This is a genomic window from Silvimonas amylolytica (genome assembly GCF_014645555.1).
Taxonomy (GTDB): Bacteria; Pseudomonadota; Gammaproteobacteria; order Burkholderiales; family Chitinibacteraceae; genus Silvimonas; species Silvimonas amylolytica.
Genome location: NZ_BMLY01000011.1, coordinates 1 through 57,671, shown reverse-complemented (window position 1 = coordinate 57,671; position 57,671 = coordinate 1). Strand labels below are relative to the sequence as shown.

Annotated in this window: 49 protein-coding genes (1 of these 49 running past the window's edge); 25 read left to right on the top strand and 24 right to left on the bottom strand. The window is 57.3% G+C overall.

Annotated elements, in window-relative coordinates:
• Both rpoZ and IEX44_RS20250 read left to right on the top strand, forming a co-directional pair.
• Positions 1–30: the final stretch of a DNA-directed RNA polymerase subunit omega gene (rpoZ, locus tag IEX44_RS20255; protein ID WP_188698579.1), read on the top strand. The gene continues 177 nt to the left of window position 1, outside the view; the window shows 30 of its 207 coding nt (coding positions 178–207); the start codon falls outside the window, past its left edge; it ends in the stop codon at positions 28–30.
• 92 nt (positions 31–122) lie between these two features.
• The gene (locus tag IEX44_RS20250; protein ID WP_188698576.1) at positions 123–2,339 is read left to right on the top strand and encodes a RelA/SpoT family protein; all 2,217 of its coding nucleotides are present in this window, start codon (positions 123–125) and stop codon (positions 2,337–2,339) included.
• Between the two features lie 736 nt (positions 2,340–3,075).
• On the opposite strand, the gene IEX44_RS20245 is transcribed toward IEX44_RS20250, so the two are convergent.
• The 4 genes from IEX44_RS20245 to IEX44_RS20230 all read right to left on the bottom strand — a co-directional run bounded on the left by IEX44_RS20245 (position 3,076) and on the right by IEX44_RS20230 (position 7,670).
• Positions 3,076–4,203 carry an ABC transporter ATP-binding protein gene (locus tag IEX44_RS20245; protein ID WP_188698574.1) on the bottom strand — a complete coding sequence of 376 codons (1,128 nt, stop codon included), beginning with the start codon at positions 4,201–4,203 and terminating at the stop codon, positions 3,076–3,078.
• A 79-nt stretch (positions 4,204–4,282) separates the two neighbouring features.
• The gene (locus IEX44_RS20240; RefSeq protein ID WP_188698571.1) at positions 4,283–5,125 is read right to left on the bottom strand and encodes a carbohydrate ABC transporter permease; all 843 of its coding nucleotides are present in this window, start codon (positions 5,123–5,125) and stop codon (positions 4,283–4,285) included.
• A 16-nt stretch (positions 5,126–5,141) separates the two neighbouring features.
• Positions 5,142–6,056: a carbohydrate ABC transporter permease gene (locus tag IEX44_RS20235; protein ID WP_188698569.1), complete on the bottom strand. Its 915-nt coding sequence runs from the start codon at positions 6,054–6,056 to the stop codon at positions 5,142–5,144.
• A gap of 360 nt (positions 6,057–6,416) precedes the next feature.
• On the bottom strand, positions 6,417–7,670 hold the full coding sequence (locus IEX44_RS20230; protein WP_188698566.1) for an ABC transporter substrate-binding protein: 1,254 nt from the start codon (positions 7,668–7,670) through the stop codon (positions 6,417–6,419).
• Between the two features lie 385 nt (positions 7,671–8,055).
• Between IEX44_RS20230 and IEX44_RS20225 the strand changes: the two genes are divergently transcribed.
• From IEX44_RS20225 to IEX44_RS20185, 9 genes are all read left to right on the top strand, one after another.
• Entirely contained in the window at positions 8,056–9,342 is a 1,287-nt protein-coding gene (locus IEX44_RS20225) for an ABC transporter substrate-binding protein (protein WP_188698563.1), read from the top strand.
• Entirely contained in the window at positions 9,317–10,030 is a 714-nt protein-coding gene (locus IEX44_RS20220; RefSeq protein ID WP_188698560.1) for a response regulator, read from the top strand. Before IEX44_RS20225 ends, IEX44_RS20220 begins: the two co-directional genes overlap by 26 nt.
• On the top strand, positions 10,023–11,528 hold the full coding sequence (locus IEX44_RS20215) for an ATP-binding protein (protein WP_188698557.1): 1,506 nt from the start codon (positions 10,023–10,025) through the stop codon (positions 11,526–11,528). Before IEX44_RS20220 ends, IEX44_RS20215 begins: the two co-directional genes overlap by 8 nt.
• A gap of 149 nt (positions 11,529–11,677) precedes the next feature.
• The gene (locus IEX44_RS20210; RefSeq protein WP_188698554.1) at positions 11,678–12,055 is read left to right on the top strand and encodes a gamma-butyrobetaine hydroxylase family protein; all 378 of its coding nucleotides are present in this window, start codon (positions 11,678–11,680) and stop codon (positions 12,053–12,055) included.
• 23 nt (positions 12,056–12,078) lie between these two features.
• On the top strand, positions 12,079–12,816 hold the full coding sequence (gene ubiE, locus IEX44_RS20205; RefSeq protein ID WP_188698550.1) for a bifunctional demethylmenaquinone methyltransferase/2-methoxy-6-polyprenyl-1,4-benzoquinol methylase UbiE: 738 nt from the start codon (positions 12,079–12,081) through the stop codon (positions 12,814–12,816).
• A 69-nt stretch (positions 12,817–12,885) separates the two neighbouring features.
• Positions 12,886–13,446 carry a ubiquinone biosynthesis accessory factor UbiJ gene (locus tag IEX44_RS20200; protein WP_188698547.1) on the top strand — a complete coding sequence of 187 codons (561 nt, stop codon included), beginning with the start codon at positions 12,886–12,888 and terminating at the stop codon, positions 13,444–13,446.
• 48 nt (positions 13,447–13,494) lie between these two features.
• Positions 13,495–15,012, top strand: a complete 1,518-nt coding sequence (gene ubiB, locus IEX44_RS20195) for a ubiquinone biosynthesis regulatory protein kinase UbiB (protein ID WP_188698544.1) — start codon at positions 13,495–13,497, stop codon at positions 15,010–15,012.
• Positions 15,009–15,563 carry a 1,6-anhydro-N-acetylmuramyl-L-alanine amidase AmpD gene (gene ampD, locus IEX44_RS20190; RefSeq protein ID WP_188698541.1) on the top strand — a complete coding sequence of 185 codons (555 nt, stop codon included), beginning with the start codon at positions 15,009–15,011 and terminating at the stop codon, positions 15,561–15,563. The genes ubiB and ampD overlap by 4 nt, the downstream gene beginning before the upstream one ends.
• A 92-nt stretch (positions 15,564–15,655) precedes the next feature.
• Positions 15,656–17,554, top strand: a complete 1,899-nt coding sequence (locus tag IEX44_RS20185) for a potassium transporter Kup (protein WP_188698538.1) — start codon at positions 15,656–15,658, stop codon at positions 17,552–17,554.
• 110 nt (positions 17,555–17,664) lie between these two features.
• On the opposite strand, the gene IEX44_RS20180 is transcribed toward IEX44_RS20185, so the two are convergent.
• From IEX44_RS20180 to IEX44_RS20165, 4 genes are all read right to left on the bottom strand, one after another.
• Positions 17,665–17,955 (bottom strand): STAS domain-containing protein, encoded by a 291-nt coding sequence (locus tag IEX44_RS20180; RefSeq protein WP_229679363.1) that lies wholly within the window; start codon positions 17,953–17,955, stop codon positions 17,665–17,667.
• 52 nt (positions 17,956–18,007) lie between these two features.
• A complete protein-coding gene (locus IEX44_RS20175) occupies positions 18,008–19,672 on the bottom strand; it encodes a response regulator (protein ID WP_188698533.1) in 1,665 nt (554 codons plus the stop codon).
• A complete protein-coding gene (locus IEX44_RS20170; protein WP_188698530.1) occupies positions 19,669–21,831 on the bottom strand; it encodes a UvrD-helicase domain-containing protein in 2,163 nt (720 codons plus the stop codon). The genes IEX44_RS20175 and IEX44_RS20170 overlap by 4 nt, the downstream gene beginning before the upstream one ends.
• 138 nt (positions 21,832–21,969) lie before the next feature.
• The gene (locus IEX44_RS20165; protein ID WP_188698527.1) at positions 21,970–22,290 is read right to left on the bottom strand and encodes an H-NS histone family protein; all 321 of its coding nucleotides are present in this window, start codon (positions 22,288–22,290) and stop codon (positions 21,970–21,972) included.
• A 498-nt stretch (positions 22,291–22,788) separates the two neighbouring features.
• On the opposite strand from IEX44_RS20165, the gene argB reads away from it, so the two are divergent.
• From argB to IEX44_RS20150, 3 genes are all read left to right on the top strand, one after another.
• A complete protein-coding gene (gene argB, locus IEX44_RS20160) occupies positions 22,789–23,667 on the top strand; it encodes an acetylglutamate kinase (RefSeq protein ID WP_188698525.1) in 879 nt (292 codons plus the stop codon).
• An 86-nt stretch (positions 23,668–23,753) separates the two neighbouring features.
• On the top strand, positions 23,754–24,209 hold the full coding sequence (locus tag IEX44_RS20155; RefSeq protein ID WP_188698522.1) for a CBS domain-containing protein: 456 nt from the start codon (positions 23,754–23,756) through the stop codon (positions 24,207–24,209).
• Positions 24,210–24,287: 78 nt separating this feature from the next.
• Positions 24,288–24,950, top strand: coding sequence for a pyrimidine 5'-nucleotidase (locus IEX44_RS20150; protein ID WP_188698519.1), 663 nt, complete (start codon positions 24,288–24,290; stop codon positions 24,948–24,950).
• A 166-nt stretch (positions 24,951–25,116) separates the two neighbouring features.
• On the opposite strand, the gene ntrC is transcribed toward IEX44_RS20150, so the two are convergent.
• From ntrC to glnA, 8 genes are all read right to left on the bottom strand, one after another.
• Positions 25,117–26,526, bottom strand: coding sequence for a nitrogen regulation protein NR(I) (gene ntrC, locus IEX44_RS20145; protein WP_188698516.1), 1,410 nt, complete (start codon positions 26,524–26,526; stop codon positions 25,117–25,119).
• A complete protein-coding gene (gene glnL / locus IEX44_RS20140) occupies positions 26,523–27,620 on the bottom strand; it encodes a nitrogen regulation protein NR(II) (protein WP_188698513.1) in 1,098 nt (365 codons plus the stop codon). Before glnL ends, ntrC begins: the two co-directional genes overlap by 4 nt.
• Positions 27,621–27,957: 337 nt before the next feature.
• On the bottom strand, positions 27,958–28,443 hold the full coding sequence (locus tag IEX44_RS20135; protein WP_188698510.1) for a DUF4124 domain-containing protein: 486 nt from the start codon (positions 28,441–28,443) through the stop codon (positions 27,958–27,960).
• Between the two features lie 26 nt (positions 28,444–28,469).
• Positions 28,470–28,757: an Rdx family protein gene (locus tag IEX44_RS20130; protein ID WP_188698507.1), complete on the bottom strand. Its 288-nt coding sequence runs from the start codon at positions 28,755–28,757 to the stop codon at positions 28,470–28,472.
• 32 nt (positions 28,758–28,789) lie between these two features.
• A complete protein-coding gene (locus IEX44_RS20125) occupies positions 28,790–29,413 on the bottom strand; it encodes an HAD-IA family hydrolase (RefSeq protein WP_188698504.1) in 624 nt (207 codons plus the stop codon).
• A gap of 131 nt (positions 29,414–29,544) precedes the next feature.
• Positions 29,545–31,056, bottom strand: coding sequence for a GGDEF domain-containing protein (locus tag IEX44_RS20120; RefSeq protein ID WP_188698502.1), 1,512 nt, complete (start codon positions 31,054–31,056; stop codon positions 29,545–29,547).
• A 90-nt stretch (positions 31,057–31,146) separates the two neighbouring features.
• On the bottom strand, positions 31,147–31,737 hold the full coding sequence (locus IEX44_RS20115; protein WP_229679361.1) for an O-methyltransferase: 591 nt from the start codon (positions 31,735–31,737) through the stop codon (positions 31,147–31,149).
• A 229-nt stretch (positions 31,738–31,966) separates the two neighbouring features.
• Complete coding sequence (gene glnA, locus IEX44_RS20110; RefSeq protein WP_188698500.1) at positions 31,967–33,376, bottom strand: type I glutamate--ammonia ligase; 1,410 nt, start codon at positions 33,374–33,376, stop codon at positions 31,967–31,969.
• Between the two features lie 372 nt (positions 33,377–33,748).
• On the opposite strand from glnA, the gene IEX44_RS20105 reads away from it, so the two are divergent.
• A complete protein-coding gene (locus IEX44_RS20105; protein ID WP_188698497.1) occupies positions 33,749–34,201 on the top strand; it encodes a rhodanese-like domain-containing protein in 453 nt (150 codons plus the stop codon).
• Between the two features lie 67 nt (positions 34,202–34,268).
• Here IEX44_RS20105 and IEX44_RS20100 read toward each other — a convergent pair whose 3' ends face one another.
• Positions 34,269–35,057: an NAD(P)H-dependent oxidoreductase gene (locus IEX44_RS20100; RefSeq protein ID WP_188698494.1), complete on the bottom strand. Its 789-nt coding sequence runs from the start codon at positions 35,055–35,057 to the stop codon at positions 34,269–34,271.
• A gap of 93 nt (positions 35,058–35,150) precedes the next feature.
• Here IEX44_RS20100 and IEX44_RS20095 point away from each other — a divergent pair, with 93 nt between their 5' ends.
• The 9 genes from IEX44_RS20095 to IEX44_RS20055 all read left to right on the top strand — a co-directional run bounded on the left by IEX44_RS20095 (position 35,151) and on the right by IEX44_RS20055 (position 45,801).
• On the top strand, positions 35,151–36,107 hold the full coding sequence (locus IEX44_RS20095) for a LysR family transcriptional regulator (protein WP_188698491.1): 957 nt from the start codon (positions 35,151–35,153) through the stop codon (positions 36,105–36,107).
• 58 nt (positions 36,108–36,165) lie between these two features.
• Complete coding sequence (gene aroE, locus IEX44_RS20090; RefSeq protein WP_188698488.1) at positions 36,166–36,990, top strand: shikimate dehydrogenase; 825 nt, start codon at positions 36,166–36,168, stop codon at positions 36,988–36,990.
• Positions 36,991–37,181: 191 nt separating this feature from the next.
• A complete protein-coding gene (gene mtgA, locus IEX44_RS20085; RefSeq protein WP_188698485.1) occupies positions 37,182–37,883 on the top strand; it encodes a monofunctional biosynthetic peptidoglycan transglycosylase in 702 nt (233 codons plus the stop codon).
• A 301-nt stretch (positions 37,884–38,184) separates the two neighbouring features.
• Positions 38,185–39,033 (top strand): Stp1/IreP family PP2C-type Ser/Thr phosphatase, encoded by an 849-nt coding sequence (locus IEX44_RS20080; protein ID WP_188698482.1) that lies wholly within the window; start codon positions 38,185–38,187, stop codon positions 39,031–39,033.
• Positions 39,034–39,101: 68 nt separating this feature from the next.
• Positions 39,102–39,737: an FHA domain-containing protein gene (locus IEX44_RS20075; RefSeq protein ID WP_188698479.1), complete on the top strand. Its 636-nt coding sequence runs from the start codon at positions 39,102–39,104 to the stop codon at positions 39,735–39,737.
• Between the two features lie 163 nt (positions 39,738–39,900).
• On the top strand, positions 39,901–42,072 hold the full coding sequence (locus IEX44_RS20070; protein WP_188698476.1) for a CHASE2 domain-containing protein: 2,172 nt from the start codon (positions 39,901–39,903) through the stop codon (positions 42,070–42,072).
• Between the two features lie 119 nt (positions 42,073–42,191).
• Positions 42,192–42,959, top strand: a complete 768-nt coding sequence (locus tag IEX44_RS20065; RefSeq protein WP_188698471.1) for an MBL fold metallo-hydrolase — start codon at positions 42,192–42,194, stop codon at positions 42,957–42,959.
• A 337-nt stretch (positions 42,960–43,296) separates the two neighbouring features.
• Positions 43,297–45,120, top strand: coding sequence for a glutamine--fructose-6-phosphate transaminase (isomerizing) (gene glmS / locus IEX44_RS20060; protein WP_188698467.1), 1,824 nt, complete (start codon positions 43,297–43,299; stop codon positions 45,118–45,120).
• 459 nt (positions 45,121–45,579) lie between these two features.
• Positions 45,580–45,801 carry a HEAT repeat domain-containing protein gene (locus tag IEX44_RS20055; RefSeq protein WP_188698465.1) on the top strand — a complete coding sequence of 74 codons (222 nt, stop codon included), beginning with the start codon at positions 45,580–45,582 and terminating at the stop codon, positions 45,799–45,801.
• A 2-nt stretch (positions 45,802–45,803) separates the two neighbouring features.
• On the opposite strand, the gene IEX44_RS20050 is transcribed toward IEX44_RS20055, so the two are convergent.
• The 5 genes from IEX44_RS20050 to IEX44_RS20030 form a co-directional block, all read right to left on the bottom strand.
• On the bottom strand, positions 45,804–47,363 hold the full coding sequence (locus IEX44_RS20050) for an ATP-binding response regulator (protein WP_188698462.1): 1,560 nt from the start codon (positions 47,361–47,363) through the stop codon (positions 45,804–45,806).
• A gap of 14 nt (positions 47,364–47,377) precedes the next feature.
• On the bottom strand, positions 47,378–48,523 hold the full coding sequence (locus IEX44_RS20045; protein ID WP_188698459.1) for an HD-GYP domain-containing protein: 1,146 nt from the start codon (positions 48,521–48,523) through the stop codon (positions 47,378–47,380).
• Positions 48,520–52,929, bottom strand: coding sequence for a response regulator (locus tag IEX44_RS20040; protein WP_188698456.1), 4,410 nt, complete (start codon positions 52,927–52,929; stop codon positions 48,520–48,522). Before IEX44_RS20040 ends, IEX44_RS20045 begins: the two co-directional genes overlap by 4 nt.
• 674 nt (positions 52,930–53,603) lie before the next feature.
• Positions 53,604–55,574 (bottom strand): alkyl/aryl-sulfatase, encoded by a 1,971-nt coding sequence (locus IEX44_RS20035; protein WP_188698453.1) that lies wholly within the window; start codon positions 55,572–55,574, stop codon positions 53,604–53,606.
• Positions 55,575–55,923: 349 nt separating this feature from the next.
• A complete protein-coding gene (locus IEX44_RS20030; RefSeq protein WP_188698450.1) occupies positions 55,924–56,169 on the bottom strand; it encodes a hypothetical protein in 246 nt (81 codons plus the stop codon).
• Here IEX44_RS20030 and IEX44_RS20025 point away from each other — a divergent pair.
• Positions 56,161–56,313, top strand: a complete 153-nt coding sequence (locus IEX44_RS20025; protein ID WP_188698448.1) for a hypothetical protein — start codon at positions 56,161–56,163, stop codon at positions 56,311–56,313. The two genes, IEX44_RS20030 and IEX44_RS20025, sit on opposite strands and share 9 nt — an antisense overlap.
• Positions 56,314–56,608: 295 nt before the next feature.
• Here IEX44_RS20025 and IEX44_RS20020 read toward each other — a convergent pair whose 3' ends face one another.
• Together IEX44_RS20020 and IEX44_RS21130 are read right to left on the bottom strand one after the other, a co-directional pair.
• Positions 56,609–57,229 (bottom strand): DUF3885 domain-containing protein, encoded by a 621-nt coding sequence (locus IEX44_RS20020; protein ID WP_188698443.1) that lies wholly within the window; start codon positions 57,227–57,229, stop codon positions 56,609–56,611.
• A 242-nt stretch (positions 57,230–57,471) separates the two neighbouring features.
• Positions 57,472–57,671 (bottom strand): hypothetical protein (locus tag IEX44_RS21130; protein ID WP_229679359.1); only part of this gene is annotated, 200 nt, incomplete at its 5' end.

Genomic DNA, 57,671 nt, shown 5'->3' with positions numbered 1-57,671 from the left:
GGCCGTGAAATGCTCAATCGTCGCTCTTGATCCGCACTGCGTTTCACCCCACCTGACATCTATATTTGAGTGAATATGGAAACGGCCATCAGGAACTGATGGCCGCGGTGGAGTATCCCCTTATGGAAGCGTTGCTTGCTGCTGCTGACGTACCTGACCTGGCTGCCAAGGCGCCAGCGGTCATTGCTGCGGCAAACCGGTTTCTGACCGAAGACACTGCCTATCTCAAGCCCGAAGACCGGGTGTTCCTTGCGGTCGCTTTCAAATTCTCTGAAGCGGCGCATCGCGGACAAAGCCGCCAAAGCGGCGAGCCTTATATCTCCCATCCGCTGGCTGTAGCCAGCATCCTCACCTCCTGGCATCTGGATGCCCAGGCGCTGGCGGCTGCGCTATTGCACGACGTGATGGAGGACAGTGGCATCACCAAGCTGGAACTGACCGAGAAGTTTGGCCGGCATGTGGCTGAGCTGGTTGATGGCATGTCCAAGATCGACAAGCTGGAGTTCCAGAGCAAGGAAGAAGCGCAGGCAGAGAACTTCCGCAAAATGTTGCTGGCGATGGCGCGCGATCTGCGGGTCATTCTGATCAAGCTGGCAGACCGGCTGCATAACATGCGCACCATGGGCGTGATGCGGCCGGACAAGCAAAAACGCATCGCGCGCGAGACGATGGAAATCTATGCGCCGATCGCCAACCGGTTGGGGCTCAATGCCGTGTACCTGGAACTGGACGATCTCTCGTTCAAGTACACCTATCCCACCCGGTATGAGGTGTTGTCCAAGGCGCTCAAGGCGGCGCGCGGCAACCGTCGCGAAGTCGTGGGCAAGATTCTGGATGGGCTCCGGAACAAGCTGATTGAGTGCGATATCGAGGCGACGGTCACGGGGCGTGAGAAAAACCTGCATAGCATCTACCGCAAAATGCAGGAGAAGAGTCTCTCGTTCTCTGAGGTGCTGGATATTTACGGCTTCCGGGTCATCGTCAAAGACGTCCCGACCTGCTACCTGGCCATTGGCGCGCTGCACGCCTTGTACAAACCTATTCCGGGCAAGTTCAAGGATTACATCGCCATCCCCAAGGCCAACGGCTATCAGAGCCTGCATACCACGCTGTTTGGTCCGTATGGCTTGCCGATTGAAATCCAGATCCGCACCCAGGATATGCACCGCATTGCCGATGCCGGCGTGGCCAGCCACTGGATGTACAAGAGCGGCGATGAAAGCTTCTCTGATGTGCAGCAAAAGACCCACCAATGGCTGCAGTCCTTGCTGGAAATCCAGGCGGAATCCGGCGATGCGGTCGAGTTTCTGGAGCACATCAAGGTCGATCTGTTTCCGGATCAGGTGTACGTCTTTACGCCCAAAGGCAAGATCATGAGCCTGCCGCAGGGCGCTACCTGCGTCGACTTTGCCTATGCCGTGCATACGGATATCGGTAACCGCTGTATTGCTGCCAAGGTTAATCACGAACTGGTGCCACTGCGCTCGCGTCTCAAAAGCGGTGATCAGGTTGAGATTGTGACTGCCGCGCATGCCAAGCCCAATCCGTCCTGGCTGACGTTTGTCTCTACCGGCAAGGCACGCTCGCATATTCGCCACTTTCTCAAGACCATGCGTTTTGAAGAGTCAGTTCATCTGGGTGAGCGTTTGCTGGCGCAGGGCTTTGCCACGCTGCACCAGCAGTTCTTGCCAATCACGGAAGACATCTGGGAGCGGTATCTGAAAGAAAGCAGTGCGCGCACGCGTGAAGATGTGCTTTCTGATATCGGTCTCGGGCAACGGCTCGCAGTGGTGGTCGCCAAGCGTTTGTTGCAGATCTCCGGTCAATGGCTTGATGACAGTACGATGGCCGCGGCAGCCGGGCGCAAGACGTCGTCGGTCACCATCCGCGGCACAGAAGGCATGGCCATCCAGTTTGCGCGCTGCTGTAACCCGATTCCGGGTGACCCCATTATTGGCCTGGTGAAGAAAGACCAGGGGCTGGTGGTTCACACGCACGATTGCCCGCAGATTTCCGGTCGTGGTCGCATTGATGCTGACAAGTTCATTGATGTGGAATGGGACCCGGATTCCACCCGGCTGTTTGATGTGCCAATCCGCGTGTTGACCGAGAACACCCGCGGTGCACTGGCGCAGATTTCCGCTGCGATTGCCGAGGCCGAAGCCAATATTGTGTCGGTGGCAACGCAGAATGCGGAGCATGAAGGCGACCGGTTTATGCAGATTGCCTTTGTGCTGCAGGTATCGAACCGGGTGCATCTGGCACGGGTAATGCGGTCTTTGCGACAGCTGCCCAGTGTGTTCAGGATTTTGCGGATGCGGGGTGGGGAGAAGGCCTGAGCGGCCTTTGGATCCGCTTTTTAGATTCTGGGAATCTGCAAAAAACGCTGCCTGTTGAAGGTGGCGTTTTTTTGTTTGTAGGGTGTGAAGCGGGACGTGTGCTCTCCCACTGCTTCGTCATTCCGGCGGAAGCCGGAATCCAGCCGGCCCCCGCAGGTGGCCTTTGCTGCAAGAGCGTCAGGGTGTGTAGGGTGGATTCGGAGCCTTGGCGACAATCCACCATGGCTGTCTTAAACCCTTGAACCCCTGTTAGCACCTGCGGCGCGGTTGTTTACATACCGGGGGTGCCCGGAGCACGACACTTTCTTTGTCTCGCCAAAGAAAGGCGACCCCAGCCCGGCGGCCCTCCGGGCTGCCCTCAGTCAGTCGGGAGCCTAAGGTCTCCCTCCCTCCTTCGGCGCTTGGCTTTAATGGGGGAGAAAGGCAACCCCAACCCCGCAAACCCTCTGTTTTCAAGAATGATTTTTCTTGCCAACCACCTCGTCATCCCCGACCTCGGCGGCCCCCTGGCAGGAATCCAGCAGTGCCGTTGGCAAGGAATTGGAAACTGGCCTTGCCACCACTTCGTCATTCCGGCCTTGAGCCGGAATCCGGTTCTAACCAGAAAGCGCCGCAGGCGCTAAAACGGGTTTGTCTTTCAACACAGTCTCCAAAAAGAAAAACGCCCTGCATGCATCAGCACACAAGGCGTCTTCCTCACTACAGCCTCTGGCAAGGCCACTTACACTTTCAAATCTCAGCTCACGCGCTTGGCAGCGACCATGTTGCCTGGCTTGAGGCGCTTGAATGCCTTGCCATCACGGTCAAACACATGGAATGCGGCAGAGGGGGCAGAGATATTTATCACGTCACCGATCTTCACTTCCCGATCACCGTGGCCGCGCACGGTCAGGTCCTGGCCGGTGGAAAGCGTCAGGTACAGGAAGTTGGATTCGCCCAGGTGTTCGACCAGATTGACCGTGCCGGAGAAGCGTTCGCTGCCGTTGGTGTCTTCCCACAGGTGTTCCGAGCGGACGCCCACGGTTACACGGTCGCCCACGGTGGCGGTGCTGGCTTCGACATCCGCGCGCACGTTCTGGCCGCCAGCCAGGGTGACGATCAAATGATCCGCAGCGGCGCTTTCCACCACGCCTTCCAGCAGGTTCATCTTGGGCGAGCCAATAAACGTGGCGACGAACAGGTTGGCGGGTTGCTGGTACAACTCCAGCGGTGAACCCGCTTGCTGGATCAGGCCATCATGCATGACCACAATCTTGTCACCCAGGGTCATGGCTTCGACCTGGTCGTGTGTCACGTAAACAATGGTGGCCGCCAGTTCGCGGTGCAGCTTGGCGATTTCCAGGCGGGTTTGCACGCGCAGGGCGGCGTCCAGGTTCGAGAGGGGCTCGTCAAACAAGAACAGTTTCGGTTCACGCACGATGGCGCGGCCGATGGCGACGCGCTGACGTTGACCGCCAGAGAGTTCGCGCGGCAGGCGTTCCAGCAGGTGGTCAATTTTCAGAATCTTGGCGGCGTTGCGGATGCGGGTGTCGGCTTCATCTTTGGATTTGCCGGCCACTTTCAGACCAAACGCCATGTTCTTGTACACGCTCATGTGCGGATAGAGCGCGTAGCTCTGGAACACCATGGCGATACCGCGCAGGGCCGGGGGCAGGTCGTTCACGCGGGCGTGGTCGATTTCCAGGTCGCCACCGGTGATTTCTTCCAGGCCGCACACCATGCGCAACAACGTGGACTTGCCGCAGCCGGACGGGCCGACCAGCACCACAAATTCGCCGTCATTGATTTCCAGGTTGATCCCGGACAGCACATTGGTTTTGCCGTCGTAGGATTTGGTCAGGTTTTTCAGTGATACGTGAGACATCTTGTTTGCTCCCTTGATCAGCAACGGCACGGGTTTGTCGCGCTGCCGCTGCTGTCATTCATTCTGTTTTGTTGGCTTTTTACTTCACAGCGCCGGCGGTGATACCGCGGATCAACTGGCGAGAGAAGAACACATACATCACCAGCACCGGCAATACAGCCAGGGTCAGCGAGGCCAGCACGGCGTTCCAGTTGGTCACGTACTGACCAATAAACTGCTGCACGCCCAGCGTAACGGTCTGGGTAGAGTCACCTGGCGCCAGAATCAGCGGGAACCACAGGTCGTTCCAGATCGGCACCATGGTGAACACGGCAACGGTGGCGACGGCTGGGCGAATCAACGGCAGGATCACCTGGAAGAAGATCTTGAACTCGCCCACGCCATCGCAGCGGGCGGCTTCTTTCAGTTCTTTGGGGATCTGCTGCATGAACTCGGACAAGATCATGATCGCCAGCGGCAAGCCTTGGGCTACGTACACCAGGATCAGCGCGGTCAGCGTGTTCACGAGACTCAGGCTCACCATCAGCTTCAGGATGGAAACCGTGCCGAGGCGGATCGGCACCATGATGCCGAAGGCAAAGAACAACGTCAGAATCCGGCTGCCTTTGAATTTGTACTCAGACAGCGCCCAGGCGGCCATGGCACCAAACAGTAAAATCAGCACCAGCGAGGTAATCGTCACTGTCAGGCTGTTACCGAAATACAGCGTGAAGTGGGACTCTTTCAGTACTTTCTGGAAACCGATCAGGGAAAACGTTTCACTGGTCGGCAGGGCCAGCGGGTTATCAAAGATGGCCCCACGGCTCTTGAACGAGTTGATGATGATCAGCGCGATCGGGAACAGTGCCAGGATCGTATAACCCGCCAGGATGACTTGCGTCAGACCGGCGCCGAGGAAACGGGAAGCTTTATGTTGCGACATCTTCTGGTGCCTCCCTTTAGAAACTGAAGCGTTGCAGCTTGCGCTGGATAAAGTAGAAATACACGCCCACACCAAACAGGATCACGAGGAACATCAGTGTGGCCACGGCGGCGCCCATGGTCGGGCTGCCGATCTGGCTTTGATAGCCAAAGAAGGCGCGGTAGAAGTAGGTGCCCAGAATGTCTGTGCTGAAATTGGGGCCAGCCAGCGCGCCCTTGACCGAGTAAATCAAATCAAACGCGTTGAAGTTGCCGACAAAAGTCAGAATGGTGGTCAGGCCCAGCGTTGGCAGAATCAGCGGCACGCGGATGGTCCAGAAAATGCGCCAGGCTGATGCGCCTTCCACATAGGCGGCTTCGATGATTTCATCCGGGATCGCGATCAGTGCGGCATAGATCAGCATCATCGGGATGCCAACAAACTGCCAGACTGACATGGCCGAAAGCGTATACAGCGCGGTCTCTTCCTGACCCAGGAAAGGCTGGAACAAACTGTCCAGATGAACCAGACCCAGCAGCTTTTCTGATACGCCCCACAGCGGGGAAAGAATCAATTGCCAGATAAAACCGATGATCACCACTGAGAGCAGAGTCGGCAGGAAAATGGCAGTCTGATAGCCCTTGGCAAACTTCACGCCACGCATGGACAAGAGGGCAGCCAGCAACAGACCCAGCGGGTTCTGGATGCACATATGCACCAGGAAGAACTTGCAGTTGTTCTTCATGGCATTCCAGAAGCCTTCTGACCACAGCGGATCGAACAGCAGGGAATGGTAGTTGGCAAGACCGGCCCAGGTTTGGGAGCCATTGTCATTGGTAGTGAAGAACCCCAGTCGCAGGGTATCGATCAGCGGCCAGGCGCTGAAAACCAGGTAAATCAGAAATGCCGGGGCCAGAAAGACCACGATATGCCAGGGAAACTTCCGTTTCATGGCCTTGCTCCCTATGAATCACCGACAAAACACGATTACCTTGGTTGCCCGGGCTTGCCGTACCACTGGTACTGTCTGCGCCCTGGCGGGTGCCGCGGCACTCGTGTTTTGTCGGTGATTCTTTATTTGTTTATCTAATGCGCGCCAGAACGCCGTAATGGCCTCGGGCGAAACAACCAAAAAAAACGCCGGCGGCGAACCGCCGGCCTAACTCACAGTCGAGGGTATGGAGAGGAAGAACAACTGACTACTACACCAGGCCGCCGACAAACCCGATACGTCTCCGTCGCATCGGGTCGGGCGAGATTCATGGGAACCCCGCCACTCGACCGCCTGAATACTGCAAATGGCTGACTCAGATTACTGAGCCGGCTTGTACCACTTGGCCAGACCGGACTGCAGACGCGCAGCGCCATCCTTCGGCGACAGCTTGCCGTTGAGGACTTGCGAGTTCACGTTCCACAGTTCGTTTTCCAGGTTCGGCGTGCCACGGTTCAGGATCTGCGCGTTCACACGGATGGTGGAACCGCAGGTCTTGCGCCAGTCGAGGAATTCCTTGGCAACCGGATCTTTCACAGCGATCAGATGGTTGGACAGGCTGAAGAAGCCAGTGACCTTGTTGGTGTACAGGTCAGCAAACTCTTGCGAACCGAGCCATTCCACGAACTTGTAGGCGTCGTCCTTGTTCTTGGACTTGCTGTTCACGCCCATGCCCAGATCGGTATGGTCAGAGATGTAGCACTTGTCGCCAGCCTTCGGTACGGGAGGCGGGAAAGCGCCCAGCTCGAACCCGGCGGCGTTCTGGTTGTAGTAACCAATGTCCCACGAACCAGCAGCAACCACGGCAGCCTTGCCGGAGGCAAACAGGTTTTGGGTATCCGGGTAGGTTTGAGCGCTGTAACCCTTGGCCAGGTACGGTGCGTACTTGGCTTCGATTTCCAGCGGTTGCTCGAATGCCGGATCGGTGAACTTGGCCTTGCCGGCGATCAGCGCCTTGCGACCTTCTTCACCCTTCCAGTACGGCGCACCAATGCTGGTGTAAACGATCTGGCTGGCTTCCCACTGATCGTTGGTACCCAGTGCCATCGGGGTGTACTTGCCGGAAGCCTTCACCTTGTCGAGCATCTTGAAGAAGTCGTCGGTGGTCTTCGGCTCGGTCAGGCCCAGTTCCTTGAAAATCTTCTTGTTGTACAAGAAACCATGGATCACAGAAGCGATCGGTTCGCAGAAGGTGTCCTTGCCATCGTCGGTTTCCCAGGCCACTTTGGCCGATGCCGGGAAGTTTTCCAGACCCTTCTTGCCGTTCAGTTTTTCCAGGTAACCTTTCTTGTACAGATCCAGCGACTTGTCGAACGGACGGCAGGTGATCAGATCACCGGCGGTGCCGCCAGTCAGGCGTGCATTCAGGCTGGAGTCGTATTCGGTCGGGGCGGTCGGGGCAAACTTGATCTGGATGTTCGGATAGTGCTTCTGGAAAGCCGGGATCAGCACTTCTTCCCACAGGCCTTTGTCGTCGGTACGCCAGCTTTCGATGGTCAGGGTGCCGGCTTGGGCAGCGCCTGCAGCCAACAGCGCAGCCACCAGGGCGCCACGCATGATGTTCTTGCTTTGCATCGGTCGATCTCCTCAGGTTTACCCCTGTTTAAAAGTTTTGCTGGGGGCATGGCCAGGAAATTAGCACTCACCTTTGCGTGACACAAAAACTGCTTGTGTTTATTGGTAATAAACAAATAACATATTGATTATTATGTGAAAAATAACAAATCAGTCAGGTTGGCATGTTACCTTTCATTACATTCCAATGACCCCTTGAACGGGCAATGACTGCAACAATCAAGGATTCCTGGCGGGATGCACCCGCAGGGCGCAGATAGAGACCGCAAGTAATCGCAATCTTTCTTTACAAAACAGGTTGCTACGTTACGTTATTCTGCGGCGAAAAAAACACGGGGCGAGCTTGATGGATACAAGCAAGATCCTTGGGAGAGGGGGGAGACGCATGCGTATGCGGCACGGGATATCAACCCTGCTGCTGGGCGCATTATGTCTGGGGGCCCCAGCCCGGGCGCAAGAAACGGTCGATGTATTGCACTGGTGGACCTCCGCCAGTGAACGTCATGCCGCCGATTATCTGGCTGATCGCCTGCAGGATGAAGGCGTGGCCTGGCAAGATGCCGCCATTCCTGGCGGTGCTGGCGTGGGCGCCATGAAGGTGCTCAAAAGCCGTGTCTTGTCAGGCAAAGCGCCAGATGCCGCGCAACTGATCGGTCCGGCCATTTCAGAATGGGCAGATCTGGGCCTGTTGCTGGAACTCGATAACGTGGCCCGCCGCGGTAACTGGAGCGACAAACTGTTCCCGACCGTGGCTAGCGTCATTCGTATGCGTGGGCATGTGGTGGCCGCGCCGCTGGGCATTCATCGAATCAACACGCTGTTCTATAACCAGGCCATCTTCACAAAGTTGGGCCTGGCTGCGCCACGGACATGGCCCGAGTTTGAGCACACCGCTGATGCGCTCTCCCGCGCAGGCTACACGCCGCTGGCGCAAAGTACCGAATCCTGGCAGATCGCCACCCTCTTTGAGACGCTGCTGCTCTCTGAAACCGGGCCGGCCATGTATCGCGACCTGTTGGTTCGCCGCAACGCCAACGCCTGGTTCGATGTGCGCGTCACGCGCGCGCTGGAGCGCTTGCGCCGGCTCAAACACTGGATGCCACAAAATCTGTCGGAGCGCCCATGGCAAGACGAAGCCGCGGACCTGGCCCGCGGCAAGGCGGCCATGTGGATCATGGGCGATTGGGGCAAAGGCGAGTTACAAGCCATGGGCCTGACGCCGGGGGACCAGTTTGGCTGCACCGCTGTGCCGGGGACGGCGGACGCGCACTTATATAGTATTGATACGCTGGTCATGTTCACCGGGGATTACGCCAACCAGAGCGCACAGGAAAAACTGGCTCAGGTGGTGGCATCCCCGGCCGTGCAGGCGGGTTATAACAAGATCAAGGGCTCTGTACCGGTGCGCCGCGATGTTGACCCTTCTACCCTGGACCCCTGTGCGCGGCAGTCCTGGGTGGCATTTGGGCGTGGTCAGGCGGTGCAGGCACCGAGCCTTGTACACCGCATGGCGACCGATGAAGCGCTCAAAGACGCCATCGTCAGCCTGATCCGTCGTTATTTTCTGGATGACCGCATTCCAACATCGGAACTGCAACGGCGCCTTGCCGCAGTAATCCGGGCTTTGTCGCTGGAAGGAAACAGTTATGACTCGCAAGATACTGGTCGTTGATGACGACCAGAAAACCCGGGCGTTGTTGAAAGCGTACCTGGAAAAAAATCAGTATGAAGTGCGGCTGGCACACGACGGTGCCAGCTTCATGGCCGAGTTCGACCGCTACAAAGATGAACTGTCGCTGGTGATTCTGGACGTCATGCTGCCGGATACCGATGGCTTTGCGCTGTGCGGGCATATCCGCAAGCGATCCAGTGTGCCAGTCATCATGCTCACCGCCAGTGCTGACGACACAGACCGCATTGTTGGGCTGGAACTGGGCGCAGACGACTACCTGGGCAAGCCGTACAACCCGCGTGAGTTGCTGGCGCGGATCAAGGCCATTCACCGCCGGGCCGGGGTTGAGAACGGCGCACCTGCACGGTATTTCCGCTTTAATGGCTTCACACTCGATACCGTCGAGCGCACCTTGTCAGACCCGACGGGCGAGACGGTCAAGCTGACCGGGCTGGACTTCCAGTTGCTGAAGTATCTGGTCGAACATCCGGGTGAGATTCTGGATCGCAGTGTACTGGCCGAAGAAACCCGTGGCCGGGATCTGGGCCCGCTGGACCGCTCGCTGGACGTACAAATCAGCCGTTTGCGCCAGCGTTTGCTGGATGATGGCAAGCAACCGGCGCTGATCAAGACCGTGCGTGGCGCGGGGTACGTGTTCTCTGCCGAAGTGGCCGTCAGCCATGGCTGAGAACGGCCGTCGCAGACCCTGGTATCTGCGTGTCATTCCGTCTTCACTGCTGGGGCGGCTCACAGTGGTGATGGTGCTGGGTGTGCTGGTTACCCAGGTCGTCGGCAACCTGATCTGGGCGAGTGAAGTACGCCAGAAGGTGTCTACCGAAGCGCTGGATGCGGGTGAACACATCGGAGGCAGTGCCGCTGCTGCGCTACGTTTTTTCCGCAGCCTGCCTCCCAATTACCGGCCGATTCTCATCGACCAGTTGCGGGAAATGGGGGGCACGCGCTTTTTTGTCAGCGTGAACCACAACGAAGTCCCGATCCAGCGTATCAAAGGCTCGCCCCTGGCTGATGCCGTATGTGCCCGCATTGTGGCGGTACTGCATCGTGAATACGCCAAGTTGCTGGATTTCCAGGTCGGTTTTGCATGGCCTGATGGTTTGCCGGTCGCTGATGACGGTGTCACCCTGGATGATCTGCCCGATGGTTGGGTCCAGAACACCCTGGTCGTGAAACCGCGCCCTGCGCCGATCCTGGTGATTCAGGCTGAAATCGAACCGGGCAACTGGTTGTATCTGGCCACGCTGATGCCAGACCCGTATTTTATGGAAAGCGACGAACCGCTGGCGCATGACCGGATTGTTTTGCTGCTGATTACCGTCGGCGTCGTGTTGCTCTTGTCCCTGTTGGTGGTGCGCTGGATGACCAAGCCCTTTGCCGCGCTGTCCAAAGCGGCCGATGCGTTTGGTCAGGGTATGCCATCCGTGCCGCTGCCTGAGTCCGGCAGCCGGGAGTACATCAAGACTGCCCGTGCGTTTAACGCCATGCGTGAACGCACCCAGCGTTTCCTGGAAGACCGCGAGCGTTTGTTTACCTCGATTTCACATGATCTGCGCACGCCGATCACCCGTCTGAAACTGCGCACGGAAATGCTGGATGATGACCAGACCCGGGCGGAGTTTCACGAAGATCTGGATGATCTGGACGTCATGGTGAAAGGCGCGCTGCAAAGCGTGAAAGACACCGATATCCACGAAAACCCGGTACAGATACGCCTGGATAAACTGATTGAACGTCTGGTAGATGGCGCACAAATGGCGGGTAAAGACGCCACCTTTGCCGGCGGCCCGGTGACCGTGTTTGCGCGTCCTCTGGCGTTGAAACGTGCGGTGGGTAACTTGCTGGATAACGCCCTGTTTTATGGCAACCGCGCCGAAGTGTTAGTGACGCAAACCGAAGAACAAGTTGAACTGACGATTCGTGACTACGGACCTGGTGTGCCGGAAGAAGCGTTGCCATCGCTGTTTCAGCCCTATGTACGGCTGGAACATGGACGTGCCTCCAATAGCAACGGCATGGGATTGGGGTTGGGAATTACGCGAAATATTGTTCATGCGCATGGGGGGGATTTGTTGCTCGCCAATCACCCGCGGGGTGGTCTTGTTGCCACGATTTTGCTACCGCGCGGCAAGCACAAAGCGATGGTATCGGTGGATGGGGCTGTGTACTGAGCTGGCCTGTTCCAGGCTGCTCGTATGTCTTGTTCCATCCTCTCTTCTTCATCAATGCCGGGCCTGCATCGCGTCCCATGCGGCAACGCGGTATCATTGCGCCTTTGAAACGGTTGCACTGCCACACAGGCAGGAAAAGGAACAATGGCATGGCCGGACTGACTTCCTCCAGCGCTATCCCGGTGGAAATCCGCTTGCACCGCGCCTCGCGCGAACTGGAAGTGGCATTTGATGATGGCCAGCGCTTTGTTCTGCCGTGTGAATACCTGCGGGTATTCAGCCCTTCGGCGGAAGTTCAGGGCCATGGTGCCGGACAGGGCGTATTGCAGGTCGGCAAGCGCAATGTCGCCATCACCGCCATCGACCCCGTGGGCAACTATGCGGTCAAACTGGTATTTGACGATGGCCACGACTCCGGTCTGTATTCCTGGGCGTATCTGTACGAGTTGGGCGCAGAGCACGCCACCCGCTGGCAGACCTATCTGAACGACCTGGCCGCCGCTGGTGCCAGCCGCGACCCGCAATGAATTGACAAGACTGTGAGCACGCTATGAGCGATAACACCACGCACTTTGGTTACAAGACGGTCGACGAAACAGAAAAAGCCCAAAAAGTGGCCGAGGTTTTTCATTCTGTCGCCCAGAAATATGACGTGATGAACGACCTGATGTCGGCCGGGCTGCATCGCGCCTGGAAGTTCTTCACCATTGAAACCAGCGGCGCGAAGGCCGGTGACAAGGTGCTGGATATTGCCGGCGGTACGGGTGATCTTTCCAAAGCGTTTTGTAAAAAGGTCGGCAAGACGGGCCAGGTCTGGCTCACCGATATCAATAGTTCCATGCTTGGCGTGGGTCGTGACCGCTTGCTGGATGCGGGCATTGCCACGCCAGTGGCGCTGTGTGATGCCGAGAAACTGCCGTTCCCGGACAACTACTTCAACATCGTCTCTGTGGCGTTTGGTCTGAGAAACATGACCCACAAAGACGCAGCGCTCAAAGAGATGTACCGCGTTTTGAAGCCGGGCGGTCGCTTGCTGGTGCTGGAGTTCTCCAAAGTCTGGAGTCCGCTCAAGCCGGCGTACGACATCTATTCGTTCAAGCTCCTTCCCGTTATGGGCAAGCTGGTCGCCAATGATGCGGATTCTTACCAGTATCTGGCCGAATCCATCCGCATGCATCCAGACCAGGAAACGCTCAAGGGCATGATGCTCGATGCCGGTTTCGGCAAAGTGGACTATCACAATATGTCCGCTGGCGTGGTCGCCTTGCACAAGGGTTTCAAGCTCTGATTTGATTCTGGTCGCCCGCTGCCGTTGGTAGTGGGCGTTGTCATGTCCTGATTGATGAGGTCTGTGTTGATGCTTGCCACAATCCTGAACCGCATGCTGGCTCATGACGATGCCGCCCGCGCAGCGCTGGCGCCGTATCAGGGCCGGGTCATCCGCCTGGTACTGCCGGTCCTGTCCGGCACGTTGTCCATCCAGCCAGACGGCACGTTCGCTACCGCTGGCGGTTTGGCTGAAGCCAGCATCTTGCTGTCGCCCGCGTTCTTCACCACCTGGTTGTTTGATCGCGAAGCGGCCAGTAAAAAGGTTGGCCTCAACGGTGATGCAGAATTGGCAGCCGCCGTGGGCCAGGCCCTGGCCAGGCTGCGCTGGGACATGGCAGAAGAATTGTCACAACTGGTGGGCGATGTTGCCGCCAACCGTATTACCTGGATTGCCGGAAAAATCGGCGGGATTCCTGGGGCCATTGGCTCGCGTTTGTTGATTGAACTCACCGAATACTGGCGCGATGAAGCACCGCTGGTGGTCACTAAACGTCACGTCGACACGTTTTGCAGTGGTGTAGACGCCCTGCGTGATGATCTGGCCCGCCTTGAAGCGCGACTGGAGCGGCTGACCGTCAAATCGTTCTAGCTTTTGGCCGGCAGGCGCCGGTGGCTGGAACCGGATAACTGGATACTCATGCGGATATTCCGCCTACTCAAAATCGCCCGTGTTGTCGTCCAGTACGGGCTGGATGAATTCCTGCTCGGTCACGAGCGTGTGCATGGCCTTTCCCGGCTGGTGAACACCCTGTTTTTCTGGCGCAAGCTGGAGCAACCGCGCGCCGTACGCTTGCGCCTTGCCCTGGAAGCGTTAGGCCCGATTTTCGTCAAGTTTGGCCAGGTGTTGTCGACCCGCCGTGACCTCTTGCCGGAAGACATCGCCGACGAACTGGCATTCCTGCAAGACCGCGTGCCGCCGTTTCCGGGGGACGTCGCAGTTGCGGTGATCGAAAGCAGCCTGAAGCAGCCGGTTTCGCAACTTTATGCCTCGTTTGACCGCAATCCGGTGGCCTCTGCCTCGATCGCCCAGGTCCACCGCGCCACCTTGCCAGATGGTCGTAAAGTGGCGGTCAAAGTGCTGCGCCCAGGCATTTTGCCGATTATCGAGAGTGATCTGGGGCTGCTGCGCGTTATGGCCGGCCTTGTGGAGCGACTGTTTGCTGACGGCAAACGCCTGCGCCCCAAAGAAGTCGTCGCGGAGTTTGACAAATATCTGCATGACGAACTGGATTTGATGATCGAGGCGGGCAACGCGTCGCAATTGCGCCGCAATTTCCTTGGCTCCGACATGCTGATCGTGCCGGAAGTGTTCTACGACTGGTGCGCGCGCCAGGTGCTGACGCTGGAATGGATGGACGGTATTCCGGTCGGGCGGGTCGATGAACTGCGCGCCAGTGGCATTGATTTGAAAAAACTCTCGGTTTATGGCGTGGAGATTTTCTTCACCCAGGTTTTCCGGGATGGGTTTTTCCACGCAGATATGCATCCTGGCAATATCTTTGTTGCCGCCGACAACCGCTATATCGCGCTGGATTTCGGCATTGTCGGCACGCTGTCTGAAGTCGACAAGCAGTATCTGGCGATCAACTTCCTGGCGTTTTTCAACCGCGATTACCACCGTGTCGCTGCTGCGCATATTGAATCGGGATGGGTGCCTAAAGAAACACGCGTCGAAGAACTGGAAGCGGCCGTACGCACCGTGTGCGAACCGATCTTCGACAAACCGATCTCGCAAATCTCGTTTGGTCAGGTGCTACTGCGGTTGTTTGAAACGTCGCGCCGTTTCAATGTGGAAATCCAGCCTCAACTTGTGCTGTTACAAAAGACGCTGCTCAATATTGAAGGGTTGGGTCGCCAGCTTGATCCGGATCTGGATCTCTGGAAAACCGCCAAGCCCTTCCTTGAGCGCTGGATGAACGAGCAGATTGGCTGGCGCGGTTTGTGGCGCAATATCAAACATGAGGCGCCACTGTGGGCGGCGATGTTGCCAACCCTGCCACGCAAACTTAACGATCTGGCTAACCAGAACACCACGGAACTGCTGGTTACTGGTTACCAGGGCTTGATGTGGGAACAAAAAAAGCGCAATTGGCTGCTGGGTGTGATCGCCGTGCTGTTGGCCGCATTGGTGGCCAGTGTGTGGTGGCACAGATGAACCCGGTGTTCGACGTGGCGGGCTGGTATGCGCCGGCCCGAAAGGTGCCCAGCCCCAACGGCGATGCGCGTCCTGCGAACACCACTGTTGATTTGCTGGTGATCCATAACATCAGTCTGCCGCCCGGCGAGTTTGGGGGCGATCTGGTGGAGCGCCTTTTCACGAATACCATTCCCGCAGACCACCCGCTGTTTGCTGATCTGGGCGGGCTGCGCGTGTCAGCCCATTTTCTGATCCGGCGCGATGGCGAGGTTGTCCAGTTTGTACCGGTGCAGCAGCGTGCTGCGCATGCTGGCGTGTCTGACTGGCAAGGACGAGCGCGTTGCAATGATTTTTCGGTCGGTATTGAACTGGAAGGCACCGATCACATTCCCTTCACCGAGGCGCAATACGATGCGCTGATCCCGCTGGCGCAGGCATTGGCGCAAACTTGCCCGCTGCGTGCCATAGTGGGACATAACGACATTGCCCCGCTGCGCAAGACTGATCCCGGGCCGTGCTTTGACTGGCGCAGGGTCTATGTTGCGTTGCCGCACCTTGTAACCGGATAGTTCGGGGCTACAGCTGTAAGGCGGGGCTATAATCGCGGCGCTTCTGCTTTATAAATAATTTACCCGATTAAATATCAAGAGACTCCTGCAGCATGGGCGCAAATCATGGCCAGGCTCCTTCCGCATCCCGACTTGCCGGGCTGACCGTTGGAGCGATTGGCGTGGTGTACGGGGATATCGGTACCAGCCCGTTGTACACCCTTAAAACCTGTCTGACCGCGCACGGCAATCTGCCGATCAACGCGGAAAATATCCTGGGCGTTCTTTCGCTGATCTTCTGGGCGATCATGATCGTGGTATCGGCCAAATATGTGGTCGTGATCATGCGTGCTGACAACCGCGGCGAAGGCGGCATTCTGGCGCTGATGGCGCTGGCCCTGCGCGATCTGGACCCCCGCTCCCGCAAGGGCCTGCTGTTGATGGGCCTGGGGATCTTCGGGGCTTCGCTCTTTTATGGTGACGGCATTATCACGCCGGCCATTTCCGTGCTGTCCGCCTTTGAAGGGATCAGCGTCATCTCGCACACGCTTGATCCATATATCGTGCCGTTGACCATCATCGTGCTGGTCGCCTTGTTTGCCATTCAGCGGCACGGCACCAGCAAGGTGGGCAAGCTGTTCGGGCCGATCATGGTGTTCTGGTTCCTGACTCTGGCGGTGATGGGCCTGCGCAGCATTCTTCATGCCCCGGAAGTCTTTGCCGCCATCAACCCGCTCAATGGTGCGCGCTTCATTGCAGATTACCCGCTGCGTGGCTTTGTGATCATGGGCGCGGTGGTGTTGTCTGTCACCGGTGGCGAAGCCCTTTACGCCGATATGGGCCACTTTGGTCAGAAGTCGATCAAGATCGCGTGGTTTAGCCTCGTGCTGCCATCGCTGATCCTGTGTTATTTCGGCCAGGGCGCGTTGCTGCTGCACAACCCGGCCGCCATCAAAAACCCGTTCTTCCTGCTGGCGCCGCAATGGGCGTTGGCGCCGCTGGTGATTCTGGCCGCCGCCGCCACAGTAATTGCCTCGCAAGCGGTGATCTCTGGCGCGTTCTCCATGACCAACCAGGCGGTGCAACTGGGCTATTGCCCGCGTGTGGATATCGACCATACTTCCGACCAGGAAATTGGCCAGATCTACGTGCCACAGATCAACTGGTTCCTGATGGTCGCGGTGATCTTGCTGGTGCTGGCGTTCCGTACCTCTGACAACCTGGCTTCCGCGTATGGTTTGTCGGTGTGCGGCACCATGGTGATGACCACGTTGCTGGCCTTCAATGTGTTGGGCAAAACGCTGGATGCCGGGCGCAAGATGTTGTTCCGCATCGTGCTGATCGGTTTTCTGGTGGTCGATCTGATCTTCCTGAGTTCCAACATGCTCAAACTGCCCGATGGCGGTTGGGTACCACTGGTGATGGGCCTGTTCATCTTTACCCTGATGACCACGTGGAAGCGCGGCCGCACGCTGCTGGGGGATCGCCTGCGCGAGGGCGAACTGCCGCTGCAAGGGTTCGTCGAAAGCCTGGAAGCCGCGCCACCACAGCGCGTGGAGGGGACGGCCATCTTCATGACTACCAGCGCCGATTCAGTGCCCCATGCGTTGTTGCATAACCTCAAGCACAACAAGGTACTGCATGAGAAGGTCGTATTCCTGACCATTCGGACCGCAGATATTCCGTTTGTAGCCAAACGCGAGAAAGTTGTTGTGCCCAAGCTGGGTGAGAGCTTCTATCAGGTGATCGCCACCTATGGTTTCAAGGAGGAGCCCTCAGTCCCGGCCATATTGCGGCAGGTGACAGAACTGCAACCGGAACTGGAGTTCGATCCGATGCAGACTTCGTTCTTCCTGTCGCGTGAGACCATCGTTGAGGGTAAATATCCGGCCATGGCATGGTGGCGTCGCAAGGTGTTCTCCTTGATGACCCGCAACGCGACGCGGGCGACCAGCTACTTCAAGATTCCGCCCAACCGCGTGGTGGAAATGGGGATGCAGGTCGAATTGTGACCGCCACACAGCGGTAAAAACGCTTGGCCCTGCCTCTGATGGCGTGCAGGGCGCACGTAAAAAAAGGACACTTTTTAGTGTCCTTTTTTTTGATGACCAATCAGGTTTGCTTATCGCAGTTCAAAGATGCCGCCGGTATTGGCAATCTCCACCATGGTGCGGATATCCGGGCGCATGCCATGCAGCAGAATCGGTCGGCCTTTGGCGCGTTCGTGCAGCAAGAGCAACATGCCTAGTGCGGTGGAGTCCATGGTTTCAACACCGCTCAAGTCAAAATGGATCGTGTCGACGCCTTTGTGCGTCAGCATGTCCTGAGTGACTTGTCGAAAACTGCGCTGACCTTCCCATGTGAAATGCCCGCTCAGCCGGATATGGGCAACCGGCTGTGCCAGTTCAAGCATCGCCTGCACGGCGCTTCCTTTTGTCAGCGTTGGCATAAACCACAACGCAGCGCTATGCAGCGGCGGGTGGTTGTTGTTGGCTGCCGGCGTCGATCCCGAACCGGGTGCGCGTGCGGCGCATGGCATCCGCCAGCTGGCGGGCTTTGCCATTGGTGGGATCTTGTTTGCGGACCCGCGCCAGGTAGCGTTGTGCCATGTCCATATAGTGCTCGTTCCAGCCTTGCTGATTGACGCAAGAGAGCAGCGTGTTGACGGCATTGAGCAGCAATTGCACGTTGCCGCTGCGGCCATGCAAAGCACTGATGAACATATCGGCAGCCGCAGAGAGATTACCATTTCTTACTGCGATGACGGCGTCATTATTGAGTTGACTCAGGTCACGTGTGACCTCCGCCACCATTTGCTGCCCAATTTCAGGTTCGCCCAGCCCGTGGTAGAGGCTTTCCACACTGGCCAGTACCGCCGGATCGTCCGATGCGGCGCCCAACGCGCTCCGAACCAGGTTAGCACCAGCCTCCTGCCTGCGGCGGCCATAGGCCTGGCGCGCGGCTTCAATCAGCACACCGGGCAGCGGGTCTTCCTGTTCGCGCAGGGTTTCGCAGGCATGCTCGAACAATTCGGCTGAGGCTTTGCGGTCATCCAGCTTTTCCAGCACAGCGGCTTCGATCAATTCACAAATGGGTTCGACTGATTCATTGCTGGCGGGTACTTCGCGGCGCAAACGCTGAATGGTACGCCGGGCACCGCCGATGTCATCGCGCGCCAGTTGGACACGGCCTAGTTCGCAATACAGCGAGATATCCGGCCAGAACGAACCGCGCGAAAGATTCAGCGCATACAACAATGCGTTTTCGGCAGTGTCCAGTTCACCATTGCGTTCGGCCAGACGGCCCAACGCGGTTTGTCTTGCTGCTGCCAGCGGGGAGCGTTGCAGGGCTTCTGCCAGCGTGGATTGCGCGGCAGTCATTTCGCCTTGTGCAGTGAGCGTACGAGCCAGCCAGTCGTAGGATTCCATGGCCAGTTCGTGATCCCGTTTAACGGCCTCAAAGCAGGCACGGGCACCTTCCAGGTCTTGCAGGCCAAAGCGGGCTTTGCCCAGACCCAGCCGTGCCCATGCACTCTCGCGCAGGTCCAGCGCCGCCGTACTGGATTCGACGGCAGACTGGTGTTCACCTAGCCGTAACAACAGGAAGGTTTTCATGCGCAGAAAATCTTCGGTCTCGTTGGCCGGCCGCAGGGCCATTTCACGATCACACGCAGTCACAGCGCCAAGATAGTCGCCCGCTCGCACCGCGGTATCAATGGTCCGGAAGCGCGCTTTGCGTCGTTGGGCCCGATTCAGGCGGTCGATGAAGTCGCCCGTTGAGAAGGGCTTGAGCAGATAACCGTCTGGTATCAATTCCGCCGCGCCCATGACCTGCGCTTGCCGCCGCTCTCCTGTGACCATCATGAAAATGCACGATGGCTTGAGCAGATAGTGCTGCTGGCAGGCTTCAAACAGGTGTACGCCGTCCATGCCGCCACCGAGATCGTATTCGCAGAGAACGACGTCGTAATCATGGTTCTGGATCAACCCCAACGCCGTGGTCTGGCGGTTGGCGTAATCAATAGTCGCGACACCGGCCTCCGCCAGCGCCATGCCTAGCGCCGCGCGGGTTTCGCTCGCCCGGTCGATCACAAGGGCGCGGGCGTTGATGGTGGCGTCGCTCGCCGTCATGCCTTGATGGGCTCCAGTTTGGCGTAGGCCACGGCCAGCCACTTGGTACCGTGCTGGACGAAGTTCACCTGAACATTCCCGTTGGCACCACCCTCATGATTAACCACCTCTCCAACCCCGAACTTGGGGTGTCGTACAGTCATGCCAATGGCCAGACCGTGCGCGGGCGTCTCGACATGGCGCGGGGTAGCCGGTGGGGCGTACCAGTCGTTGCTGGTATTGCTGGTATTGCTGCTGCCGTAGCTATTGGGGGCATATCCCCGGTTCAGATACTTGAGCAGTGTCGCGGGCACCTCATTGAGGAAACGGCTAGCGGGCGCGTAGCGCATCTGCCCATGCAACATGCGGCTTTGCGAGAGCGAGATATACAAACGTCGCCGTGCGCGCGTCATGGCCACGTACATCAGGCGTCGTTCTTCCTCCAGACCTTTCGGGTCTGCCAGGCTATTGTCGTGGGGGAACAGGCCTTCTTCCAGCCCGGTCAGAAAGACACTGTGAAATTCCAGACCCTTGGCGGCGTGGATAGTCATGAGTTGCACCGCTGCTTCGCCGGCTTCAGCTGCGTGCTCCCCGCCTTCCAGAGATGCATTGGCCAGGAAGGCCACGAGGTCGTTCTCATCTTCCGTGACAAAAGCCGCGGCGGCGTTGACCAGTTCGTTCAGGTTGGCAAGCCGCTCCTCGCCTTCTTTCTCGTTCTGGTAATACTCATATAACCCGGATAGCGAGAGGATCATGTTGACCACGTCCGGAAGCGCCATGCCTTGCGCTTGCACGTGCATGTTGTCGAGCATGTGCACAAAACGCCCGACCGCGGCAGCACTGCGCCCACTGCCTGCGCTGCAGGCAGCTTGCCACAGGCTGGTACCGGCAATGCGTGCGGTATCCGTGAGTGTTTCTACGGTCCGGTTACCAATCCCGCGCGCGGGAAAGTTGATCACGCGTAATAGCGCGTTGTCATCGTCTTGATTGGCAACCAGGCGCAAATAGGCCAGCGCATGCTTGATTTCCTGGCGCTCATAAAACCGCAAACCGCCATAAACCCGATACGGCAAGCCCGCTGCAACCAGCGCGTGTTCAATAATCCGCGATTGCGCGTTGGAACGATAAAGGATGGCGATCTCATCGGCGGCAATGCCATCGCGCTGCTGGGCAGCGATCTCATCGACCAGGAAGTTGGCTTCTTCGCTATCCGTCGCGGCTTCGTAAAGGCGAATCGGCTCACCGTCATCGTCACTGGTCCACAATTGTTTGCCCAGACGGTCACGATTGTGCTCGATCACTGCATTGGCCGCGTTCAGAATATTGCCGTGCGAGCGGTAATTCTGCTCCAGCCGGATTACGTGTTTGACGTGGTAATCTTTCTGGAAATCCAGCATGTTGCCCACCCTGGCGCCACGAAAGGCATAAATGGACTGGTCATCATCACCCACTGCAAATAATGCGCTGTTTGGGCCGGTCAGCAATTTCAACCAGGCGTATTGAAGCTGGTTGGTATCCTGGAATTCATCGACCAGAATATGCTGGAAACGGCTGCGATAATGGTCGCGTAGCGGCGCATTGCGCTCCAGTAATTCATAGCAGGCTAGTAGCAATTCAGCAAAATCAACCACGCCTTCACGGCGACACTGTGATTCATATTCAGCATAAATCATGCGTTGCGTGCGGGAATAATCATCCCGGGCTTGAGCCTTCTCAGCGCGGATGCCGGCCTCTTTGTTGCCATTGATATATTGCGCAATGCTACGGGGCGGATAGCGCTCATCATCGACATTGAGTGTTTTCATTACGCGTTTGATTGCTGCCAACTGATCCTGGGAATCCAGAATGGCAAATCCCGCCGGCAACCCTGCATCACGATGGTGCAAGCGCAACATGCGGTTACACAAACCATGGAAAGTACCCACCCACAGACCTCTTGGGTTGAGCGGCATCATGGCAGTAATTCGCGCCATCATTTCCTTGGCAGCCTTGTTGGTAAAGGTGACTGCCAGTAAACCAGCCGGGCTGATCTGACCGGTGGACAACAGCCAGGCGATACGCGTGGTCAGTACGCGCGTCTTGCCGCTACCGGCGCCTGCCAGGATCAAGGCGTGCTCTGGAGGCAATTCAACGGCAGCGCGTTGTTCGGGATTCAGCGAAGCGGTCAGAGGATGGGACATGCCGTTTTTTTTACAGGGTTCGACAGAGATACATTGTACTGGCACTCGCCCTGGCGCTGGGGGCCATGGCCAATAAAAAAGGCAGCCGCAGGGGCTGCCTTTTTAATCTGGGCGCCAACGTGATCGTGGCGCCAGACATCAAACGCGCAGGTCTTCCAGCGACTTGCCTTCGCCCAGCCATTTCAGTGCCCATTGCGGCTTGCGGCCACGGCCAGACCAGGTCTGGCTGGCATCTTCCGGATTACGGTATTGCGCCTTGCTGGTGGCGGCGGCTTTCTTGCCCGCCTTTTTGCCTTCCAGACCCAGCACTTCATTCAGCGAGAAACCCTTGGAAGCTGCCAGTTGCTGCAGTTCATTAATCAAGGTGACCTTGTCGGTTTCTTTGCGACGTACGATTTCCGCATCAAGGTCTTTTTGCAGTTTGTACAGTTGCGGCAGGTTCAGGCCGGACAAATCCATTTGGTTGCTCCTATGTTCAGCACAGCAATGGTGTTTTGATGATGCATTGCGCAAAGCCATCATGTGGCATGGGACTTGCCAACAGGCAAGAGACGCATTGTGCGCACGCAGGCATTTAAATCGATGATCTGATTATGCATGCAGTGTTTTGTCTATTCAAGTGCGTTTGTAATTGGTTCATTTCAAGGTAAACCTTAATTACTGCATATAACGCGCACTGACTAAATCAGTAAATGTTTATCGACACCAGGAACCGGTTTATTTCCCGCACCATGATCAGCTCGTCAATATCAATCATGAGTGACTTATTGCCAACTGATGGTGCAATGTCGGCTGCTCAGCCTGTGCTTGACCATGGTCTGTGAAAATAATTCCCGAAGGCATGCAATCGTTGCATGAGCGGCGGCTACGGGTTGTCACACTATTGTTTTGGTGATTGGTGATACTGCGCTGGTACAATTGCGCTTATCCAAACCGTGCCTTTGCCTGGAAACAGTCATGAACGAAATCTCTGCCCAACAGAAAGCGGAAGTGCTCTCCGAAGCGCTGCCGTATATCCAGCGTTTCTTCGATAAGACCATTGTCATCAAGTACGGCGGCAATGCCATGATCGATGAAGAGCTTAAAGAAGGTTTTGCCAGCGACGTGGTATTGCTCAAGCTGGTGGGGATGAACCCGGTGATCGTTCACGGCGGCGGCCCGCAAATCAACGAATTGCTTGATCGCATTGGCAAAAAGGGTGAGTTCATTCAAGGCATGCGCGTTACCGATGCCGAAACGATGGACGTGGTGGAAATGGTGCTGGGCGGCCACGTTAATAAAGAGATTGTGTCTCTGATTAACAAACACGGTGGCAAGGCCGTGGGGCTGACCGGTCAGGATGGTCACTTTATCCGCGCCCGCAAGATGTACCTGAAGGGCGCCAATGAAGACGAAATGATTGATATCGGCCAGGTGGGCGAGATCGAAAGCATTGACCCATCCATTGTGGCGCACCTTGATGCGCATGATTTCATTCCGGTCATTGCACCGATCGGGGTCGATCGCGATGGCGAGAGCTACAACATCAATGCGGATCTTGTGGCCGGCAAACTGGCCGAAGTGCTGCATGCCGAAAAGCTGATCCTGATGACCAATACGCCGGGTGTGCTCGACAAGGAAGGCAATCTGCTGACTGGGTTGACGGCCGCCAAGATTGACGAACTGTTTGCCGATGGCACCATCTCTGGTGGCATGTTGCCGAAGATTTCATCCGCGCTCGATGCAGCCAAGAATGGTGCGAAGACGGTTCATATCATTGATGGTCGCGTCAAACACGCGCTCTTGCTCGAAGTGCTGACCAGCCAGGGTGTGGGTACGATGATCCGCGCCAACTGACCGGCGGTTTTGGTTGGGGCGGTTGCAAGCTGGCGTGCGGGGTCTAGATTAAAAGGACACTCGTTGTTGTTCCTGGAGAACTACACATGAAGACCGCACGTCAACTGCTGGCCGAAAAGACGATCCACGGTACCGTTACCGTCTCGCCTCAGACCACGGTATATCAGGCTTTACAAGTTCTGGCCGACAAGAACATTGGTGCTGTCCTCGTCATGGAGGGGGACAAACTGGCAGGCATTTTTTCTGAGCGCGATTACGCCCGTAAAGTGGTGCTGATGGGCAAAACCTCGGCGGGTACGCCAGTCTCTGAAATCATGACCGCCAAACTGATCTGTGTGACCCCGAATGCCTCGGTCGATGAATGCATGGCAATCATGACCGATAAACGCATTCGTCACTTGCCGGTGGTGAATGATCAGGATGAATTGATTGGCTTGTTGTCGATTGGTGATCTGGTTCGTGAAACCATTGCTGAACAAGAGTTCCAGATCGAACAACTGGAAAACTATATCCATGGCCGCTCCTCGCCCATGGCGGCATAAACCGCGGCGGGGACCGTTTAAAAAAGCCGGCGTGTGCCGGCTTTTTTTTGCGGGCCGTATTCAACGTGATGGAATGTAATGAACGGATACCGCTATCCCGTGTGGTTGTTTGACCTCGATAACACGCTGCACAACGCCAGTCGTCATGCTTTTCCGGTGATTGATGCCGCAATGAACCGCTATATGGAGCAAACACTGGGCGTGAATGCGGAGACCGCGACAGCACTGCGCACCGACTACTGGCGGCGCTATGGCGCAACGCTGCTCGGTTTGCTTCGACATTACCCGCATGCGATCAAGCCACACGATTTCCTGGCCGCCTCGCATCCGCTGGCAGCATTGACCTCGCAATTCCATCCCATGCCAGGTTTGCGCCGTACACTCGCCCGGTTGCCTGGGCGCAAAATCCTGTTTACCAATGGTGCGCACCGTTATGCCGAGGCCATGGTCAAGGGCCTTGGGATTGAGCGCGAATTTGTCGGGATTCATGCCATTGAGCATGGCCGGTTCAGCCCCAAACCGCAGCCCGCTGCTTTTCGGCATATTTTGCGGAAATACCGGTTGCAGCCGACGCAGTGTATTTTGGTGGAGGACTCTCTGGATAACTTGCGCATGGCGCGACGGTTAGGCATGAAGACGGTCTGGCTACGCCCGCATCGGCGGGGACATGCGAGTGTAGATGTGCTGTTGCGCAGGCTGGATGCATTGCCGCTACGGTGGCAGGGAATGCAAGCGAGATAGCCAGGATGGCAAAGAAGATGTCAACCTGGTCTTCGGACTAAAGATGCGTCCGGGGAACAAAAAAGGCCGGTCTCCCGGCCTTTGCGGGGCGGCGCCCATGCTTGCGTCGCCCCGTCGCGCGTAAACGGCGCGCCCCACGTACTGGCAGGTGCGCAAAACGTACCGTTTACACTTCGTCGTCCATACCCAGTTCCTGAATTTTGCGGGTGAGGGTGTTGCGCCCCCATCCCAGCAATTCTGCCGCTTCGATCCGTTTGCCGCCAGTGTGGGCCAGTGCTCTTTCGATCACTGTCCGCTCAAAGGCGGGCATGATCTCATCAAGCACACGGCTTTCGCCCTTCGCCAGGCGGCCACCGATGTCAGCGGCCAGCGCCGCACGCCAATCACCATTGCCGACCATCATCGCGCCGTCGGCGGTTTCCGGGCTTTCGTTAATTTCCGGTGGCAGATCGCCTGCTTCGACGATAGCGCCCGGCGCCATGACGGTGATCCAGTGACACAGGTTTTCCAGTTGCCGCACGTTGCCTGGGAAGCTGAAATTGCTCAGTGCCGCCATGGCGTCTTCTGACAGCCGTTTGGATTCCACACCCAGTTCAGCGGCTGAACGGGCCAGGAAATGGCGGGCCAGCAGCGGGATATCCTGACGGCGTTCACGCAACGCCGGCAGACGCAGACGGATCACGTTGAGGCGGTGGAACAAATCTTCACGGAAGGCGCCCAGTTTGACGCGTTCTTCCAGGTTTTGGTGAGTTGCCGCAATCACGCGCACATTGGCCTTGATCGGCGCCTGCCCGCCAACGCGGTAAAAATAGCCGTCAGACAGCACACGCAAGAGGCGTGTTTGCAGATCTGCCGGCATGTCGCCGATTTCATCCAGAAACAGCGTGCCGCCTTCGGCCTGTTCAAACCGGCCCTGACGACGTGCTTCGGCACCGGTGAATGAACCACGTTCGTGGCCGAACAGTTCGGATTCCAGCAGGTCTTTCGGAATGGCCGCAGTATTGATCGCAATGAAGGGCTTGGCCGAACGCGGGCTGTGACGATGCAAGGCGCGGGCGACCAGTTCTTTACCTGCGCCAGATTCGCCCGTGATGAGCACTGTTGCTGCGGATTGCGACAACCGTCCAATAGCACGGAAGACATCTTGCATGGCCGGTGCCTGGCCCAGGATATCCGGGTTGGACACCGGCGCTTCCTCTGTACCCAGCTGGCGTGAGCCTTCTTGCAATGCACGCTGGATCAGGGCAATGGCCTGGTCTACATCAAACGGTTTGGGCAAATATTCAAATGCGCCGCCCTGGAAGGCCGAGACGGCACTCTCCAGATCGGAATGCGCCGTCATGATAATGACCGGCAGACCGGGGTAATCCTTTTTGACCAACTCCAGAAAGGTCAGCCCTGATTCGCCAGGCATGCGAATGTCGCACACAATGGCTTCGGGCACTTCGCGGCCCAGACGGGCCAGGGCTTCGGTAGCGGATGCGAAAGACGCGTGTGCGATGTTTTCACGAGCAAGCGCTTTTTCGAAGACCCATCGAATGGAACGATCGTCGTCGATGACCCAGACAGTACTCATGGATGCTCCGTGGCTTTGGTTGTAGTTGTCTTGTCAAATCCCTGCCAGCCATTGAGCGGCAGCAGCATGTTGAAACAGGTGTAACCGGGACGGCTGTCGAAATCGATCGTGCCGTGGTGCTGATTGATAAAGGTGTGTGCCAGATGCAGGCCAATGCCTGTGCCGCCTGGCCGGCCGGACACCAGCGGGTAAAACAGTGTTTCTTTCAGATGCTCCGGAATGCCTGGTCCGTTATCGATAATCTGCAACTGGATGGCGATCGGGAAGCGCTGACGGTTCAGCGTAACCTGACGCGCCACGCGAGTACGCAGCATGATTTCGCCCACGCCATCCATGGCCTGAATGGCGTTACGCATGATGTTGAGCACCGCCTGGATCAGTTGTTCGCGGTCGCCAATCAACGAGGGCAGGCTGGTGTCATAGTCGCGCTTGATCGCAAGGCCATTGGGTGTCTCTGCCAGCATCAGGCTCCGGACGCGCTCAAGCACCTCGTGGATCGACAGTTCAGCCAGTTGCGGCAAGCGATGCGGCGTCAGCAAACGATCCAGCAAGCTTTGCAGGCGCTGCGATTCTTCGATGATGACCTGGGTGTATTCCTTCAGTTGCGGGTCATGCAACTCTCGCGACAACAGTTGTGCCGCGCCGCGGATACCACCCAGCGGGTTTTTGATTTCGTGCGCCAGGTTGCGGATCAACTCGCGATTGGCCTGCTGTTGTGCTTGCAGACGTTCCTCGTTGGCGATCTTGCGTTGCTGATCAATCTGGCGAATTTCCGCCATGGCTGCGGCCTCATCGCATTCGATGGGGCTGGCAGTCAACGAGACATACACCTCGCCATGCGTGGTGTTGAGCGCCATCTCATGCTCAGTCAGGCTGATATTGTTGATGCTGGCGTTGGCCAGTGCCTGTGCAACCGGATTATCCGGGCCCAGACACTCGGTCAGCGCCATACCAAGGCAGTCGTCGCGCAAGCCCAGAAAATCAGCTGCGGCCGGGTTGTAATAGACCAGCGCGCCGTCGTCGCGCGTGGCCAATATCGCCGCATCAAGAAATTCCAGTCCGGCAAAGATGGCAGGAATAGGGCTTTTGGTCATAGGGTGCGGTCTATGAAATCGTGGATCAATCAGGCACGAAGCCTGGCGTGGTCGCTTGTGACTACCCGCCGCTTCTTTCATGCGGGATGAATAAGCAATTAGCGGGCCAGCTCAAGACTCTCCACAAATGGACATTTCAGCACGTATGAACCGGCCAATGCACTGATTGAGTGCATTATAGGTCTCGATATGGTGCATTGCCCTTGTATGGGGATTAACCCGGCTATGGCTGGCGCTGGTCGTGGTACAGGATGGGGCGTGGCAGGAATCAAAACCGGGCGATACAAAACAAAACACCCGCTTGGGCGGGCGTTTGAGCTTGGGCAGACGAGACGTCTTAGCGGTCGCGGGCCATTTCCTGCTGCAGGGCGGCCACGTTTTTCTCGTGCAGCGTGGTGTTATCACGCAGACGTGAAACGCGCTCCTGGTATTTCTGTGGATTCGTTTGCGCGTCGGTACTGGCTTGCGCATCGGCGAGCGCCTTGCGGGCGTCAGTCAATGCTTGCTGTTCGGTTGCCAGCTCGTCGGTGAGAATCTGCCGGCGATTGGTATCGCGGGATTTCTGGGTCGCGGCATCGACGCGTGGGAAATCGGCGGGGCTGGGGGCCGTGACCTTGTTGCCGCTGCCTGACTTGCCGTGAACTTTGCTGTTTCCCATCGGGATCGGGTCTGTATAGACCCGGGTCGCACCCTTCATGGGGATGTTGGAGAACGTGACACGGCCGTCGGCATCCACCGACTTGTAAATGTCGGCATGTGCACAGACAGCGGTCAACGCAAGCGTGGCCACGGCGGCAAAACGGAAAACGGACAAACTGGACATGGGGCGGAACCTTAACACAGCGTTGTTCAGCTCGGGCGATCACTATGACCGAGCGGCCGCTCTGGCGCGATCAAGTCACGAACACGCTGTTTCAATTCTTTGGCTTCGGGAAAACGACCTTCCACTTTGCGATCCCAGATCAACTGGTCGTCACAATGCACGACAAACACGCCGCCTGTGCCAGGCTGCAAGGCCACCTCGCCGAGTTCGTCTGCAAAAGTCGACAGCAGTTCCTGTGCCAGCCATGCGGAACGCAGTAGCCAGTTGCATTGCGTGCAGTAAAGAATACTCACGCGCGGGGTCGCGGTTGCCATGGTGTTGCTCCGGTCAAAAACGGATGGGTCAATCAGAAAGACAGGCCCAGGTCACGCAGGGCGGCTTCGGTTTGCGCTGCATTGACATGATGAATGCCATGCCAGCCTAACGCACGAGCCGCTTCTGCGTTGGCTGCGTTGTCGTCAATGAAGACCAGTTCGGCTGGTTTCAGATCAGGCAAGTCTTTGGCAATACGACGGAACATCTCGTGGTAAATGGCGGCATCCGGTTTGACGATCTTGAGCCGGCCGGACACCACGATGTCCTTGAAACGGTGCAAAAACGGGTAGTGCTCCCATGCATAGGGGAAGGTCTCGTCTGACCAGTTGGTCAGACCATAGAGTGGCATCCTGGCCGTTTCCAGGTCTTCCATCAGCTTGATGCCTTCGGGCAAGGTGCCAGCCAGCGTTTCTGGCCAGCGACCATAAAAGGCGCGGATGAGTTCGGCATGATCCGGGTACTGGGCGATCAGCGCTTCTGTGGCATCGGCCAAAGTGCGGCCGGCGTCTTGCTGCAGGTTCCAGTGACCGTTGCAGACGTGCTGCAAGAACCACTGGCGCTCGGTCGCATCGGGAATCAGTTTGCGGTAGAGGTATTCCGGATTCCAGTCAAAGAGAACACCACCAAAATCAAAAACAACTGCGCGCACGCTCATGGGTCAAAGCCGGGTTATGCGGATGAGACGGTTATTGTAGCCGGGATGAGTGACATTGCGCAGGGACAGGCAGATCAAGGTTGACCGGGCTGTGTTTGCAGCCCGGCCAATACGCCGGGGATGTACTTTCGTTAGCCGTGCTTTGCCGGCAAGTCGTTGGCCGGCAGTTCGGTTTCCAGTACGACGCGATTACGGCCGTATTCTTTGGCATGGTAGAGCGCATGGTCGGCGCGGGTCAGCAAGTCGTCCAGATCGTTGTCGCTGGGGCGCAGGCGCGCGACGCCCATACTGGAGGTGATACGGACATATAAGCCACCATCCAGTGGTACATGCGTCGCGGCAATGGCGATGCGGAGTTTTTCAGCAACTTGCTCTGCATCTGCCAGCGAGGTGTCGGGCAGGACGACCACAAATTCTTCGCCGCCCCAGCGACCAAAGCTGTCGCTGGCGCGGAGGGTTTCGCGGCAGGTATTGGCCACGGCGCGCAACATCAGGTCGCCGACCAGATGGCCGTGGGTATCGTTAACCATCTTGAAGTGATCCAGATCCAGCAGCAGGATCGACAAGGGCGTGTCCTGGCGACGAGCCATCAGCACCGCTTGGGCGCAGCGGCGTTGCCATTCCCGGCGGTTGGGGGCGCCCGTCAGTTCGTCCGTGGTTGCCAGTTCTTTAAGGCGTTCGTTGGCCTGGGCCAGTGCTTCGGTACGGGCGGCAACTTCAGACTCCAGTTGCACGCGATGACGTTTGATCAGCTCCTGCGCCAGCGCAAGGTACTGCAACATGATGGTGGTTGAGAAAAGAAACAATTGCAGATTCACAAACACCATCAACGGGTCTCCGTGCACGAAGGGCCCGATATGAAAAACGGTGGCGGCAGAGATGATCACCGCCGTAGCCAGCATCGCAACCACCATGCCCGGTAGACGGAAACGTACCGTTGTGGCCAGCAGTACAGGCAACAACAGCGCCAGGGCGGGCGGGTAGATCAACAAGGCGCCGGCCAGAATCAGGCCAATCAGTGCAACGGGCCACAGGTGCCGCAAGGCGTTGCAGCGCAAGTCCCAGCGGCCACGATCGCGCCAGAGCACGTAGACCGGCGTGGCCAGCAATATCCCGGCCATATTGGACAAAACCAGCATCAGGAAATGGCGGGCGACACCGGTGATGCTTGAGTCGGGCAGCGCGTGGCATGTCCATTGCAGCAAGGTCATGAACGGCGCAGTCACCAGGGCCGGCACGGTGCAAACCCAGAACCAGAACCAGATCAGATCCTGTGGCTGACGCAGAAAATTGGCGTGATGACGGGTTTCATGCACGCGCCAGGCCCGCATCGCCAGCCAGGCTTGCAGTGCTTCCAGTGCGGCGGCGGCCAGACCCATGCGCCATGCCATGCCCAACCCGGTGATCTGCGCCGTGACCGGAATGCCCACCAGTAAACTGGCCAGCCACACGCCCAACAGACCGGGCTGTCCTAATACCAGCAAGGCGACGACCCCGACCCCGCTGGGCAACCAGATGGTCGCCACACTCTCACCCGGTAGCGCACCGGTGCCCACACTTAACCAACCGCTCAATACTTGAATGACAAGGAGTGGCAGGAAGTAACGCAGACGGGAGCGAAGTGGCGAGTGGAATGTAAACATGCAGAACCGGTTAATGGATAGGGGCAACGCACAGCCCAGCGAGGGTACTCTTTCTTCGTTGGTAAGGAAATAGTGTGCTGCTATTCGGTTTCAAACCGGGTGTTTTACGGCAAAAAGCTCACCCTTGCCTACTGCAACAATACTTGTTGAGAAAGTATCGTCGGCTTGAACGAGGGCGTAAAAATCCACTATTTCGGCTTTATGCGATATGAAGTTGTCCACAATCAAGACGCCGCCAGGCCGCAACGCGCGGTTCAACAGCGGCCACCAATCCACGTACTGGTGTCGGTCAGAGTCCAGAAACAATAAATCGCATGATGCCGGGTGTACTTCGGCCAGATAACGGCCAGCATCATCATGAACAAGATTGATCTGGCCCGAGAGGCTGGTTCGGGCAAAGTTGGCACTCGCCATGGCAATTTTGTCCTCGGCGTGATCCAGCGTTGTCACCAGGCCGCCGGTGGCATGGGCAGCTTCGGCTAGCCAGAGCGTGGAATAGCCGTTGGAGGTGCCAATCTCCAGAATGCGCCGCGCGGCCGTGGCCAGCACCATGGCTGCCAGAAATTCGCCGGTATCGCGCGTGATATTCAGCATCCGCCGGCCGCGTTCTGTCTGCTGGCTGTCGTTCGCGTCGCCAAATTGTTCCAGCTCGGCTTTGAGGGCTTCCAGGGCTTCATGCACGGATCAAATCACTCTTGATGATCAAGATGAACAGGGTGCGTCTCTGACGCGGCGCAGCAATTTCAGTGAATACCACAAAGCTTCATCACTCAAGTGTCAGGTGCCGGATTGTCCGACTTGCGTGCAGTGCAGGCCGATCAGCGACTCGCCAAAAAACAAAACCCGCCCAGACCAGAGGTCTGAGCGGGTTTCTTTTTGCAATGACAGCCTGCCGAAGCAGGCGGCGCCATTACAGCGAGTAGTACATGTCGAATTCGACCGGGTGAGTCCACATACGGATCTTGTTCACATCGTTCTGCTTGAGTTCGATGTAGGAGTCGATCCACTCATCAGTGAACACGCCGCCACGGGTCAGGAACTCGCGATCCTTGTCCAGTGCGTCCAGGGCTTCGTCCAGGGATGCGCACACGGTCGGGATCAGCTTGTCTTCTTCCGGCGGCAGATCGTACAGGTTCTTGTCTGCCGGATCGCCCGGATGGATCTTGTTCTGGATACCATCCAGACCGGCCATCATCAGTGCTGCGAAGCACAGGTACGGGTTGGCCAGCGGATCCGGGAAGCGGGTTTCGATACGACGAGCCTTGTCGGACGCAACGTGCGGAATGCGGATCGAGGCAGAACGGTTCTTGGCGGAGTAAGCCAGCTTCACCGGTGCTTCGAAGTGCGGAACCAGACGCTTGTACGAGTTGGTACCCGGGTTGGTAATGGCGTTCAGTGCGCGAGCGTGCTTGATGATACCGCCGATGTAGAACAGGGCGGTTTCAGACAGGCCAGCGTAGCCGTTACCTGCAAACAGGTTCTTGCCGTCTTTCCAGATGGACTGGTGAACGTGCATGCCCGAACCGTTGTCGCCAACGATCGGCTTCGGCATGAAGGTTGCGGTCTTGCCGTATTGGTTGGATACGTTGTGAACCACGTACTTCAGGATCTGGGTCCAGTCAGCGCGTTGGGTCAGGGTGCTGAACTTGGTACCGATTTCGTTCTGGCCAGCGTTCGCCACTTCGTGGTGGAACACTTCAACCGGCACGCCCAGTTCTTCCAGCACCAGCACCATGGAGGCGCGGATGTCTTGATGGCTGTCAACCGGCGGGACCGGGAAGTAGCCGCCCTTCAGGCGTGGACGGTGACCCAGGTTGCCGCCTTCGAATTCCTGGCCAGTGGCCCATGCACCTTCTTCGGAACCGATCTTGACGAAGGAACCGGACAAGTCAGCATTCCAGCGGACGTTGTCGAAAATGAAGAATTCAGGTTCCGGACCGAAGTAAGCCGTGTCACCAATACCGGAAGCCTTCAGATAGGCTTCAGCGCGCTTGGCCAGCGAACGCGGATCGCGGTCATAGCCCTTGCCCGTTGCCGGTTCGATCACGTCACATGTCATGAACACGGTCGGTTCGTCGAAGAACGGGTCGATGTTGGCGGTAGATGCATCCGGCATCAGCAGCATGTCAGAAGCTTGAATGCCCTTCCAGCCAGTGATGGAGGAACCGTCGAAAGCGTGGCCGTGTTCGAACCATTCTTCGTCAACGACGTGGGACGGCACGGTAACGTGCTGTTCTTTACCAATAGTGTCGGTGAAACGCAGGTCAACGAACTTGATGTCGTTTTCCTTGATCAACTTGAGTACGTCGGCTACCGCCATCTGAGCTCTCCTTGGTGCAAGAGATAGTTTGAATGAGTGTTGTCTCGAGCCTGCCGGTTCAGCGTACTAAACCTTGCCGGCTCGGGTCGGAACGTAATGAAGCAGAAACTGTGCCAGGCTACTTACCCTGCCGGGAGTCATTGTGCCACAACAATCAGCCGTATTGCGGGTTTTACCTATACAACCCGATATGGTGCATGCACCACGTTTGCGCACCAGTTTAGTGCGCTATTTTGGGGCAAAACAGTGCGGGGTGTGCACCGCTTTATGAATTGTTCATGACGTAAAGAGAAGGGCTAGAATTGCAGTACAAGGCCGCTAAACGGTCTGAATTGCTGATTCTTGTCGACTGAAATGCAAAGGAATGCCGTCATGAGCACCGTGAGCAACATCCTCGAAAAAGCCCGTCAGCGCGCTGATGAATCAGCCCTGGCGTATTCCGGGGCAGTGACACCTGATGAGGCCTGGGCGTTGATGAAGGGGCTGCCAGGCGCAAAGATCGTAGACGTACGCACCCATGCGGAATGGCAGTTTGTCGGCACCGTGCCCGAGGCGTTGCTGATTGAATGGAAACGTTACCCGGATATGACCTTGAACCCGGAGTTCCTTACGCAGTTGAAGGCGCAAGTTGATCCGCAGAACGTGGTGCTGTTTTTGTGCCGTTCCGGTGCACGTTCACATGAAGCCGCTGCATTGGCTGCAAAGCACGGGTACTCCGAGGCCTACAACATCCTTGAAGGTTTTGAGGGGGATAAGGACGAGCAGCATCATCGTGGCCAGAAAAACGGCTGGAAAGGCCACAAATTGCCCTGGACGCAAGGCTGACCGAAACGCGTGATGCGTGAAAAAGGCGTGAGGTGAAAACCTGCACGCCTTTTTGTTGGGGTCTGCGTTAACCCGCGGGCGTGAGGTGTAATGCAAAGCCCCGTGTACCGGCTTCCTCGCGGTCTGGTTTAAGCTCCAGGGTCGGGATCACATAATCGCCTCCGTTCTGTTGCCGGTAAGCAATGGGCGCGGTGGTGTCGATACTGCGCATTCGTTCGCGGAGTGCTTCTGCCATCTGGGCAAAACGCGCGTCATTGAAGCGGTCGATGCGGTAGCCCACAAATGGGGGCAGCACCGTGTATCCCGGGTAATACAAAATGCCGTGATTGATCGGGAACAACAGATCATCAATCGGCCCGTTGACCCCGCGTTCGCTGTAATGCTCTGCCCATCCTCCGGCGGTAACGATCAACATGGCACGTTTGCCGGCCATGGTCCCTTCGCCGAATCGTTCTCCCCAATAGCGGTCACTGTGTTCTCCTACGCCATACGCAAAGCCGTAGGCGTACACGCGGTCAACCCAGCCTTTCAAGATGGCAGGCATGGTGTACCACCACAGCGGGAACTGCAGGATCAGCATATCGGCCCAGCGCAGTTTTTCCTGCTCTGCCTTGACGTCTGCAGTGAGGGCGCCTTGCACAAATCCGGCGTGTGAGGCGGCTCCGACTTTCAATCGCTCACCCGGATCGAGTGCTGGGAAATCGGCCCGATCGACTGAAGGTTTCCAGTTCATGGCGTAAAGGTCGGACACCTGGACTTCATGGCCGGCTTCCTGCAAGGATGCGATGGCGACATCGCGTAATGCCGCGTTCAGGGATTCCGGTTCAGGGTGGGCAAAAACAATCAATACTTTCATGGTGTTGGCTCCGTTCATGCGAATTGACCACCATGGTAGGGCGTGCCAGACTTATCCGGAATACGCATTGTATGCATAATATTTTGCCAAAAAATGGATAAATCAAAGCCGGATCAACCCAAACCCGATATCACGCTGGAACGCATGCGCACGTTTGTGCGTGTGGCAGAGCGCGGCAATTTGTCTGCGGTGGCGCGGGAGTTTCGTGTGGGGCAATCCACCGTGACCCGTCATTTGCATGAGCTGGAAGCTGCCATTGGCTTGCCGTTGCTCAGCCGGACCACACGCAGCGTCACACTGACTGATGAAGGCCGTCGTTACTACCAGCATTGCACGCAGATTCTGCGGTTGGTTGACCAGGCCAGCGATGAAATCCGCGACGCGCGTGGCGCGCAGGAGGGGCTGATCCGTATTTCCTGTACGGCGGCGCTGGGTGTATTGCATGTCAGTCGGCTGATTTTTGCCTTTCAAGACCAATACCCAGGCATCCACATCGATCTGAGCCTGACCGATGAGCGCGTCGATCTGGTCGAAGAGGGCATCGATATCGCCATTCGCCTGGGCGTGTTAAGCGATAGCAATCTCAAATTGCGTACCGTTGGGGTCAGCCAGCGCAAGTTAATGGCCGCGCCTGACTGGCTGACTGCCCATGGAGATCCACAAACGCCTGCCGGACTGGTGGGGCAAGAAGGTATCCGGATGATCAACGTCGCTGGCAGCGATACGTTGATGCTGACCGGGCCGGACGGCACCCGTCATGCGCTACCCGTTGGCGGCCGTTTGCGGGTTGATCACGGTCTGGCAGCACGCGAAGCGCTGGCCGCCGGGCGCGGCATTGCGCCCACGCATGTATGGCTCGTGGACGATCTGCTTGCCGCGGGGCGTGTACGCGTCATCCTGCCCGATTACAGCCTGCCGCCCATGCCGTTGAATTTGTTGATCGTGCCGGAACGCGCAGCCCTGGCGCGCGTCCGGTTATTGGTGGATTACCTGGCCCATGAACTGGCCAGACTACCTGGCATTGTCCCGGCGCGGACACTTGCGGCTTGACCGGTTTTGTCGCGCGCACCACACTTTGCATTCCTTTTTTACCGCTGTTTTGCACACCATGCGCTACGTCGTCATCGGCAATCCGATTGCCCACAGCAAGTCCCCGCAGATCCACGCTGCATTTGCGGCGCAGTATGCGCTGGCTGATTTTAGCTACGAGCGGTTACTGGCGCCGTTAGAAGACTTTGACGGTACGGTGCGCAGTTTTGTGGCTGAAGGTGGCAAAGGGTGCAACGTCACCGTACCGTTCAAGGAAGCGGCATACGAACTGGCAACCCATCTGACAGATCGGGCTGCGGTGGCGGGGGCCGTCAACACGCTCAAACTGCAAGACGATGGCACGCTACTGGGCGATAACACGGATGGTGTCGGCCTTGTCACCGACGTATTGCGGCATACCACGCTGACTGACAAGCGTGTGCTGGTGCTGGGCGCAGGTGGTGCGGCGCGTGGTGTGTTGCTGCCATTGGCCAGTGCCCGACCAGCCGCTATCACGGTGGCGAACCGTACTGCTGCCAAAGCCGTTGATCTGGCCGGGTTGCTGCAACCGCATGCAGGGGGCGTTGCACTGACCGGCACCGGGTTCGATGGCATCAAGGGTGAGTTTGATGTCATCATCAACGCCACCTCTGCCAGCCTGGGGGGCGAGCGCGTACCGCTGCCGGAGGGCGCATTTGCGCCTGGTGCCCTGGCTTATGACATGATGTATGGCAAGGAGGAAACCGCCTTTCTGGCCCAAGCCCGGGAAGCCGGTGTAACCCGGCGGGTAGATGGTCTGGGCATGCTGGTCGGGCAAGCGGCGGAGGCGTTTCGCTTGTGGACTGGCCGCACCCCGGATGTCGAACCGGTGCTGGCCATGATGCGCGCTGGTCTTGCGGGTTAATCCTGCCTGCGTCCTCCTGCTGATTGCGTGACACTGCCCGCGATGAGAGTGTGGCAGTGATACCTTTCCTGACAACATCGCGATTGCCGGCTTGTAAGCAAGACGCCTAAAATTGCGGCAATCTTGTGGACCGTCCTGTATACCTGCCGGGCGGTCTTTGTTTGTTTACCGGGCGCTTGCCGCAATCCATTGTGAAAAAACATTCTTTTGGCTGGTGGTTTGGCCGCATCGTGCTGGCCATCCTCTTGTTGTTCCTGGTGTGGAACCTGTGGATTTTTGGGCATGTATGGTGGTGGAAAGACCATAACCCGGATGACACCGCGTTTATGGAAGAAGGTCTGGCGCGGTTACAGCAAACGGATCCGGATGCAGAACTGCGCCACAAATGGGTGCCATACAGCCAGATTTCACCCAACCTCAAGCGGGCACTGGTGGCTTCTGAGGACGCCAAATTTCTGGATCACGACGGGTTTGACTGGGAAGGGATTCAGACGGCCTGGGAAAAGAATCTGAAAAAAGGGCGTATTGTGGCTGGCGGCTCGACCATCAGCCAGCAACTGGCCAAGAACCTGTTTCTCTCGAGCCGGCGTACGCCCTGGCGCAAGCTGGAAGAAGCCATCATCACCGTCATGCTGGAACAGATGCTCGACAAGCGTCGTATCTTCGAGATTTACCTTAACGTGATCGAATGGGGTAACGGCATTTATGGTGCCGAAGCGGCATCGCGTTATTACTACCGCACAGGGGCGGCCAATCTGGGGGTGAGCCAGGCGGCCAAACTTGCGGCCATGGTGCCTGATCCGCGCTATTACGATACGCACCGCAACGACCGACGTTTATTGCGCAAGACCAGCATCATTGCGCGCCGCATGCCTTACGCTGATATTCCCTGAGCACTGGCATCGATTTCACACGCTGCGCCAGACGGGCAGCCACTTTGCAGTGGTTGCCCGTTTTGTTTGCAGCGCCGGTTTAAATGCCATGTCTTCATGAAAGCTGCCGCTGGGCTGCTAGTACACTTTCTGTGACAGTAAAACAACGTCTCCTGGCAGCCCGGCCGGAATTGGTTGGCCCGGCGCAGGTGAACCCCTAGAATGCGGGGCTGCCAAAACACAAAACCCGCCTGTCACCATGCACAAACCAGATCGGCCGGTCGTTGTCGCCCGCTGATGGTCTGTAACACAGGAGCGGCCCATGCCTGATTTTTCACACGCGCTGACCATGCTCGGTCATACCGACACCGGTCTGATGCGTGGTCATAACGAAGACGCCATTTTCCTGGACGCCAGGGATGGCTTTGCCGTGCTGGCCGACGGGATGGGAGGCTACAACGCGGGTGAGGTGGCCAGCGCACTGGCCGTGCAAAGCGCGATCGAGTTTTTGCGCGCCGCTGAAGCCAGTCACACCGGTAAGGCTGCTGAGGCACCTGAGCTCATTCAGCGGCTGGTTGCGGCGGTGGAACACGCCAATCTTGCGGTCTTTGCTGCGGCAGGCAGTAATCCGGATTATCGCGGCATGGGTACAACGCTCGTGGTGGCGTTGTGGCGGGAGTGCGGGCTGTTTGTGGCGCACGTGGGTGACTCGCGGCTTTATCGGCTACGTGGCGAGACGCTGAACCAGATCACGCATGATCATTCGTTCCTGCAAGAGCAGATTGATCTGGGGCTGATCACGGAAGCCGAGGCAGAACAGTCTGGGCACCGCAATCTGATTACCCGCGCAGTGGGAATTGGCCCAACGGTGGAAGTAGAAGTGCACCAGCATGCGGTCGCGGTGGGAGACCTTTACATGCTGTGTTCGGATGGTCTTTCTGATGATGTGCCAGTCGCGACCGTTGTGGATGTGTTGACCGCAATGCGCACCAATCTGCCCATGGCCGCCGCATATCTGATCCAGGAAGCAAATAATGCTGGAGGCAAGGACAATATCTCGGTCGTGCTGGTCGATATCAAACGACAGCTTCCGGGGGAAGGATGGCGTGAGTTGCTGCCCGGATGGTTGCACGACTTTTTGCATAAAGACGGCCAGGAACCGTCGGCATGAGCCGCTTGATTGCAGCGCGGCCAGACGTACAAACACAAGAAGCTTGAAAGGGAATTACGGGAAAGACGATGGCCAAATTGATACTGAGCCTTTCTGGCAACTACATCAATGAATTCCAGCTCAAGCCGGACGTCACGCGCATTGGTCGGCGGCCGCACAATGAAATCCAGGTGGATCACCTGTCGATTTCGGGCGAGCACGCGCTGATCCGCTGCATGCGGGGTGAATACGTCATTGAAGACCAGCGCAGTACCAATGGCACCGCAGTCAATGGTCAACGCATTGTCCAGTGCAAACTGAACGACGGTGACCAGATTCGTATTGGCAAACACGTTTTCACTTTTCATACCAGCAACGCCGCACCGCGTCCGGCTGCCGCCGATGGTTTTGAAGCCACGCAGCTGCTGGTGCCGCCAACCAGTGCCACCCGCCCGAAAGGCACGCGCATTGGTGTCGTTCGCGTACTGACTGGCAGCGCCGCCGGGCGCGAAGTAGAGTTGAACAAAGCCAGTACAACCCTGGGCAAAGCCGGTCTTCAGGTCGCCTCGATTGGCCGTCGCAGCGATGGTTACGCTATCTCTCACGTTGAAGGGCCCAAGCGCCCGCTGGTCAATAACCGTGAAATCGGCGCGACGCCGCATCCACTCAAGGAAGAAGACCTGATTGAGCTGGCGGGCGTCAAAATGGCGTTCTTTTACCGTTAAGCGTTGTAGTGCGCGGAGTGAGCGCCGCGATCAGGACGAGCGCCGTACCTGATCGCACGGCGGCTGGCTTCGCCCTGCCACTTCCCGTACATTCCTCTGTTGTCTGGATGCTCCACCAAACCGAGGGTGCCGCTTGCTAAGAAAACACTGGCCGCAGATCGTCATGGGTCTGCTTTGCTTTGTGCTGCTGGCGGCACACGCGCTGAACGCATTGCGCTTGCCGGCGCTAGACCGGCTGGACGCCTATCTGTATGACACGCGGGTGCGCCTGGCGGCAGCCACCGGCCCGGATCCTCGCGTTGCCATCATCGACATCGACGAAAAAAGCCTGGCCGCGCTGGGCCGTTGGCCGTGGCGCCGCGATGTCATGGCCCGGCTGGTGGATCAGGTGTTCGTACGCGATCACGCCAAAGCATTGGGTTTTGATGTGGTGTTTGCAGAAACCGACGACAGCACCGGCCTTGCCACGCTGCGGCGCCTTGCCAGTGGGGAGTTGTCCGATGTCCCGGAGTTTGCCAGTACGCTGAACCGCATTGCTCCACGGCTGGATACCGATTCCCGATTCGCCACGTCGCTGGCTCAACGCAATACCGTGCTTGGGTTTTATTTCAGTCAGGACCCAAAGGCAGTCTCCGCAGGCGTGTTGCCGCCACCGGCGCTGGATGCGGGCGATCTGGCACCCGTTGCGACCGCAATCCCGCAAGCTATGCATTACGGGGCCAACCTGGCCCAATTGCAAACTGCAGCGGCAGCGGGGGGGCATTTTGTACCAACGGTCGATGCAGATGGCGTGATCCGCCGCGTGCCTCTGCTGGTCCAGATTAACGGCCAGTATTACCCGGCGCTATCTCTGGCGCTGGTGCAACAGGCGTTGGGCAACGCTGCGATCTCGCCGGTGATTGAAGCAGGTGCAGGGGTGCCGCAGCTGGAAGCCCTGCGGGTGGGAAAAACCCGGCTGGCGGTGGATCAGTATGGTCGCGCCACCGTGCCGTATCGTGGCCCCGCGCGCTCATTTGATTATTTTTCCGCCATTGATGTCCTGAACGGCAATATCCCGGCCGCTACGCTGACCAACCGGATTATCTTGCTCGGTGCCACAACACCCGGACTGAATGACTTGCGCGTCACCCCGGTGGGCGAGGCCTACCCGGGGGTCGAGATCCACGCCAATCTGATATCCGCCATGCTCGATGGTGCTTTGCCCTCGCGGCCTGGTTATCTGCTGGGGGCCGAAGTGGTCTTGCTGGCGCTGCTCACGCCCTTGCTGGTCTGGTTGCTGGCCCGCCGCCCGCCGTTGCAGTCTTCGCTGCTGGTGCTGGTGTTGCTGGCCGTGCTCGCCGCTGGAGATGTCTGGCTGTGGCGCGTGCAACACGTCGATTTTCCGTTTGCGTCGACCCTCACATTGGTCTTGTTGTTGTACGTGCTCAACATGGCCTGGGGCTATATCTTTGTGACGCGGCGGCAGTCGCAACTGCGGGAGTTATTTGGCCAGTATGTGGTGCCGGAGCTGGTTGATCGCATGAGCGCTGACCCAGGGCGTTACACCATGGCCGGTCAAAGCCGAGAACTGTCGATCCTGTTTACAGATGTCCGCCGGTTTACCTCCATCAGTGAAAGCATGCCGCCGGCAGAACTGACCCAGTTCATGAACGCTTTCCTGACTGAGATTTCGACAGTCATCCGCAGCGGGCAACCTGGCACAATCGACAAATATATCGGCGATTGCGTCATGGCCTTTTGGGGAGCGCCAATTCCGGACCCATTACATGCCCACAACGCCGTGCTGGCTGCGCTCAATATCGTGGCTGCCATTCGACCGCTGAATCAGCGCTTTGCCATGCGCAACTGGCCGCAAGTTGTGGTGGGCGTGGGCGTACATACCGGCATAGCCACAGTGGGCGACATGGGGTCAAGTTACCGGCTTACTTATACCGCCATGGGTGATGCAGTTAATCTATCCAGCCGGATTGAAAGCCTGACCAAGTTCTACGGGGTACCGGTCCTGGTGTCAGCTGCCACGCATGATGCCGCGCCGGGTTTTGTCTATCGCGAAGTGGATCGCGTACGCGTCAAGGGTCGGGAAGACGCGGTCACGCTTTATGAGCCTTTATCGGCCGTCGCTGACCCGGTGCTACAGGCGCAGGCAGATGGCTTTGCTGGCGTGTTGATAGCCTATCGCGCGCGTCAGTGGGCCGAGGCGTTGCGGCAATTGCAGATTCTGCGTACCCAGGCGGACTGCGGATTATATGCCGTCTGGCAAACACGGCTTGAAACCATGCAAGCCAGTCCACCGCCAGATCATTGGGATGGTGTGCATGCCTTTGAAAGTAAATAAAAAGGGTCGGAACTACGCCCGGGTATTCTTGATACATAAACAGTGCCAGGCCGCCGGCAGGCGGGGTTAAACTTGGCGCTGACCAGCCACCGGGTACAGACCGGTCAAGCGGAGAGAGGATGGAACTGCAGGTTTTGGGGTGTAGCGGCGGAATCGGTGCAGGCAACCGCACCACATCGCTGCGACTGGGCGAAAACATGGTGATTGATGCCGGAACAGGTCTGGCGGATTTGTCGCTGGCTGAACTGGCGCGCATTGACCACGTATTTCTGACGCATGCCCACCTGGACCATATCGCCTGCCTGCCGTTGTTGCTGGACACCGTTGCGCCGGTACGCACCACACCCGTGACCGTCCACGCGAGCCAGTCTGCGCTTGATACGCTGCAGCGGCACATCTTCAACTGGCAGGTCTGGCCTGATTTCACGCAGATTCCGCACCCGGATCGCGGCCTCTTGCGCTACGAAGTCATGGAGCGCGGCGATACATGTACATTGGGCGGCCTGGCGCTGACAGCCTTACCCGTACTGCATACCGTCCCCGCCGTCGCCTACCATATAGATAGCGGTAATGCGTCCGTGGTGTTTTCTGGCGATACCGATGATCACGCGCCGTTCTGGCAGGCCGTCAGTGTTATCGACAATCTGCAAACATTGATTATCGAAACCGCTTTTGCCGACCATGAAGCCGCACTGGCCCGCGCTTCCCGTCACCTCACGCCGCAACGGCTACTGGCGGCGCTCAAAGCGCTACCGGGCGGCCTGGATATTCGCATTACCCATTTGAAGCCGTTTGATCATGACCTGATCATGCGGGAGCTTACTGGTCAGGCGGGCCCCGATTTGCAGCTCAAGCGACTTGAGCAGGGTGACGTGATTCACTTTTGATGTGCACAGGCGCGCAGGGCGGCCACCCTGACGGTAAAAAATGGATGATCGGCTGCTTGGAATTGCCCTGGACGATAATACCACTTTGAAAAAAGGTATCATCCGATGGTGTGTTTTTTCGTCACGCAAGATTTTGTTGTTTCCGCGAATAAACCAGTATTAAAGCGGGTTTCAAAGGTATTTTGGGGCGGTAAAGTAGTGTTACATTCGCCGCTACAAACCCCTTAAGTGGTTTCAGGGTTTTTGTGTAACGACGATACCAGTGCCGATGCGTACATTTCGGTGCTTCCCCGTGTGTTGGTGCACGGCAACAAAATCGCGATACAGGAACTACCCCATGTGTGGAATCGTTGGTGCCATCTCGGAACGAAATGTTGTGCCCATCTTGTTGGCCGGGCTGCAACGGCTTGAATACCGGGGTTACGATTCCAGTGGCCTGGCGCTGTCCTCCAGCGGTCATTTTGATCGTGTCCGCGTGAACGGGCGGGTTGCTGATCTGACTGCCAAAGCAGAAGGCCAGACCGCACTGGCAGGTCTGGCACACACTCGCTGGGCGACGCATGGTGCGCCGACCGAACTCAACGCCCACCCGCATCTGGGCGGTGACAGCGTACTGATCGTGCACAACGGCATCATTGAAAACCACAACGCCTTGCGGACTGAACTGCAAGCCCAGGGCTATCGTTTTACGTCCGAGACCGACAGCGAAGTCATTGCTCACCTCGTCCATCATTATCTGGAACGCGCCAACGACCTCCTGGCCGCAGTACAAGCCACGGTTGGCCGTCTGACTGGCGCCTTTGCCATTGGCGTAATCAGTCGCGACTTCCCTGACCGCATCATTTGCGCTCGCCGTGGTAGCCCGCTCGTGTTGGGTTTGGGGTTCGGGGAACAGTTCTTCGCCTCTGACATCGCGGCATTGCTGCCGGTAACCCAGCGCATGATCTACCTGGAAGAAGGGGATCTGGCCGAACTGCGCCGCAATGAAGTGCGTATCTACAATGCCGCCGGTGAGGCCGTGACTCGCCAGGCACGCACCGTCGATGTCGCCGCAGATTCTGCTGATCTGGGCCATTATCGCCACTACATGCAAAAAGAGATCTTCGAGCAACCTGTTGCCATCGCCAACACGCTGCAGCGTGTTATTGAACTGGGTTGCCAGAGCGCACTGTTTGGCCCGCAAGCAGATGAACTCTTCGCTGCGGCTCCCGCCGTGCGCATTGTGGCGTGTGGGTCCAGCTATCATGCCGGCCTGGTCGCCCGCTACTGGATTGAAGAATGGACCGGCTTGCCCGTGAGCGTGGACATCGCCAGCGAATACCGCTATCGCAAGGGCCGTGAGCAAGACGGCACGCTGATCATCGCTATTTCTCAATCCGGAGAAACCGCCGACCTGCTGGCTGCCATGCGCTCTGCCCGGGAACGGGGTGATGTCAAAGTACTGGCCATTTGCAATGTGCCGCACTCCACGCTGACCCGAGAGTCAGACCTCCTGTTCCTGACCCAGGCTGGGCTGGAAATCGGCGTCGCGTCGACCAAGGCCTTCACCACGCAACTGGTCGCACTCTACGTTTTTGCCGCCGCACTGGCGCGTAGCCGTAACACACTGGATGCCACACAGCTGGCCGAGATCACCGAGGCACTGCACCGCCTGCCTGTCCTGGTGGAAGAAGTGCTGGCCATGGACAGCAAGCTGGAAGCCTGGGCGCAAGAACTGGCGCACTATCACAACGCCCTGTTCCTTGGCCGCCACACCTTGTTTCCGATCGCCCTGGAAGGCGCGCTCAAACTCAAGGAAATCGCCTACATCCATGCTGAAGGCTACGCTGCGGGTGAACTCAAACACGGCCCGCTGGCGCTGGTAGACGAAGACATGCCGGTGATTGCCTGCGCGGTGAACGACGAACTGCTTGAAAAAGTCGTCTCTAACCTGCGCGAAGTACAAGCACGCAGCGGCAAAGTCTTCCTGCTGGCCGAACCTGGCTGCGAAGCCGCCCACGCGGGCAGCCACCGGGTACTGACACTCCCCGTCGCCGCCGGCCCGCTCGCCCCGGTCGTTCTCACCCTGCCACTGCAAATGCTTTCCTATCACACCGCCTGCCGCAAAGGCACCGATGTAGACAAGCCGCGTAACCTGGCCAAATCCGTGACTGTGGAATGAAGCGGGTTTTGAACGTCCGTTGATCACACCAATTTGACCTATTAAAGTCAGAAACTCATTTGATGCTGCATTAGCAGAAAAAGCCCTCGAGAGAGGGCTTTTTCATTGGGTCGAACACGATTTTTTGAAGTCAGAAACTCTTCTCAGCTCAGTCTCTGGCAGTCCTATAGATTGGTTGCCGATTAGGTGGCAGAAAACCTGCGCTGACTCCAGCGATAGGGTCCGCGGTGCTGCAGCTTGGGTGTGGGTTCGTTGGGTGTGATCACATAGAAGGGCATGCACGCGTAATTTGCTGCTGATAGGGGTGACTAGACTGCTTATCGGCCTGAGCAGCCATTTAGTCCCTCCGACGCATATGGCTGGTATGGGAAGCGAAGCGGACAATGTCGTGACTACAAAAACTGGGTTAATTCAGAATCAGGCCTGATTGCCCCAAGAATTTTCCACCAATATGGCGAAATGATGCACAGCCTGCGCAATGGCGGAATAGGCGCCGCCGATATCCTGAACGTGCTGTTGCTGGACCCGCCCATACCCCCCATCCGCCGTGCCACAGCGCTTAAAGAGGTCGCACACTACCCCAGCGAACAGACGGTGAAGACTGTGGTTGTGGCACTCAAGGACGCTGAACCAGTCGTGCGCATTGCTGCGATTCATGCCTCGGCATGCGTCGCCGTTTAGGTTCACTTCACCTTGGCCGGCAACAAATACACATTGATGGTGGTTGTACCATCAATGTCGGACACTTCGAAATCAATCCTGCCATGCTGGGCTTCGGTGAGCAGCCTGGCCGAATAAGTACCCAAGCCAGAGCCGCCTTGCTTGCCAAAGGTGGTGAATTTTTCAAAGAACGTGTGCCGGATGGTCTGTGGGATTACGCCTAAATTGGTAATGCTGATGCGCAGCGGGTCCTCGGGGGACAGCTCTACGGTAACCCGGCTTTTTACTGGTGCCGCTTCACAGGCGTTCTTGATCAGGTTCTGAAACACCGAGTAGCAGAACATTTCGTCGCCCAATGCCCGGGGCGCCATTTCGCCGACGGGCATATCGGTATCGACAGAGAGCGTCAGTTGTTTTTCTTTGAATACGGCGCGGTACATTTCCACCACGCGGCGCAGCACGCTGCTGATATCTATCGGCGCTGGGTTCAGCACAAAGCGGTCTGTTTCTATTTTGTAGATTTCAGAGGTGAGGTTGATCATGCTGAGTAATTGCAAGGCAGATTCTTCCACCGACCCTAGGATGTCTTTCTGTTGCGCGTTCAGCCCCTCGGCAGACATCAGCCCCTGCGTCAGACTGATCACGCCGGAAATCGGGCCTTTCATGTCGTGGCGGGTCATGTGTTCAACTTCTTCGCGCAAGCGGGCAGACTCTAGCATGGCGTCGTAGTTGGCCTGCAAGTCACGGCGTAACTCTACGTAGCGCATGAAATTACGCACGCGCAGGGTAAGTTGTTCTGGGTTAATCGGTTTGGTCACAAAGTCGATCGCACCCAATTCCAGCCCGGTGAGACGGGCATCATCCTGCGTCATGGCTGTCACAAAAATCACCGGAATGACCTCAGATACCGGGTGTTCCCGCATTTGCCGGGCTACTTCAAAGCCATCCATGTCCGGCATCATCACATCCAGCAGCACAAGATCTGGCGGAGCGTCAGAGTGGCAGATTTCCAAAGCCTTTTCGCCACTGGGCGCGACGCGCACGCGATATTCATCTTTAAAGAGTTGGGACAACAACTCCATGTTATCTGGCGTGTCGTCCACCACCAGCAAGGTCGGTTTACCCAATTCCACCTTTTGCTCAAGGGCAAGCTTAGGGACGGACTGTTTTTCGGCCGGTTTGGGTTGCAGCGCGCGCGGCACCCAGTCCAGCGCCTTTTCGATCCGGGATTCCAGCCGCTCTGGCGTGAATGGTTTAACCAGAAAATCACTGACGCCTGCATAAATGGCTTCTTCGATGCGCTTGCGCTCAGTCTCTGCGGTAACCATCACGAAGGGCAAATGGCTCAGTGCTTCGTCTTTGCGCACAGCGATCAGAAAATCCAGCCCGGTCATGATGGGCATATTCCAGTCAGACAGGATCATATCCACGGTCTGGCGCTTCAGAATGCGCAAAGCCTCAGCACCGTCTTTGGCCTGGACCACTCGCTCAATGCCCATGCTGCGTAATTGCGTCAGAGTGGCCTTGCGCATGGGTTCAAAGTCATCCACCACAAGCACCACCAGTTCACCAAACTTTCGCATCCGAGCACTCCCGGTTATGTCTGTTTGAAGCGGGCGAGCGAGGCCACCTTCTGCTCAATATCGCTTTCATGGTCCGCATAGCGGGCGGCAATGGCCCGGAATTCATCCTGCAGGGTGATAAATGCCGCCACGATGTCCGGGTCAAAGTGTTGGCCTGCGCCGGCCACGATGATTTCTGTCGCCGCTTGGTGCGACATCGGCGCTTTGTAGACCCGGCGGCTGATCAGCGCATCGTATACATCGGCCACTGCCATCAAACGCGCACTCAGTGGAATGGCATCTCCCACCAGCGCTTGCGGGTACCCGCTGCCGTCCCACTTTTCTTGATGGGACAACGCTACCTCTTTGGCCAGCAGAAAAAATTCGACGGGCCTACCTAGCAGCCGCTCAGCATTTGCCAGCGCGTCGTGCCCTAGCGTGGTGTGCGTTTTCATCACTTCAAACTCTTCGACGGTCAGTTTGCCAGGCTTGAGCAGAATGAAATCCGGAATGCCGATCTTGCCGATATCGTGCAGTGGCGCCGATTTGAACAACAAGTCGATATAGTGGTCGGTCAACATGGCGGCGAAACGCGGATGCTGCCGCAGGCTTTCGGCCAAAGCCTTTACATAGCTTTGCGTGCGCAGGATATGGTTGCCGGTTTCTGAATCCCGAGTTTCTGCCAGCGAGGCCATTGCGGTAATGGTTACGTCCTGAATGGCCACCATTTCTGCCGTGCGCCGCGCCACCTCGTGCTCCAGATGCGCGTTCTGGTCGCGCAGCAGATCGGTGACCGTTTTCAGGGCCAGTTGGGCGTTGACGCGCGCCTGCAGGATATCGGGTGAGATCGGCTTGGGAATGAAATCCACCGCGCCCACTTCAAAACAGCGCACTTCATCAATCTGGCCGGTCTGCGCAGAAAAAAAGATGACCGGGATATCGCGCGTTGCATCTTGCGCCTTCAATTGCAGGCATGTGTCGTAGCCATCAATGCCCGGCATCATGATGTCCAGCAGGATCAGATCCGGTACAGGCTCGCGCGCAGCAATCTCGAGCCCCTTCTCGCCCGTAGTGGCCGTTTTGATCCGGAACCTGGGTTTGAGCAATTGCGTGGTCAGATGCAGCACATCGGGCGTGTCGTCCACCACAAGAATCACCGCTTTACCGTGTTCATCCGTCATGTCTCCGCCTTTACTCCTGACATGGCCATGGCAATGTGCAATTCTGCCAGTGCCGCGTCGAAATCAAACGCATACAACGCTTTTTCGATCAGGCCAAACCGCGAATTGAATGCGCCGCGCAGCAGACCAGCCCACTGTTCAAGCACGTCGCGGGCTTCGACATCATTGTCGGCCATCAACGCGGTCAACCTGGCGCACACCGGCGCCAGTTGCTCTGGCTGGGGGGGGTGGTCTGCAACTGCAACCACCGGCTCTGGCATAGCAGCGTCAATGGCCGTAACCAATGGCGCCAAAGACGCTGCCAGTGCGTTCAGCGCGGCAGCGATGGCATCACCGTTTGCCGCTACCAGTGCCAGCTCAGCTGCCTCAGCCAACGCCTGCACCTCGTGCGCGCCAATCTGGCCCGCTACGCCTTTGGTGGTATGAGCCAGCCGCACTGCCGTGGCGGTGTCGCCTGCGACTTGGGCATCACGCATTGCCGCCACTGCATTGCGCTGGCCTTGGGCGAAACGGCGCAAAAGATCATGATAGACACGCGCATTGCCACGCACCCTGTATAGACCGTCAGTGGTGTCCAGACCGGTTATCATGGGTGTGTCCAGCTTTGCGGTATCGGCGGCCTCTGGCGGGGGTTCTGTTCTGGCTGCAACGGGCAACCAGCGTCGGAGCACTTGCCATAACGCCCCAGGATCAATCGGTTTGGCCAGGTGGTCATTCATCCCCGCGTCCAGGCACAGTTGCCGATCAGCCGCCATGGCATTGGCGGTCATCGCCACAATGGGTTGACGGTAACCCAGGCGGCGTAACTCCTGGGTGGCCGCCACGCCATCCATCACCGGCATCTGCATGTCCATCAACACAAGGTCGTAATTGCGCGCAGCCATCTGCCCAAGCGCGATCTCACCGTTCTGGGCCACATCCACTTGAATACCCCCCTCGGCCAGCAGTTCAACCGCCACTTGCTGATTAAGATCGTTGTCTTCTACCAGCAAGATGGTCAGGCGCTCCGGATCAGCCAGGCCGCCGATCTGGCCCTCATCCAATACATCATGATCCGTCGCAGGCCGCCCGCCGAAGAGCCCGTTCAGGCAGGTGCGCAAATGGCCAAAACTGACGGGTTTGCGCAGCAGCCCAGCCAATCCGCACTCGACCAGCATCCGGTAAGTGTGTTCATCACCATGTGCGGTGACCAGCACTATGTGCGGCGTCAATGACAATACGCTGGAAAAAATCGCCTGCGCCGTCGCAAAGCCATCCATACCCGGCATGCGCCAGTCAACCAGCACCACCTCATAGGGCGCACCATCGTGGTCTGCCTGCAGCGCGTTAGAGACGGCGGCGTGGCCAGAGCCGACGCAGTCCGCGCGCATTCCCAGTTCTTCCAGCAGCCTGACCGCCACGTCGCGCGCCAAGTCGTTGTCGTCTACCACCAGTACCCGGCGGCCACGCAGTATTTCATCGTTGTCCGCAGGGTCTGCTACCGGGACTGAGCCCAGACTGACGGTAAACCAGAAGGTGCTCCCTTTACCTGGTGTGCTTTCTACGCCAACTTGTCCCCCCATCAGCTCGGCGAGCATCTTGCAGATGGCGAGGCCCAGGCCGGTGCCGCCATATTTGCGGGTAGTGGATACGTCCGCTTGAGAGAAAGACTGAAACAAACTGGATTGCTGCGCCTCAGTCAAGCCGATACCGGTATCGCTGACCGCGAAATACAGCAACGTGTTATCGTCTTGGGCTTCGACCACATGGGCATGCAAGCGGATCTGACCATGCTCAGTAAACTTGATGGCGTTACTCAGCAGGTTGATCAATATCTGCTTCAAGCGCACGGGATCTCCCGTGAACCGATGCGGCACATCGCACGCGGTATCAAAGACCAGCTCCAGCGATTTGGCGGCGGCTTTTTCCATCACAAATGCGCCAACGTCTTCCAGTAACTTATCCAGAGAGAACGCCACCGTCTCCAGCGCAAGCTTGCCCGCTTCGATTTTGGAAAAATCCAGGATCCCGTTGATGAGCCCAAGCAAGTGCTGGCCAGATGACTGGATTTTGCTCAGATAATCTTGCTGGCGCGGGGCCAACTCGGTTTTTAACGCCAAGTGAGTCATGCCAATGATGGCGTTCATGGGCGTGCGGATTTCATGGCTCATATTGGCCAGAAAATCACTCTTGGCGCGCGTGGCCACTTCGGCGGCTTCTTTGGCATTGCGTTGCTGCTGCTCAGCCTCGAGCCGGTCTGTAGCATCCCGAAAAATGACCACCGCACCATCCAGCTCCCCCACCTTATGCATGGGTGAAATACCAAAATCCACTGGCAGCACACTGCCGTCACGGCGACGCAACAAGCCCGATTGCCCGCTGCCAAATACGCCCAAAGGTCCATCGGTCTGGCCAAAACGGCCCACCTCGTCTGTTTGCGCCATTGCGCCGTCAAATTCAGGCAAACCCCGCCCGAGCAATTCTTCTTCTGCACCCTGCAGCAGTTCCAGCGCGTAGGGGTTTACAAAAACCAGCCGGTTGCGCGCATCGACCCCAATCACCCCCACACCTGCCGACGTGAGAATGACGCGATTGAGTTCTTCCAGCTCAGCGCGCGCAGCCTCATCTGCCTTGCGTTGGGTGATATCGCGCACCGCCACACACACAAAACGCGCTTCCGTGGGCCGCTGGGGTAAGACGGATAGACTGATATCGGCATCAAACTCGCTGCCGTCCTGGCGCAGACCACGGATAACAACACCCCGGCCACCCATGCTGCGCGCACCACCCTCTGCCACAAAACCCGCCCGCGATCTGTCATGTCCTGCCCGGTTTACCTGCGGCACCAATTGTTCGATTGATCTGCCCTGCAATCCCCCCCGTTCATAGCCAAACAGGCTCTCAACCTGCCAGTTGCTCAGCGCAATATCGCCGTTCTCCCCGACCACTAACATGCCATCTGGCGCGGATTCCAGGATGCTGCGAAACCAGTTCTCGGTGGTGGCCAGCTGTTCTTTCTGCTCTTCAAGCTCATTCGCTTGTTGTTCCAGGCGCTCGGTTTTTTCGGCCAACTCGGAATTGTTGTGTTCAAGTGTGCGGGCGTATTCCATTAATTGCTGGCGGGATGAAGCCAATTCATCGGTCTGTTGCTGCAGTTTTTCAACCAGTTCTTTGGCGCGCAGTGTGCGCAGGAGGACCTCCAGTTGCGGCACCGTAACCAGCGCCAGTGTCTGGATAATGCGCCAGTCACGCTCATTGAAGGGGCCGAACGAGGCCAGTTCGATCACCGCCGTTTGCCCGTTGCTTAAACGCAGCGGCACCAATACGATATGGGCCGGTTCGGCACCACCTAGCGCTGAAATCACGTGCAGATAGCCCGCCGGGACGTCGTCGATTTCAAAGGGCGCATGCGCCTGTTGGGCTTGGGCCAACAGGCCGCGCGCGGTCTCTTCGTGTGCGGTACCTTGTGCAGCATTCAAACCATAGCCGCCGCGGTACAAGAGCCCGCTATCGTCGCTGCCCTGGGCATAGAAGGCAGCGGCGCCACAATGCAGCATGGGGGCCAGTTTATTCAGCAACTGTTCGCCAAACCCGGTCAGTGTTTCTGCGGGTTGCGCATTCTCTGCCAGTACGAACAGTCCTTCACGGACAGCCTGGTGATCTTCAAGCTGTTGGGCCAGGGCGTTGTAGGCACGAGCAATGCCGTCGATTTCATCATCGCCGTTGATCTGCGCGCGCGCGCTCAGATCATTGTCCACTTCAGCCCGCAGCATTGCCGCCTGCAAACTGCTGATCTTGCGTGTCAACTGCCGGATCAGACCCAAAGCCGTGATTGTCGCCAGCAGCAACGCTAGCGCCAATGCGCCGCCGGTGGTCAACAGCGCGCCTTGGTAGGCCAATTGTGCCCGCGCAAAATTGGTGGAGGACACCCGCATCTGCAACTCGATGAGCTGCTGCAGGTCGTCACCCACCGCGTTGAACACCGGGGACATATGCTGGTGCACAAATTCATTCAACGCCGCGTTATCGCGTGCCAGCAAAATAGTGTCCAGGCGGTTCAGTGCCGCTTCACCCACGCGCATATGCGTTGCGGTCAATGCGATCAGTTTTGCTTCTTCGGTTGTCTGGTGGTTGGCGGTATATTCATGCCACTGCGCCGCAATGTCGGCGCGCGCGCGCAACAGTTGTGCTCGCGCTTCTTCCCAATCCGTATTTTTTGAATTGAGCCGATACAGCGTCCCAACAACGTCATGTTCGTAGATCTGAGTAGCCCGGGCTAGCTCGCCCAAGCTACGCACGCGATCCTGGTAGGTTGTTTCAACAATCGCGCGCAAATTGGACGTACGGATGATGTTGATCACCCCTTGAAGCATCATGAGCATAAGGATGACGCTCACAAGTGCGATCAGTTTGGTGCGGATGGTCATGGTCGGCCCCTCATCATTGCTCTGCCACCCCGGCTTGAGATCTGCCCAGAGGGCGGGGCATGCCAGATGAGTATAGGCAGGGGCAAAATCAGACGCGCAAACCAGGCATAAACAGCTGGCTCGGCTTTTTACAACAGATCAAATGCGATCAGCCTACGCACCTTCATTCCATCGACCTCCCCCAAATTCAGCCCGAGCAAACACTTCAGCCCGATGCCTAAAAGGTCCGCTTTGTAGCGTAAGCGGATTTTCATGGTTACTCATGTGACAGTCCTGACAGTCCGCTTTGACCAATGACCTGCCTGCAGTTTGCTCGGGATTGGCGGCAAATCGGCCAAATCGGTCGTTCATACTTCAACGGTTCAGGGGCCGCAATTCGACGCATAGCGGCCTCTTGCGGAAACTCGTAGGTTATTCCGTATCGTATTTGACCCCCCACATGAGCGGTCTTTTTTATAATGCTTTGCGTGGCATGAGCCTCATTCGTTGGAGTCCAAAGACGGGTCTGGAACAGGCAAAAAAAACCGTCCACGTGGAGGGAGGACGGGGAAAAGGTGCTCAAGAGCCGATGAGATGTACGATTTGAGCCTAGGAAAAGAAAACGCTAGATTCAAGAGATATGCCAGTGCCGGTGAGGCCACGGCCCCACCGGTCAGCTAATGGATAACGACAAATCAAGGCGCAGCGATCGGGAACCAGAAATCGAACTTGTCGAAGTAGGTCACCAGTTCATTGAACTTGGCCTTGTCGCCATCAAACTTCACCTCCCCGGTTTCAGACAGATTGCCCAGCTTCAGTTGCCCCAGGGCGATCTTGTCCAGCGTGCTGCGATTCAGGGTAATGGTGGCATCGGCCCCGCTGGGGTACTGCTTGTCTTTGCCGTAACCCAGTACGCCATTCTCTGCATAAAGCGTGAACTTCTCTTTGGTATCCGGGAAGATCAGGTTGAAGTGATAAGTGTGATTGCCCAGTTTGGGCCCGTTGAAGTGCACGCCCAGGAAGTCGAGGAACATTTCTGTGGTCATGCCACGGATAATGTCGGGTGAACTGGTGTTGGGGGTGGCCGCTTTCTGGATGCCGTTACGCAGTTCCTGTGCACCCGACAGATAGAAGTCACGTGCCGGGCCGGATTCGGCCTGATACCCGAGTTGCTCGAGGGCGTCGGCTTCCAGGTTTTTGGCCGCCTGGTTGTCAGGCTGGGCAAATACGATCTTGTTGGTCACGGTAGCTGACCAGCGATAATCGCCCTTGTCAAAGGCCGCTTTGGCGGTGGACATCATCTTGTCCACACCAATCATTTCCACGTACTTCTTCGATTCCTCAACCGGTGGCAGCGGGTTCAGATTGGCCGGATTACCGTCCCACCAGCCTTGATAGAACTGGTACGTGGAACGCACGTTGTGCTTCAGATCGCCGTAGTAACCACGGTTGTAGAACTCTTTGGCCAGGCCATCCGGCAGGACAAACTGATCGGCAATCTCGTGCATGGTCAGGCCTTCGTTGGCCATGCGCAGGACTTGATCGTTAATGTATTTGTACAGATCGCGCTGGTCTTCCAGATGCTTGACCACGCGATCATTACCCCACTGTGGCCAGTGATGGCTGCCCATGGAAACCACGGCATCCTTGCCCCACATGTCCAGCGTGGTATCGAGCGTCTTGCCCCACTTGGATGCATCACGCACCTTGGCGCCGCGCATGGTCAGCAGGTTATGCAGCGTATGGGTAGCATCTTCCGCCAGATCAATCAGCTTGAACTGCGGGAAGTAGAACAGCATTTCTGCCGGGGCTTCTGTGCCGGGGGCCATCTGGAACACGACGTCCACGCCGTCGATGGTCATTTTCTCGCCGGTTTTTTCGATCAACTTGCTGGGTTCAAACAGCGTAATGGTCCCTGCTGCCGTGGTCAGGCCCAGACCGGCACCCACTGCGCCTTGTGGGTTCTTCGGCAGCAAGTTGCCGTACATGTACGAGGCGCGGCGGCTCATCACATTGCCGGCAAATACGTTCTCACTCACCGACTCTTCCATGAAGCCTTCCGGCGCCACGACCGGTACTTTGCCTGCCCGGACGTCTTCTTCCTTCACCACGCCACGAATCCCGGCGAAGTGGTCCACGTGGCTGTGGGTGAAGATCACGCCCGTCACGGGCAGGTTTTCTACCTTGGCGTTGATCAGATCCAGTGCGGCCTTGGCCGTTTCAACCGAAGTCAGCGGATCAATCACGATCCAGCCGGTTTTGCCGCGGATAAAGCTGATGTTGGCCAGGTCGATATTGCGTACCTGATAAACGCCATCGACGACCTTGAACAAGCCGCGCACAGACAGCAGTTGCTCTTGCCGCCACAGGCTCGGGTTCACCGTATCTGGTGCCGGGCCTTGTTGCTTGAGGAAATCGAACTGCGAGAGATCAATCACCGTATTGCCCTTGGCACCTTTGATCACGGGGGAGGGCAAATCGGCGATGAAGCCGCGTTTGACGTCGTCAAAATCCTGTTTGTTATCAAACGGCAGATAGTCCAGCAACTTCTGGTTCTCGGCCTTGGTGAAGCTGGTTGCTGGTTTGGGCCCTTCCGCCCAAGCGTGTCCCAGGGCAAGCAAAAGTGCGGAGGCGATGACAGTTCGACAAAAAGTGGAGCGTTCCATTATTGAGTCCTGGATAAAAAACCAATTACGGAACTGGTGCGGTGACCAGCGGGGGAATAGTTTGTTTTTTATATTCTGAGCGGGCAGAGCGATGGCAGATTTATTACATTCGCCAACGGGTTTAAATTAGGAAGTGATGGACAAAACTGCCAGTTTTTTTACAATTCTCCAGATCTCAGCGAAAGCGAAACGTGCGGGAAGCTACAAGAGCCGGTATGGTTTTCGCGTGTTACAGGAGGGGGTTCTGTTCTTCAGCACTGCGGGGGAACTGAGACAAAGCCGCAGCCTAGATAGGGCCGCCCCTATACTTTGCCTGAAGATTTCATAATCCCGCACAACCAAAACCCCGTCACAGCAATGCGCCCATCAACTTGGCAAGTACTACCTTGAGCGGAAACGGGGTCAAGCAAACAAGAAAAAAGGGTACTGCTACAGGCAACGCGATCAGCAAAATGCCTGCCCTCCCAAAGGGAAACAGACGCATTTGTTTGACCGCCTGGTAGATGGTCTGCACATCTGCCACCGGCCCCAGCTCCGGTGAATCGAGGATGGGTTCGTCTTCAACCTGTTTGCGACCAATCCATCGGTGGTCCACGAGCCGGTGGTGGTGGCTGGCCGTGAAGAAGTGTCAGACCGCTTCCTGTACGAAGGGCGGATTTATATTTCACCGCAGTGGGATGTGGAGCATGCCATCTATCTTGAGGTGGGCGACATGGAAGTAAAGTTCTGTGGTTCCTAACGAATCGAAAGCTTTGCTGTAGTTGCCTACTTAGTTCTGGATTTTTTCCATGCAAATCTGGATTCCGGGGCATGGGTCGGTTTGCCTTCTTTACCTGGGGCAGCCCGAGATTTGGACCGGAATGATTTCCCCAAAGTGGGCAGCATGGGTGAGTGGCAGACATTAGACTTTACGTCTGCTTTTTACGCATCATGCGACATAAATGGCTGCAGTTGCTTTGTCTGCTTTGGCCGAACAGTTGCCCTTCACCTTCCCACGTCTACACAACAGAGCCTGACTTTAGGCCTTTTCATGTTTATGTTTTGAATGTCTGAGCCATGGCATCTTTGTCGAAATCAAGCAGCCAATGGTGATGCTTTTCGTACAGGGTTTTCAGCTTTATCGGCGTCCGGCAAATGACATCCATGCCTCGATCGTCGTAAGGGTGGATCACTATTTGTGCATTCGCATGAACGAGATACACGCAGCAATTTGGATTGGGTCTGACTGAAGGGAAATCCGAAGTTAGTGCACACCAGAGCAGGTTCTGCAATATGGATAGGGGGGCCTCAAAAGCACAGTTCACCCACCGTCCTGAAGCGGGAGAACAATCGTCCTCGTTTTCCTCTGGAAGCGTCTTCCAGATTTCTCTCTCTTTGGGAACTGGAACCCCCGCGGTCTTAAGTTCGCGTATGACGTTGCGAAGCTCAAACCCGGAAGCAGAAACGAATTTTTGCAGGTGCACGAGAATCTGGCTCTCGCCTTCGAACACGTCCTGGCAGATGACAGTCGCCTTTTGCAGCGCCACCAACACCTGCTGCAGCGGTTCGCCTCCCTCAGAAAGTTCGAATCGAAGTCCTCCGGGAAAATGGTAGAACAGGGCGTGCCTGTAGGGGCCGGACTCAACCAGACCATCAATCGTTTTCTGGTATCTCATCGGCGGGCAACTACCAAGGCTTCGATGGTTACTATTACTTGAATCCAAGACACTCACTCGCTAGAAACTTTCGGCCAAAGAGTCTTACCCGGAAGACGAATAAGGATTATAGGCCTTGAGAGTTAACCGTGATCCAGTGAGAAGTCGCAGCCATGGTCAGGTCCGGGCTTGATGGACACTAACCCAGGATTGAATTGCCTCAGCCCTTTTTAAAAGGACCAACTCCTCAGCGGAGGGGCTGTTCAGCAATTGCAAGCGGACATAGCAGCTAAAAGGTCGGAAAGCCCCCTCAGGCCGATTTGCCACCAGCCCCAACCACCAATGGGCAGCTCGTCGGCCAAAGCAGTCGTTGAGGCCAATGTGCCAGGTTGGCCGCTGTCGGCTGTGGATTCAACCGGTCGATGCAACAGCCTGTTGGAATCGTTCAGCCGGTGTTTCATAA

Coding starts and splice junctions, on each gene's coding strand:
- glnL (WP_188698513.1), bottom strand. CDS start 27,620: ATGACCAAAAGCCCTATTCCTGCCATCTTTGCCGGACTGGAATTTCTT.
- IEX44_RS20065 (WP_188698471.1), top strand. CDS start 42,192: ATGGAACTGCAGGTTTTGGGGTGTAGCGGCGGAATCGGTGCAGGCAAC.
- ampD (WP_188698541.1), top strand. CDS start 15,009: ATGAACCCGGTGTTCGACGTGGCGGGCTGGTATGCGCCGGCCCGAAAG.
- ubiB (WP_188698544.1), top strand. CDS start 13,495: ATGCGGATATTCCGCCTACTCAAAATCGCCCGTGTTGTCGTCCAGTAC.
- IEX44_RS20035 (WP_188698453.1), bottom strand. CDS start 55,574: ATGGAACGCTCCACTTTTTGTCGAACTGTCATCGCCTCCGCACTTTTG.
- IEX44_RS20135 (WP_188698510.1), bottom strand. CDS start 28,443: ATGTCCAGTTTGTCCGTTTTCCGTTTTGCCGCCGTGGCCACGCTTGCG.
- IEX44_RS20155 (WP_188698522.1), top strand. CDS start 23,754: ATGAAGACCGCACGTCAACTGCTGGCCGAAAAGACGATCCACGGTACC.
- IEX44_RS20095 (WP_188698491.1), top strand. CDS start 35,151: ATGGATAAATCAAAGCCGGATCAACCCAAACCCGATATCACGCTGGAA.
- IEX44_RS20240 (WP_188698571.1), bottom strand. CDS start 5,125: ATGTCGCAACATAAAGCTTCCCGTTTCCTCGGCGCCGGTCTGACGCAA.
- IEX44_RS20225 (WP_188698563.1), top strand. CDS start 8,056: ATGCGTATGCGGCACGGGATATCAACCCTGCTGCTGGGCGCATTATGT.
- IEX44_RS20215 (WP_188698557.1), top strand. CDS start 10,023: ATGGCTGAGAACGGCCGTCGCAGACCCTGGTATCTGCGTGTCATTCCG.
- glnA (WP_188698500.1), bottom strand. CDS start 33,376: ATGGCGGTAGCCGACGTACTCAAGTTGATCAAGGAAAACGACATCAAG.
- IEX44_RS20055 (WP_188698465.1), top strand. CDS start 45,580: ATGATGCACAGCCTGCGCAATGGCGGAATAGGCGCCGCCGATATCCTG.
- IEX44_RS20050 (WP_188698462.1), bottom strand. CDS start 47,363: ATGCGAAAGTTTGGTGAACTGGTGGTGCTTGTGGTGGATGACTTTGAA.
- glmS (WP_188698467.1), top strand. CDS start 43,297: ATGTGTGGAATCGTTGGTGCCATCTCGGAACGAAATGTTGTGCCCATC.
- IEX44_RS20125 (WP_188698504.1), bottom strand. CDS start 29,413: ATGAGCGTGCGCGCAGTTGTTTTTGATTTTGGTGGTGTTCTCTTTGAC.
- argB (WP_188698525.1), top strand. CDS start 22,789: ATGAACGAAATCTCTGCCCAACAGAAAGCGGAAGTGCTCTCCGAAGCG.
- IEX44_RS20100 (WP_188698494.1), bottom strand. CDS start 35,057: ATGAAAGTATTGATTGTTTTTGCCCACCCTGAACCGGAATCCCTGAAC.
- IEX44_RS20105 (WP_188698497.1), top strand. CDS start 33,749: ATGAGCACCGTGAGCAACATCCTCGAAAAAGCCCGTCAGCGCGCTGAT.
- IEX44_RS20250 (WP_188698576.1), top strand. CDS start 123: ATGGAAGCGTTGCTTGCTGCTGCTGACGTACCTGACCTGGCTGCCAAG.
- IEX44_RS20170 (WP_188698530.1), bottom strand. CDS start 21,831: ATGTCCCATCCTCTGACCGCTTCGCTGAATCCCGAACAACGCGCTGCC.
- aroE (WP_188698488.1), top strand. CDS start 36,166: ATGCGCTACGTCGTCATCGGCAATCCGATTGCCCACAGCAAGTCCCCG.
- IEX44_RS20130 (WP_188698507.1), bottom strand. CDS start 28,757: ATGGCAACCGCGACCCCGCGCGTGAGTATTCTTTACTGCACGCAATGC.
- IEX44_RS20235 (WP_188698569.1), bottom strand. CDS start 6,056: ATGAAACGGAAGTTTCCCTGGCATATCGTGGTCTTTCTGGCCCCGGCA.
- IEX44_RS20185 (WP_188698538.1), top strand. CDS start 15,656: ATGGGCGCAAATCATGGCCAGGCTCCTTCCGCATCCCGACTTGCCGGG.
- IEX44_RS20080 (WP_188698482.1), top strand. CDS start 38,185: ATGCCTGATTTTTCACACGCGCTGACCATGCTCGGTCATACCGACACC.
- IEX44_RS20230 (WP_188698566.1), bottom strand. CDS start 7,670: ATGCAAAGCAAGAACATCATGCGTGGCGCCCTGGTGGCTGCGCTGTTG.
- ntrC (WP_188698516.1), bottom strand. CDS start 26,526: ATGAGTACTGTCTGGGTCATCGACGACGATCGTTCCATTCGATGGGTC.
- IEX44_RS20175 (WP_188698533.1), bottom strand. CDS start 19,672: ATGACGGCGAGCGACGCCACCATCAACGCCCGCGCCCTTGTGATCGAC.
- IEX44_RS20210 (WP_188698554.1), top strand. CDS start 11,678: ATGGCCGGACTGACTTCCTCCAGCGCTATCCCGGTGGAAATCCGCTTG.
- ubiE (WP_188698550.1), top strand. CDS start 12,079: ATGAGCGATAACACCACGCACTTTGGTTACAAGACGGTCGACGAAACA.
- IEX44_RS20180 (WP_229679363.1), bottom strand. CDS start 17,955: ATGCTTGAACTGGCACAGCCGGTTGCCCATATCCGGCTGAGCGGGCAT.
- IEX44_RS20120 (WP_188698502.1), bottom strand. CDS start 31,056: ATGTTTACATTCCACTCGCCACTTCGCTCCCGTCTGCGTTACTTCCTG.
- IEX44_RS20165 (WP_188698527.1), bottom strand. CDS start 22,290: ATGGATTTGTCCGGCCTGAACCTGCCGCAACTGTACAAACTGCAAAAA.
- IEX44_RS20245 (WP_188698574.1), bottom strand. CDS start 4,203: ATGTCTCACGTATCACTGAAAAACCTGACCAAATCCTACGACGGCAAA.
- IEX44_RS20070 (WP_188698476.1), top strand. CDS start 39,901: ATGGGTCTGCTTTGCTTTGTGCTGCTGGCGGCACACGCGCTGAACGCA.
- IEX44_RS20200 (WP_188698547.1), top strand. CDS start 12,886: ATGCTTGCCACAATCCTGAACCGCATGCTGGCTCATGACGATGCCGCC.
- IEX44_RS20075 (WP_188698479.1), top strand. CDS start 39,102: ATGGCCAAATTGATACTGAGCCTTTCTGGCAACTACATCAATGAATTC.
- IEX44_RS20045 (WP_188698459.1), bottom strand. CDS start 48,523: ATGACGGATGAACACGGTAAAGCGGTGATTCTTGTGGTGGACGACACG.
- IEX44_RS20150 (WP_188698519.1), top strand. CDS start 24,288: ATGAACGGATACCGCTATCCCGTGTGGTTGTTTGACCTCGATAACACG.
- IEX44_RS20220 (WP_188698560.1), top strand. CDS start 9,317: ATGACTCGCAAGATACTGGTCGTTGATGACGACCAGAAAACCCGGGCG.
- IEX44_RS20040 (WP_188698456.1), bottom strand. CDS start 52,929: ATGACCATCCGCACCAAACTGATCGCACTTGTGAGCGTCATCCTTATG.
- IEX44_RS20020 (WP_188698443.1), bottom strand. CDS start 57,229: ATGAGATACCAGAAAACGATTGATGGTCTGGTTGAGTCCGGCCCCTAC.